The 57671-nt window shown below is 65.3% G+C and carries 47 protein-coding genes (1 of these 47 running past the window's edge); 29 read left to right on the top strand and 18 right to left on the bottom strand.

What is annotated here, in order from left to right; translation table 11 throughout:
* Nucleotides 1-4825: the 5' portion of an ATP-binding protein gene (locus A3K89_RS13990; protein WP_068427091.1), read on the bottom strand. 641 nt of this gene lie to the left of the window's left edge; 4825 of the gene's 5466 nt are visible here — the first part of the coding sequence; the start codon lies at nucleotides 4823-4825; its stop codon lies beyond the left edge, outside the window.
* A 972-nt stretch (nucleotides 4826-5797) separates the two neighbouring features.
* On the opposite strand from A3K89_RS13990, the gene A3K89_RS13985 reads away from it, so the two are divergent.
* Both A3K89_RS13985 and A3K89_RS13980 read left to right on the top strand, forming a co-directional pair.
* Nucleotides 5798-10468, top strand: coding sequence for an AAA domain-containing protein (locus tag A3K89_RS13985; RefSeq protein WP_084423796.1), 4671 nt, complete (start codon nucleotides 5798-5800; stop codon nucleotides 10466-10468).
* Between the two features lie 64 nt (nucleotides 10469-10532).
* Entirely contained in the window at nucleotides 10533-11180 is a 648-nt protein-coding gene (locus tag A3K89_RS13980) for an SDR family oxidoreductase (protein WP_068427090.1), read from the top strand.
* 26 nt (nucleotides 11181-11206) lie between these two features.
* Here A3K89_RS13980 and A3K89_RS13975 read toward each other — a convergent pair whose 3' ends face one another.
* Together A3K89_RS13975 and A3K89_RS26120 are read right to left on the bottom strand one after the other, a co-directional pair.
* Nucleotides 11207-12619 carry a sugar porter family MFS transporter gene (locus A3K89_RS13975; RefSeq protein ID WP_068427019.1) on the bottom strand — a complete coding sequence of 471 codons (1413 nt, stop codon included), beginning with the start codon at nucleotides 12617-12619 and terminating at the stop codon, nucleotides 11207-11209.
* A gap of 139 nt (nucleotides 12620-12758) precedes the next feature.
* Entirely contained in the window at nucleotides 12759-13415 is a 657-nt protein-coding gene (locus A3K89_RS26120) for a hypothetical protein (RefSeq protein ID WP_084423799.1), read from the bottom strand.
* 76 nt (nucleotides 13416-13491) lie between these two features.
* On the opposite strand from A3K89_RS26120, the gene A3K89_RS13965 reads away from it, so the two are divergent.
* The 5 genes from A3K89_RS13965 to A3K89_RS13945 all read left to right on the top strand — a co-directional run bounded on the left by A3K89_RS13965 (nucleotide 13492) and on the right by A3K89_RS13945 (nucleotide 20008).
* On the top strand, nucleotides 13492-15051 hold the full coding sequence (locus tag A3K89_RS13965) for a carboxylesterase/lipase family protein (RefSeq protein WP_068427017.1): 1560 nt from the start codon (nucleotides 13492-13494) through the stop codon (nucleotides 15049-15051).
* A gap of 52 nt (nucleotides 15052-15103) precedes the next feature.
* A complete protein-coding gene (locus tag A3K89_RS13960; RefSeq protein WP_068427015.1) occupies nucleotides 15104-16624 on the top strand; it encodes an ATP-dependent DNA ligase in 1521 nt (506 codons plus the stop codon).
* A gap of 109 nt (nucleotides 16625-16733) precedes the next feature.
* Nucleotides 16734-17573 carry a nitrilase-related carbon-nitrogen hydrolase gene (locus tag A3K89_RS13955; RefSeq protein WP_068427013.1) on the top strand — a complete coding sequence of 280 codons (840 nt, stop codon included), beginning with the start codon at nucleotides 16734-16736 and terminating at the stop codon, nucleotides 17571-17573.
* The gene (gene hydA / locus A3K89_RS13950) at nucleotides 17570-18988 is read left to right on the top strand and encodes a dihydropyrimidinase (RefSeq protein ID WP_068427011.1); all 1419 of its coding nucleotides are present in this window, start codon (nucleotides 17570-17572) and stop codon (nucleotides 18986-18988) included. The genes A3K89_RS13955 and hydA overlap by 4 nt, the downstream gene beginning before the upstream one ends.
* 3 nt (nucleotides 18989-18991) lie before the next feature.
* Nucleotides 18992-20008, top strand: coding sequence for a TIGR03842 family LLM class F420-dependent oxidoreductase (locus A3K89_RS13945; protein ID WP_068427009.1), 1017 nt, complete (start codon nucleotides 18992-18994; stop codon nucleotides 20006-20008).
* A 70-nt stretch (nucleotides 20009-20078) separates the two neighbouring features.
* Here A3K89_RS13945 and A3K89_RS13940 read toward each other — a convergent pair whose 3' ends face one another.
* The 3 genes from A3K89_RS13940 to A3K89_RS13930 are packed head-to-tail and all read right to left on the bottom strand — an operon-like array spanning nucleotide 20079 to nucleotide 22522.
* A complete protein-coding gene (locus tag A3K89_RS13940; protein ID WP_068427007.1) occupies nucleotides 20079-21455 on the bottom strand; it encodes an FAD-binding oxidoreductase in 1377 nt (458 codons plus the stop codon).
* Between the two features lie 34 nt (nucleotides 21456-21489).
* On the bottom strand, nucleotides 21490-22011 hold the full coding sequence (locus tag A3K89_RS13935) for a DUF3558 domain-containing protein (protein ID WP_068427004.1): 522 nt from the start codon (nucleotides 22009-22011) through the stop codon (nucleotides 21490-21492).
* Entirely contained in the window at nucleotides 22001-22522 is a 522-nt protein-coding gene (locus tag A3K89_RS13930) for a DUF3558 domain-containing protein (protein ID WP_254303529.1), read from the bottom strand. Before A3K89_RS13930 ends, A3K89_RS13935 begins: the two co-directional genes overlap by 11 nt.
* 170 nt (nucleotides 22523-22692) lie before the next feature.
* On the opposite strand from A3K89_RS13930, the gene A3K89_RS13925 reads away from it, so the two are divergent.
* Nucleotides 22693-23004, top strand: coding sequence for a hypothetical protein (locus A3K89_RS13925; protein ID WP_068427002.1), 312 nt, complete (start codon nucleotides 22693-22695; stop codon nucleotides 23002-23004).
* Here the strand turns inward: A3K89_RS13925 and A3K89_RS13920 are convergent.
* Nucleotides 23001-23630: a Type 1 glutamine amidotransferase-like domain-containing protein gene (locus A3K89_RS13920; protein WP_068427000.1), complete on the bottom strand. Its 630-nt coding sequence runs from the start codon at nucleotides 23628-23630 to the stop codon at nucleotides 23001-23003. The genes A3K89_RS13925 and A3K89_RS13920 overlap by 4 nt on opposite strands.
* The gene (locus A3K89_RS13915; protein WP_068427084.1) at nucleotides 23627-24067 is read right to left on the bottom strand and encodes an HIT family protein; all 441 of its coding nucleotides are present in this window, start codon (nucleotides 24065-24067) and stop codon (nucleotides 23627-23629) included. Before A3K89_RS13915 ends, A3K89_RS13920 begins: the two co-directional genes overlap by 4 nt.
* Before the next feature lie 289 nt (nucleotides 24068-24356).
* Here A3K89_RS13915 and A3K89_RS13910 point away from each other — a divergent pair, with 289 nt between their 5' ends.
* Genes A3K89_RS13910 through A3K89_RS13900 form a run of 3 tightly spaced genes read left to right on the top strand, consistent with a single transcriptional unit; the run spans nucleotide 24357 to nucleotide 27213 of the window.
* Nucleotides 24357-25442, top strand: coding sequence for a Re/Si-specific NAD(P)(+) transhydrogenase subunit alpha (locus tag A3K89_RS13910; protein WP_174551426.1), 1086 nt, complete (start codon nucleotides 24357-24359; stop codon nucleotides 25440-25442).
* Nucleotides 25442-25771 carry an NAD(P) transhydrogenase subunit alpha gene (locus A3K89_RS13905; RefSeq protein ID WP_068426996.1) on the top strand — a complete coding sequence of 110 codons (330 nt, stop codon included), beginning with the start codon at nucleotides 25442-25444 and terminating at the stop codon, nucleotides 25769-25771. The genes A3K89_RS13910 and A3K89_RS13905 overlap by 1 nt, the downstream gene beginning before the upstream one ends.
* On the top strand, nucleotides 25771-27213 hold the full coding sequence (locus A3K89_RS13900; RefSeq protein ID WP_068426994.1) for an NAD(P)(+) transhydrogenase (Re/Si-specific) subunit beta: 1443 nt from the start codon (nucleotides 25771-25773) through the stop codon (nucleotides 27211-27213). The genes A3K89_RS13905 and A3K89_RS13900 overlap by 1 nt, the downstream gene beginning before the upstream one ends.
* A gap of 63 nt (nucleotides 27214-27276) precedes the next feature.
* Here A3K89_RS13900 and A3K89_RS13895 read toward each other — a convergent pair whose 3' ends face one another.
* Both A3K89_RS13895 and A3K89_RS13890 read right to left on the bottom strand, forming a co-directional pair.
* Nucleotides 27277-27978: a hypothetical protein gene (locus A3K89_RS13895; RefSeq protein ID WP_068426992.1), complete on the bottom strand. Its 702-nt coding sequence runs from the start codon at nucleotides 27976-27978 to the stop codon at nucleotides 27277-27279.
* 86 nt (nucleotides 27979-28064) lie between these two features.
* On the bottom strand, nucleotides 28065-29255 hold the full coding sequence (locus A3K89_RS13890; RefSeq protein ID WP_068426990.1) for an MFS transporter: 1191 nt from the start codon (nucleotides 29253-29255) through the stop codon (nucleotides 28065-28067).
* A gap of 296 nt (nucleotides 29256-29551) precedes the next feature.
* Between A3K89_RS13890 and A3K89_RS13885 the strand changes: the two genes are divergently transcribed.
* Both A3K89_RS13885 and A3K89_RS13880 read left to right on the top strand, forming a co-directional pair.
* A complete protein-coding gene (locus A3K89_RS13885; RefSeq protein ID WP_068426988.1) occupies nucleotides 29552-29926 on the top strand; it encodes a hypothetical protein in 375 nt (124 codons plus the stop codon).
* A gap of 80 nt (nucleotides 29927-30006) precedes the next feature.
* Complete coding sequence (locus A3K89_RS13880) at nucleotides 30007-31032, top strand: phosphotransferase family protein (RefSeq protein ID WP_068426987.1); 1026 nt, start codon at nucleotides 30007-30009, stop codon at nucleotides 31030-31032.
* On the opposite strand, the gene A3K89_RS13875 is transcribed toward A3K89_RS13880, so the two are convergent.
* The gene (locus A3K89_RS13875) at nucleotides 31029-31493 is read right to left on the bottom strand and encodes an acyl-CoA thioesterase (protein ID WP_068426985.1); all 465 of its coding nucleotides are present in this window, start codon (nucleotides 31491-31493) and stop codon (nucleotides 31029-31031) included. The two genes, A3K89_RS13880 and A3K89_RS13875, sit on opposite strands and share 4 nt — an antisense overlap.
* Before the next feature lie 60 nt (nucleotides 31494-31553).
* Entirely contained in the window at nucleotides 31554-32759 is a 1206-nt protein-coding gene (locus tag A3K89_RS13870) for a benzoate/H(+) symporter BenE family transporter (protein WP_068426983.1), read from the bottom strand.
* A 62-nt stretch (nucleotides 32760-32821) separates the two neighbouring features.
* Here A3K89_RS13870 and A3K89_RS13865 point away from each other — a divergent pair, with 62 nt between their 5' ends.
* Nucleotides 32822-34336, top strand: a complete 1515-nt coding sequence (locus A3K89_RS13865) for an FGGY-family carbohydrate kinase (protein WP_068426981.1) — start codon at nucleotides 32822-32824, stop codon at nucleotides 34334-34336.
* Here A3K89_RS13865 and A3K89_RS13860 read toward each other — a convergent pair.
* Together A3K89_RS13860 and A3K89_RS13855 are read right to left on the bottom strand one after the other, a co-directional pair.
* On the bottom strand, nucleotides 34321-35079 hold the full coding sequence (locus tag A3K89_RS13860) for an SDR family NAD(P)-dependent oxidoreductase (protein WP_068426979.1): 759 nt from the start codon (nucleotides 35077-35079) through the stop codon (nucleotides 34321-34323). The two genes, A3K89_RS13865 and A3K89_RS13860, sit on opposite strands and share 16 nt — an antisense overlap.
* On the bottom strand, nucleotides 35076-36101 hold the full coding sequence (locus A3K89_RS13855) for a sugar-binding transcriptional regulator (RefSeq protein WP_068426977.1): 1026 nt from the start codon (nucleotides 36099-36101) through the stop codon (nucleotides 35076-35078). Before A3K89_RS13855 ends, A3K89_RS13860 begins: the two co-directional genes overlap by 4 nt.
* 151 nt (nucleotides 36102-36252) lie before the next feature.
* On the opposite strand from A3K89_RS13855, the gene eltD reads away from it, so the two are divergent.
* The 8 genes from eltD to A3K89_RS13815 are packed head-to-tail and all read left to right on the top strand — an operon-like array spanning nucleotide 36253 to nucleotide 45103.
* A complete protein-coding gene (gene eltD / locus A3K89_RS13850; RefSeq protein WP_068426975.1) occupies nucleotides 36253-37344 on the top strand; it encodes an erythritol/L-threitol dehyrogenase in 1092 nt (363 codons plus the stop codon).
* Between the two features lie 57 nt (nucleotides 37345-37401).
* Nucleotides 37402-38778, top strand: a complete 1377-nt coding sequence (locus tag A3K89_RS13845) for an ABC transporter substrate-binding protein (RefSeq protein ID WP_068426973.1) — start codon at nucleotides 37402-37404, stop codon at nucleotides 38776-38778.
* A gap of 24 nt (nucleotides 38779-38802) precedes the next feature.
* Nucleotides 38803-39750, top strand: coding sequence for a carbohydrate ABC transporter permease (locus A3K89_RS13840; protein ID WP_068426971.1), 948 nt, complete (start codon nucleotides 38803-38805; stop codon nucleotides 39748-39750).
* Between the two features lie 3 nt (nucleotides 39751-39753).
* Nucleotides 39754-40620, top strand: coding sequence for a carbohydrate ABC transporter permease (locus tag A3K89_RS13835; RefSeq protein ID WP_068426969.1), 867 nt, complete (start codon nucleotides 39754-39756; stop codon nucleotides 40618-40620).
* Nucleotides 40621-41745 carry an ABC transporter ATP-binding protein gene (locus A3K89_RS13830; RefSeq protein ID WP_068426967.1) on the top strand — a complete coding sequence of 375 codons (1125 nt, stop codon included), beginning with the start codon at nucleotides 40621-40623 and terminating at the stop codon, nucleotides 41743-41745.
* Entirely contained in the window at nucleotides 41746-42867 is a 1122-nt protein-coding gene (locus A3K89_RS13825; protein ID WP_068426965.1) for an ABC transporter ATP-binding protein, read from the top strand.
* Between the two features lie 8 nt (nucleotides 42868-42875).
* Nucleotides 42876-44606, top strand: coding sequence for a dihydroxyacetone kinase family protein (locus tag A3K89_RS13820; RefSeq protein ID WP_068426963.1), 1731 nt, complete (start codon nucleotides 42876-42878; stop codon nucleotides 44604-44606).
* Entirely contained in the window at nucleotides 44603-45103 is a 501-nt protein-coding gene (locus tag A3K89_RS13815) for a ribose-5-phosphate isomerase (RefSeq protein ID WP_068426961.1), read from the top strand. Before A3K89_RS13820 ends, A3K89_RS13815 begins: the two co-directional genes overlap by 4 nt.
* 1 nt (nucleotide 45104) lies before the next feature.
* Here the strand turns inward: A3K89_RS13815 and A3K89_RS13810 are convergent, their stop codons facing one another.
* The 3 genes from A3K89_RS13810 to A3K89_RS13800 all read right to left on the bottom strand — a co-directional run bounded on the left by A3K89_RS13810 (nucleotide 45105) and on the right by A3K89_RS13800 (nucleotide 47623).
* Nucleotides 45105-45920, bottom strand: coding sequence for a shikimate 5-dehydrogenase (locus tag A3K89_RS13810; RefSeq protein WP_068426960.1), 816 nt, complete (start codon nucleotides 45918-45920; stop codon nucleotides 45105-45107).
* 16 nt (nucleotides 45921-45936) lie between these two features.
* On the bottom strand, nucleotides 45937-46638 hold the full coding sequence (locus A3K89_RS13805; protein ID WP_371828805.1) for an HNH endonuclease family protein: 702 nt from the start codon (nucleotides 46636-46638) through the stop codon (nucleotides 45937-45939).
* 79 nt (nucleotides 46639-46717) lie between these two features.
* On the bottom strand, nucleotides 46718-47623 hold the full coding sequence (locus A3K89_RS13800; RefSeq protein WP_068426959.1) for an NADP-dependent oxidoreductase: 906 nt from the start codon (nucleotides 47621-47623) through the stop codon (nucleotides 46718-46720).
* 127 nt (nucleotides 47624-47750) lie between these two features.
* Between A3K89_RS13800 and A3K89_RS13795 the strand changes: the two genes are divergently transcribed.
* From A3K89_RS13795 to A3K89_RS13765, 7 genes are all read left to right on the top strand, one after another.
* Nucleotides 47751-50561, top strand: a complete 2811-nt coding sequence (locus A3K89_RS13795) for a DEAD/DEAH box helicase (protein ID WP_068427081.1) — start codon at nucleotides 47751-47753, stop codon at nucleotides 50559-50561.
* Complete coding sequence (locus A3K89_RS13790) at nucleotides 50561-51313, top strand: SWIM zinc finger family protein (RefSeq protein ID WP_068426958.1); 753 nt, start codon at nucleotides 50561-50563, stop codon at nucleotides 51311-51313. The genes A3K89_RS13795 and A3K89_RS13790 overlap by 1 nt, the downstream gene beginning before the upstream one ends.
* Before the next feature lie 139 nt (nucleotides 51314-51452).
* Nucleotides 51453-52961 (top strand): CoA-acylating methylmalonate-semialdehyde dehydrogenase, encoded by a 1509-nt coding sequence (locus A3K89_RS13785; RefSeq protein WP_068426956.1) that lies wholly within the window; start codon nucleotides 51453-51455, stop codon nucleotides 52959-52961.
* Between the two features lie 3 nt (nucleotides 52962-52964).
* Nucleotides 52965-54104: an isobutyryl-CoA dehydrogenase gene (locus A3K89_RS13780; RefSeq protein ID WP_068426954.1), complete on the top strand. Its 1140-nt coding sequence runs from the start codon at nucleotides 52965-52967 to the stop codon at nucleotides 54102-54104.
* Nucleotides 54101-55180 carry an enoyl-CoA hydratase/isomerase family protein gene (locus A3K89_RS13775; RefSeq protein WP_068426951.1) on the top strand — a complete coding sequence of 360 codons (1080 nt, stop codon included), beginning with the start codon at nucleotides 54101-54103 and terminating at the stop codon, nucleotides 55178-55180. Before A3K89_RS13780 ends, A3K89_RS13775 begins: the two co-directional genes overlap by 4 nt.
* Complete coding sequence (mmsB, locus tag A3K89_RS13770; RefSeq protein ID WP_068426948.1) at nucleotides 55177-56085, top strand: 3-hydroxyisobutyrate dehydrogenase; 909 nt, start codon at nucleotides 55177-55179, stop codon at nucleotides 56083-56085. The genes A3K89_RS13775 and mmsB overlap by 4 nt, the downstream gene beginning before the upstream one ends.
* Nucleotides 56082-56858 (top strand): enoyl-CoA hydratase, encoded by a 777-nt coding sequence (locus A3K89_RS13765; protein WP_068426944.1) that lies wholly within the window; start codon nucleotides 56082-56084, stop codon nucleotides 56856-56858. The genes mmsB and A3K89_RS13765 overlap by 4 nt, the downstream gene beginning before the upstream one ends.
* A 70-nt stretch (nucleotides 56859-56928) precedes the next feature.
* On the opposite strand, the gene A3K89_RS13760 is transcribed toward A3K89_RS13765, so the two are convergent.
* Nucleotides 56929-57462, bottom strand: coding sequence for a MarR family winged helix-turn-helix transcriptional regulator (locus A3K89_RS13760; RefSeq protein WP_068427079.1), 534 nt, complete (start codon nucleotides 57460-57462; stop codon nucleotides 56929-56931).
* Between the last annotated feature and the right edge of the window lie 209 nt (nucleotides 57463-57671).

The raw sequence follows: 57671 nt of genomic DNA, 5'->3' as shown, positions 1-57671 counted from the left end.
CGTCGGCCGGGAACCATCCCTTACGCGGGATGGCCCGCGACTCGATACCGATGACGCTGACCGGAATTCCGGCGAGGTGCGCGTCGAAGACGACCGAGGTGTCGGCGTCGGCCATGTCGGCCCAGCGCTCGAGCACCGAGTGATCCTGGTCGACGACCGCACGCATGACGGTGCGAATGTCGAACGGCTTCTTGCGATCCGGGTTGGTTTCGGACGAGAAGATGTCGCCGACGGTGGTGAAGTCGCTCGACGGATGCACGTGCGGGTAGCTGCGCACGTCGCGGTCGGACGGGTCGGCCGTGACGGCGCGACGCGGGAACCGCTCTCCCGGCAGGACGTAGGCGTGGTCGTAGTGAGCGAACAGAACCTCTACTGCGGCACGGAGATTCGGTGCCCAGTACTGTGCCTGGCCGTTCGGTCCCATGACGCGGTCGTAACCGCCGATGCCGAAGTTGTCCTCGGCCGAGACGCCACCGGAGTAGTCGAGAGACTGCTTGCCGGTCAACACCATTGCGCTGTCCGGGGTCATCACGAGGATGCCCTTCGTGTGCGCCAGCATCGTGGCTTCTGCGTTCCAGTACGGCTGCGCGCCGACGTTGATGCCTGCGACGACGATGTTGATCTCGCCGCCTGCCTGCGTGAACGTGATGATGCGACGCAGACCGCGTGAGACCCAGTCCATGTTCTCGGTACCGGTCGCCATCGAGATGGTGGCACCGGAGGACAGTGCGAACCACTCGACCGGCGCACCGAGCTTCTCGGCCAGGTCGATGGCGGCGACGATGCGCGAGCACTCGGCCTCGGCGACGGTACCGAGCGCCTTGGTCGGGTCACCGAACAGTGCGACGCGAGTGATGCCCTCGGGGTAGCGCTCGGACGGCGTCGTGACGAGGCCCGCGATGATGCCTGCCTTGTTACGGCCGTAGGGGCGATCGACGGCCACGAATGCGCCGCTGTCGTCGAAGTCGTACTCGGTGAACGCGCCCTTCGAACCGGTGAGCAGCGGAATCAGCTCGTACGGGTACACCGTGCCGCGGGCCTGCGAGCGCTGCACCTTCTGCGTGTACTCGTCGAGCGGACGCAGCGGCTCGGTGGGCTTGGCCGTCACCTTCGCGATGACGCCCGCACCCGATCGGTACGAGAAGCGGATGGCCACGTCGCGGACCGGGGCGTCCGGGCCACTCTTGAGGCGCGCGATCATCGTGATCTCTTCCAGGCCTGCACCGATCGTCGACGGCGCGATGTGCCGGGCGATCGTCGCGAGCTTGTCCTCGGGAACCTCGAGCACCGGCCACACGTACAGCGTGATGCGGTTGGCGTCGAGACGCTTCTTGCGTCCTGCCTGAGCACGGCGGATGCCGTCGAGGCACGCGGCGACGGTGCGCTCGATCTCGGGAACCGCGACGACGTCACCGTTCTCGTCGAGTTGTGTTGTGACGCAGCGGATCTCGGCGAGCGCCATGAGACGCTCGTCGGCCGGGTTCTCCTTGGCCTGCAGCTGGAACAGGTAGGTACCCGGTGTCGCGGGCAGACGCTTGCCGTCGAAGTTCTTCAGACGCCACAGGTCGAGACGCTGACCGGTGAGCGGGTGCATGTCGCGGATGACGGTGTCCTCCGCGAGGGGCTGCGACCCTTCGGTGGTCGGGCGACGGAACGTCACGTGGCGAACATCCGTGCCGCACACCGTGATCGTGATGCGACGCCATCCGCTGGTGCGAGGATGTGCCGACAGAACCGAATGAATGGTCGACGAGATCTCGTCGCCGTCCTTCGGTGCGTTCGGCCACGCCAGGTACAGGTCGACGGCCAGGTGCTCGGGCGCAGGCCCGGCGATGTCGTCGATCGCATCGATCGTTCGTGCCAGGTCGTCGAACGCGGTCGCCGTCGAAACCAGCTGCAGCCGTTCGCCGTTCAGCTCGAAGTTGCCGGTGACGAAGTGCTTGCCGTCGCGGTCGAACGCCTTGACGTCCTCGAGGGTGCGAATCTCGTAGTACTGACGCGTGACGACCTCGAGCAGTGCACCCGGATCCGCGACGCGGGTTGCCAGCAGGTCCAGCAACGGCTCCGGCGTCGACACGAGCGCATCGATGCGCGCGGCGTAGTCCGGCGCGTCGGGGTTCTCGGCGAGGTACTGCAGGCTACCGCGGACGCCGTCGTAGACCTGCTCGCGCGACCGTGCGATCTGCGGGGCGTCGAACAGCCGGAATCGCAGGTTGCGGGCGACGTCGCCGATGAGCGGGTAGCGGGCCTGGGTTGCGACGATGAGGCGTTCGAGGACCTCGCCGATGGCCGAGCCTGCCGCGGGCTGCGTCGACGAGTCGGACAGCCAGTGATCGAGCAGCGCGGCGACGACGGGAACCTGATTCTCGATGCGCTGCAGCGCGAGGAAGACACGGTAGACGGCCTCCTCCAGCTCGGGTCCGCGCTCGAGGTCCTCTGCGTCGTAGTGACGTAGCGCGCGAGAGAGCTTGCCGCGGAACGTATCCGGCAGTCCCTGGATGTCCGCATCGAGCGACTGCAGGAACGAGTGGAAGTGCTCGCGAGGCGAGTGGACGCGAGTGTCGGTGTTCTCCTCGTCCATCGTCGGACGGTTACGAGAGAGCTCGCAGATGTCGGCGAACGTGTTGAGCAGAGCCAATTCTGCGTCGACGACCTGACGATCGTCGCGCGGGACCTGGCTGCGCAGCGTCTCGTAGTCGGACAGGAGCGTCCGTGCACGAGATGCGTTGACGTCGAATCCGGTGATGAGAGCGGCCAATTCGTCCAACTGGGCCAGAGCGAGGCAGCTCGCCGTCTCACCCTCGGGGCGAGTCACGGTGCGGAAGTCCACGCGCGCGGTCTGCGACGACGCCTTCTGCTCACCGGCTTCGTCGACGCGCAGCAGCGGGGCGCCGGAGTCGACCTGACCGTTGACGGAGGCGAGGACCTCGCTGACCCGGCCCGCGTACGGCGAGCGAACGGCCGTTTCCATCTTCATGGCTTCGAGCACCACGAGGGTCTGGCCTGCCTCGACCTCGTCGCCGACGGCGACAGGAACGGCGACGACGACCGCTGGCGCGGGTGCGCGCACGAGGCCTGCCTCGTCCTGGCTGATCTGGTGGCTGATGCCGTCGACCTCGACGAGGAAGTGCGCGGCCTGCGCGACGGTCACGACCTGGTAACGACTGTCGCCGACGACGAGGCGGCTCTGGTAGTCACCGAGACGTTCGACGTCGACCTGGAGGTCCCCGCTGTCACCGTCGACGCGGTAGCGGTGCGGGCCGATCTGGCTGACGCCGAGTTTGTAGGCCTGGCCCTGGTAGCTGAGCTCGACCGTGCGGCCGATGGTGTGGCTGGCGCGGGGTCGTCCACCACGGGCGGAGGTCAGGAACGCGGCGCGCTCGCGAGCCTCTTCGGCGTCGTACGCGTCGATCGCGGCGGCGACGATGGCGATGTCGGCTTTCGCGGTCGGGCCCGTCGCGGTTCCGGCGTCGGTGCGGTCGAGCCAACCGGTGTCGGCGGATGCCGTGATGACCTCGTCGCGGTCGAGCAGGCTCAGGAGGAACGACTTGGTCGTCGTGCCACCGTCGATGACGACGGTCGTCTCGCGCAGCGCGGTCCGTAGACGGGCGAGGGCCTCGCTACGATCGCGTCCCCAGGCGATGACCTTGGCGACCATGGAGTCGTAGTCGGGCGGGATGACATCGCCCTGCGCAATGCCGGTGTCGACGCGGATGCCGGATCCGAGCGGGAACTTCAGCAGTTCGACGCTGCCGGGCGCGGGAGCGAATCCGTTGTCGGCGTCCTCGGCGTTGAGGCGAGCTTCGACGGCGTGGCCGAATTCGGGAGGGCAGTCACCTTCGAGGCGCTCGCCGTTCGCCACCAGGATCTGCAGCTTGACCAGGTCGAGGCCGGTGGTGAACTCGGTGATCGGGTGCTCGACCTGCAGGCGGGTGTTGACCTCGAGGAACGTGAAGATCTTCTGCTCGGGCTGGTACAGGTACTCGACGGTGCCTGCACCGGAGTACTCGGCGGCCCGGACCAGTTCCGCGGACACCGCACGCAGGTGGTCGGACTGTTCCTTCGTCAGCAGCGGAGAGCTGGACTCCTCGATGACCTTCTGGTTGCGGCGCTGGATCGAGCAGTCGCGGACGCCGGGAGCCCACACGTTGCCGTGGTTGTCGGCGATGACCTGCACCTCGACGTGGCGGGCATCGGTGACCAGGCGCTCGATGAAGACGACGGGGTCGCCGAAGGATCGCTCGGCTTCACCCTGGGTGCGCTCGAGAGCCAGTTCGAGCTCGTCCTCGTGGAAGACCTTGCGGATACCGCGACCGCCGCCACCGCTGCGTGCCTTGATGATGAGCGGGTAGCCGATCGCCTGCGCGTGACGCCGGGCATCGGCGCGAGTGGAGACGGGACCACCGGACCACGGTGCGACGGGGACGCCGACCTTCTCGGCGAGCAGCTTGGCCTCGACCTTGTCACCGAGCAGGCGCATCGCGCTCGCGGACGGGCCGATGAACGTGATGTTCAGTCGGGAGACGATGTCCGCGAACGCGGGGTCCTCGGCGACGAATCCCCAGCCGACCCACACCGCATCGGCACGCGATTCGACGAGTGCAGCTTCCAGAACCTCGTAGTCGAGGTACGCCGACCCGGAGGCGGGTTTGTTCAGTGTCACAGCTTCGTCGGCCTGACGGACGAACATTGCCCGTCGTTCGGCCTCGGTGTGGAGGGCGACCGTCCGGATGCCGTAGTCGTACTCGGCGTTGAGTTCCTTGACGGCTCTGATCAGGCGTACGGCCGCTTCGCCTCTGTTGACTACTGCTATCCGCTTGAACAACGTGTCTCTCTTCGTCAGGTGGTGGATGTCGTCGGTCGAGGGTCGACCGCCAGCGGGAGGGAATCGAATCGTCGGCGCGTGCGCGGGCAAGAGACGCCGGCAAGTCTGCGAGGGCGGATCACCACCCGTTGCAGGCCCCCCGACAACCGTCTTCTTCGCTCGTGCCGTCCATCCGATTCTGATTTCTCCCCGCCCCGCGAAATCTTCAGGCGCTGGCTGAACGAGAACTGATTCTAGCGGCTCGGCAGTGTTTTTCCATGTCAACTACTTTCGGGCAAACTGTGATTGATATCGCTTCCTTCAAAGGTCAACCAACACAGTGTTTTTCACGGAGTTGCCGCGAAAAACTTGTGAAAAGACCCTGGGGTCTTGACGGGATACTGACGAGTAGCGTTGTTGGAATTGACATTTCGCGCTCACGGTCATGTCTTTACTTACCCGTCGGTACGTTACCGATCGGTACCGGTGTGCTGTCGGAGGCTCGTCAGGACGTGCGGTCTGCTGTTTGCGGCAAGGATCGACTTCGGGTATCTTCCGCGATCTTTCAGGCGACGCGTTCCGAGATGACGGACGCGCGCACGTGTGTTCCTATGCCTGTTCGAAAGACGTTGTGCATCACGGTGATCGATCGCTGCGTATCCGCTCGGCCGTCGGTGAGCATTCCGGACCTGTCGACTGTGGCTGCTGACCGTCGAAAGCGGACGCGTTTTGTGAAATCCCACGACAAAGAAGACCGATGGTTCGGAGATCGTGAAGAAACGCGTCGTGCCGACTAGTCTGTTCCGAGCGTGCAAGCTCCGTCCCTGTTCGAGAACGGCCGTTTCGAAGAGTTCAGAGGTTTTCACTGTGTCGACCGCACCGGTTCCAGGCCCCGAGCCTTCTCGTGCCAGCCCCGAGCCTTCTCGTGTCAGCCCCGAGCCCTCTCGGGACCATGCAGGTGGCGACGCCCCGGCCGGCGACGTTCGAGACAGAGTGTTGCGGTTGCTGCGGTTCCTCCGCGAAACAGTGGTGGCGCGAACCGAGCCGATACTGCACTTCGAGGGTCATCTGCGGACTCGCTGGTTGCACGACGGTGCGGTCGTCCCCACGGTCGACGCATCGGTCGAATCGGGCGGCGTGCTGTTACGCGTGCGCCCTGTGGAGGTCACCGACCCGCCCGTAGTCCCGGAGATCCTCATCGGTTCCATCGATCCGTCGATGATCGAGGACAGCCGGTACCGCGCACTCGAACTGACCGACACTGCGATGCCGTCGACACCCGGCGACGACGCGGATTCCGACGCGGATTTCGACGTGCGGCGGGCGTACGAGATTCGCACCGCATTCTCTGCATATTCGGCCCGATGGCGAAAGTGGGCCGAGGTCGACCGCGTCGCGCGTCCGAAAGCGTCGCTGTACGAAAGCCTGCAGCTGATGATGCACGAGCTGTCGTCGCGACCGGAGTCGGTCGAACTGGTCGTCGCATCGGGCCTGCTGACACTGGCGTCGGCCGAGTCGGGTGCGAATGTCTGCACCCACCTGATCGCGCAGGCAGCGACGGTCGAACGGGACGTGCGCACCGGAGATCTACTGGTCAAGCTGCCGTCGAACGGTCGGCCGCGGCTCGAGGACACCCAGCTTCTCGCCGGACGGCCGGGTTTCGACGCGTCCAGGTCCACGGATCTGCAGCAAATTCTCACCGCCCGCGTCGCGTCGCCCGTGTCCGCCGAGATCGTTCCGTTTCTGTCGGAGTGGGCCGAGGCGACGCTCGCGTTTCCGGTCGACGTGCGGCCGGACCTCGACAGGCCGTCGACGTTCGCGACCGCGGATCGAGCGAGTCTGACGGTCTCGCCTGCACTCGTTCTCCGCAAGCGTGATTCGTTCGCGCTGCGTGACTACTACGAGCAGATGATCGCCGATCTCGAAAGGTCCGACGACGGCGTGCCGCTCGGCCTCGCTCAGCTGGTCGAACCCATCGAGCCCGCAGATCGGCTGGCATGGTTGTCGCGCAGCTCGAACAGCAGGGGCGTCCCTGCAAGTTCCGCTCCCGGGTCGGGTGACGCCGCGTCGATCGCCGAGGATCCGCTGTTTCCGCTGCCCGCCAACGCCGAACAGTCACAGATCGTTCGACGTCTCGGCCTCGACAGCGGGGTGGTCGTCGAAGGGCCGCCCGGGACGGGCAAGACGCACACCATTGCCAACCTGCTGTCCGCATTGCTCGCGCGTGGGCAGCGCGTACTGGTGACGAGCGAGAAGTCCCAGGCGTTGCGCGTGTTGAGGGACAAGCTGCCACCCGAACTGCAAGAACTGTGCGTGGCAATCACGGATCTGTCCCGTGGCGGTGCGGAGGAGCTCAGCCGAAGCGTGTCTCGGATCGCCGACCGCAAGGCGTCGTACAACGAGGTCGACGAGTCGGAGAAGATCGCATCGCTGCGTGCCCGGCGCGACGAGGCAGTGGCGAGGCGTGCGGCCCTGCTGCAGTCGGTGTCCGAACTGCGTGACGCCGAAACCGTCGTGCACCCGTTCGTCTCCGACGGGTTCGACGGCACGGCGGCGGCCGTCGTCCGCAAGATGGTCCTGACGCAGGAGGCGCACGAATGGCTGCCCGGCCCGCTGTTCACGGATCGGCCGCCGTTGACCGGCACCGAGGTCGAGAATCTCCGCACTCTCATCGCGACAGCCCCGGACGGGCGCACGCGTCGAGCTCGCCAGTCACTGCCTCGCCTCGACACGGTTCTGCCCAACTCGGCCGAGCTGCGGTCGCTGTGCCAACGCGCGAACGCGCACGTGGCCACGGGTTCCGAGCAATCGACGCACCTTGTCGAGTTCCTCGGCGGGGTCGATCCGGCTGCTGCGTTCGAGATCAGGCGCCTCTGTGAGGAATTGGACGCGCGCGTGCGAGAGGTGTCCGAACTCGACGCCGTCTATCGGCAACTGACCGATTCGGTGTTGTCCGGTGAGTCGGCCCACCTGTGGTCGCGGGTCAGTGGCATCGTCTCGATGGTCGACACCGCCGCGCGGGCCGATCGTTTCGTCGGAGCCCACGACGTGCAGTGTTCGACGACCACCACCGCGGCGTTGCACGCGATGGAATCCCTTGCCGTGGCGCTCGAATCGGGAATCGAATGGAAGTCCCGGTTCCGCAGGAGCGCGCAACAGAAGGCCGTCGAAGAACTGGGAATCACGGCCTCCGTCGACGGTCTGCCGCCGACGACTGCTCTTGCGGCACGTCTTGTCGCCGAACACATTCGAGCGCTGCACATCGTTGCGACTGCCGCCGTCCTGCTGGCGGATCTGCGAATCTCGGTGTCCACGGAGGGTTCTCGTTCGAGACAGGTCAACGACCTCGGGCTCGTCACCAGTCAACTGACGCGCGTCTCCGGTGTGCTGCATGCTCGAGACGCCCTCGTCGAGCGGTTGTACGCGGTGTCGCCGTCGGCGCCGTGGATCAAGAGCCTCGACGACGCGTCGGCCTTCGCCGGTTCTGCTGGGGCCATCGCGACGCGCATCGATGCCGACGTGGCCCGCGCGGAGCTCGATCGAGCAATGTATTCGCTTGCGACACAGATCGATTCCGGACCCTCACCGGAAGGGACGGCTCTGGTTTCGGCGTTGGGCGACGCGGACGAGGACGCCGTCGCAGCGGCCGTCGTCGCCTACAACGCGGCATGCCTGGAGCAGGAGGATCAGCAGAAGCAGGACGAGCTCGCAGCCACGCTGTCCGAGGCGGCGCCCGCACTGTACGAACTCGTCGTCGACACGGCAGGCAATTCGGACTGGGACGAACTCAGCTGGCAGATGTCGAAGGCGTGGGCGTGGCGACGGGCTCGCGAATGGGTGACCGAGCAACACGAGGCCGGTCTGGAGCTGAAGCTCGAAGCGGAACTGAACGCCGCCGACGCCGATCTGAGCTACCTCACCGGCCGGCTTGCGGCCGCGATGGCCTGGCGGGACTGCCTCGAACGCATGACTGCCGTGGAAGTGCGTGCGCTGCAAACGTATCGAGAACACGTCTCCGCGATCGGAACGGGTGCGGGCCGCTACGCCGAGACCTTCCGAAGTGCCGCGCGGTCGGCGATGGGCGACGCGCAGACCGCGGTACCCGCATGGGTGATGCCGCTGCAGCAGGTCCTGGCGTCGATCCCTCCCATTCGGAACAGCTTCGACGTCGTCATCGTCGACGAAGCGAGCCAGGCCGACATCGCCAGCCTGTTCCTGCTCTACCTCGCGCCGCGGGTCATCGTCGTCGGCGACGACCGGCAATGCGCACCTGCCGACGTGCCGCAGTCAGGGACGCTCGAGGACGTCTTCACTCGTCTCGACGCGTACCTACCGGACCTTCCCGAACATGTACGTGCGACGCTCACGCCACGGTCGAGTCTGTTCTCGATGCTGCGGACGCGCTTCGGACAGGTCGTCCGACTGCGAGAGCATTTCCGTTCGATGCCCGAGATCATCAACTGGTCGTCGCAGCAGTTCTACGGCGACTCCCCACTCGTTCCGGTGCGGCAGTTCGGTGCGGATCGACTTCCACCGCTGCGTCATACCTTCGTGCCCGATGCCGAGGCCGTCGGGTCGGGGACGTCTCTCGTCAACCGAACCGAAGCGCTCGCCATCGTCGGCCAGATCGTGAAATGTCTCGCGGATCCGGTGTACGACGGCATGACGTTCGGCGTCGTCGTTCTGCAGGGCACGTCCCAGGTCGACGAGATCAGGAACGAACTGATCAAACGCATCGGCATCGAACAGTGGGAGGACCGGCGTCTGCGCATCGGCACGCCACCGGACTTCCAGGGCGACGAGCGCAACGTGGTCATGCTGTCGATGGTCGTCGCGCCGACGCAGAATTTCGTGGCGCTGACGGCGAATCAGTACAAGCGACGGTTCAACGTGGCTGCGTCGCGCGCCAAGGACCAGCTGTGGCTTTTCCATTCGGTGACGGTGGACCGTCTCAAGCGAGCGGACCTGCGGAACTCGTTGCTCAGCTACATGGCGTCGGCGTCCCCGGCGCCCGCCGATCCGATGCCGGAGGGCGTCACCGCCGACACGCGTCGTTCCGAGTTCGACACGATCTTCGAGCAGCAGGTGTTCGTCGAACTCCGTGACCGCGGGTTCCACGTCAACCCGGGTGTCGTCGTCAACAATCGACGTATCGACCTCGTCGTGACCGGGCGGTCCGCACGACTCGCCGTCGAGTGCGACGGCGACGTCGTGGTGGCGACGCCGGAACGCCGATCGGCCGACCTGCAACGCGAGCAGGAACTCAAGCGGTGCGGGTGGACGTTCTGGCGGGTGCGCGAGTCCGAGTACTGGCTCGACCCGGAGGCCGCGATGAGCAGCCTGTGGACCACGTTGGCGTCACTGGGCATCGAACCGAACACCGTCTCGATCGACGCTGCCACCCCGGCCTCGGACTGGTCACCCGTCGATCTCGATCCTCCCCAGGACGAACTGTTCGGTGACGGGCCGCTGCCGAATCGCCGCCCGTCGGTAGGCGAGATTCGGGCCGAGGCATGGAACGGGTGGCTGGGGGCCGGAGACCCTGCACCAGCACGGGGCGCCGACGTCAGCCCCGAGATGTGGACCGTACCGTCGGAATCGAACGGGTCGAAAGAATTGCCGGTGAACGGTTTCCACGATGGGGGAACCGACAGACGCCCGTGATTGGCGCGCGGTGGCGGTGGGTACCGTGGAACTTCAGTGCCGTCCGTCGTCGAAGGAGCTGTTCATGTCGCGAGTCGTGGTATTCGGAGGTCATGGGAAGGTGGCGCTTCGAGCGGCGCCGCTCCTCGTGGGGGCCGGTCACGAGGTCGGGGCCATCGTGCGGAACCCGGATCACGTCGGTGACGTAGCCGACGCGGGTGCGACGCCCATCGTCGCCGACATCGAGTACCTGGACGTCGCCAAGATCGCAGCGCTGATCGAGGGATACGACGTCGTCGTCTGGTCTGCCGGTGCAGGAGGCGGCGATTCGAAGCGGACGTACGCGGTGGATCGTGACGCTGCCATTCGGTCGATGGACGCTGCAGGGCGTGCGGGTATTTCGCGCTACGTCATGGTGTCCTACTTCGGTGCAGGTCTCGATCACGGTGTGAATTCCGGGAATTCGTTCCACGCATACGCGCAGGCGAAAGCGGAGGCGGACGACTACCTGAAGTCGACCTCGCTCGAGTGGACCATTCTCGGACCGAGCGCGCTGACTCTCGACCAGGGCACCGGGTTGATCGACACGAAAGAAGCCGGGGCGACAGGCGGTTCCGTCACTCGCGACGACGTCGCTGCCGCCGTGGTCGCTGCGATCGCAAACCCAGGAACCATCGGCCGGTTCATCGAGTTCGACAACGGCTCGACCCCGATCGCCGAAGCGTTGGGTTGAGCCGCCCCGACCCCAGAAGCCGATCGCTAGGCTTGCATCTCCTCGAGCTCCATGCCCTTCGTCTCGGGGATCTTGGATTTCACGAAGAAGAACGACACCGCAGCCATCACCGCGAAGAAGCCGTAGATCACCCACAGGCCGACCGCCTGCGTCAGCGGCGGAAAGGCCAGCGTCACAGCGAAATTCGCGGTCCAGTTGGCCGCGGTACCGATGCCGAGGGCCACTGCGCGCATCCGGTTCGGGAACATCTCGCCGAGCAGAACCCACATGATCGGACCCCAGGTGGCGGCGAAGAAGATGACGAACAGATTCGCACCGACGAGCGCGATGGCTCCCCACGGGCTCGGGAGTGACACGTCGTCGCCGCTGCCGATCTGCTGCGAGAACGCGACGGCGGCCATGAGCAGACCGACGAACATTCCGGTGGATCCGGCGAGCAGCAGCTTGCGTCGACCGATGCGGTCGACGAACAGTATGGCGACGAACGTCATCGTCACGTTGATGATCGACGTGATCACGGAGGTCACGAACGACTGGTCCTCGGTGAACCCGACCGACTTCCACAGCGTCGTGGAGTAGTAGAAGATCGCGTTGATGCCGACGAACTGCTGCAGCACGGCCATGATGATGCCGACCCAGACGATCGGTTGGAGCCCGAACCGCGGACCGCGAATGTCCCTGATGGAGGACCGTTCTTCCTTGCGCAGCGTCAGCCGGATCTCGTGGACACGCTCGTCGGGATGCAGCTCACCGGTGATGTTGGCGAGAATCTCGGCGGCTTCCTTGTCGAGGTGCTTGCCGACGAGGAACCGGGGCGATTCGGGAATGGTGACGGCCAACAGGCCGTAGACCAGCGCGGGAACGACGCCGACGAGGAACATCCACCGCCACGCCTCCAGCCCCCACCACAGATCGTTCGACGCACCGTCCGCGGCGCCCTGAAGCAACGCGTCGGACAGAAGGGCCGCGAAGATACCGACGGTGATCGCGAGCTGCTGCAGCGAGGCGAGGCTGCCGCGCCATTTCGCCGGCGCGATCTCCGAGATGTACGCGGGAGCGATGACGGATGCGATGCCGATCCCGAGGCCACCGAGGATGCGCCACAGCATCAGGTCGGGGACGCTGAACGCAAGGCCGGATCCGAGCGACGAAATCGTGAACAGCGCCGATCCGAGGACCATCACCTTCTTGCGTCCCCACCGATCGGCGAGCGAGCCGGCGAACCATGCGCCGACGGCACATCCCACGAGTGCGATGGCGACGACGAAGCCTGTGGTGAACGATCCGAGCGAGAATCGTCCTTCGATGGCGTCGACAGCACCGTTGATGACCGAGCTGTCGAAGCCGAACAGGAAACCACCGACCGCTGCGGCCACACTCACGCCGATGACCTTGGCGTTGTGGTTGCCCGTGGCGGGTCGGGTCGGCTGCTCTGACATGGGGACGCACTCCTTCCCGGTCGGGAAGCTCAGCGCTCTCGGCCGCGACGAAACATGCGCGACGGATTCGGCGCGCCGACTGTCTTATGCCCGATGGTTTGCCGTGCGAAACACCGCTGTCAGGACGGAAACGGCGCGGTCATTCGAGTCGAAACGCCGAATCGGACACCGTGAAGCCGTGGCCCACCTGGTCTCGGCACGAGACCCCGGCCTTCTCGTCGACGCGGCACGACAGGCCGTTGGACTCGCCGCTGCCAGGGACGGCCAGAGTCTCGCCGTAGGCAAGTGCGCGTGCGGTGCCGTCGAACCGGTGGAAGCGCGGATCCCCCGAGCTGAGGAATCGTGCGGGTGAGCCCGCCGTGAGTTCGACGGTGTTCGGTGCGACGGTCGATCCCGGTGCGCCGCTACCCTCCACGCGCGGTGCCGTCGGCGGGAAGTCGCCATGACAGCCTGCGACCGACGTCTCGGTGACGACGATCGCGCACTCGAACTTTCCGCTGGGGCTGGTGAAGAAGTAGAAGCCGGGTTGCCCCTCGTATGCGGAGGCATCGGCGGTCGGCGGGGCTTTCGACGTGGTGGCCGGGGCGGTCGACGACGTGGTCGTGGTGGTCGGTGCCTGCGTCGTCGTGACCGGTGGTGGCGTCGACGGAGGCGTGGTTCGAATCACCGACGGTGGATTCGTGTCGACGGTGGCGAGCGGAGCCGTCGCGCTGCCGTCGACGCTGGAGCTGCATCCGGCGAGGACCAGCAGAAACAGGGCTGCGGTGGAACGACCGAGTGCCCGGCGTCGATACATCGTCACAGCTTAGACAAGTCGTCACGTCTCACGAAGTTGGTACGTTGGCGAGCGTCGGCCAGAAAGGGGAGGTGTCATGATCGAGGTCGAAACCACAGGTGAGGCGACGCGGTCGGTCGACACTGCGTACGGGGAGGCCATCGGGTATCGCGACGGCGACGTCTTCGCATGGAAAGGCATTCCGTACGCGGCCGCTCCCGAGGGACACTTGCGTTTTCGAGCACCACGCCCCCCGCAGCCGTGGACGGAACCACGCGAGTGCCGTTCGTTCGGTGCGATCGCACCCCAGAGCCGGAACGGTCCGGTTCCCATCGACCAGGCCATCCCGATGTCCGAGGACTGCCTGTCCTTGAACATCTGGGCCCCCGAGCCGGACGGCGCACCGCGACCGGTCATGGTGTGGATTCACGGCGGCGCGTACTCGATCGGGTCGTCGGCGCAGAGCGTGTACGACGGCAGAAATCTCGCCGAACTGGGCGATCTCGTCGTCGTCACGATCAACTATCGGCTCGGCGCGTTCGGATTCCTCGACCTGTCGTCGTTCACGACCAGGGACGCGGTGTTCGAGACCAATCTCGGACTGCGGGATCAGATCGCCGCGCTCGAATGGGTGCAGCAGTGCATCGCGGCGTTCGGCGGAGACCCGGAACGGGTCACGGTGTTCGGCGAATCGTCCGGCGGCGCGTCGATCACGACGCTGATGACGTCGCCGAAGGCGGACGGACTGTTCTCGCAGGCCATCGTGCAGAGTGCGCCCTCGACGTCGGTGTACGGCCCCGAACGCGCCGCTGTCGTCGCATCCCGGTTCCTCGAGCTGATCGACGTCACCCCGGATCGCATCGACGAGCTGTTGTCGATGGACTTCAGGAAGCTCGTCGCAGCGGGGGACACTCTTTGCTACGAGATTCCGACGCGGTCGCCCGGCACCCTGGGGCTCGCACCCGTCGTCGACGGCGATGTCGTTCCTCGCTATCCGGTGGCTGCCTTCCAGAAGGGCCACGCTCATCGAATTCCGTTGATCATCGGCACCAATCACGACGAAGCCTCGATCTTCCGGTTGATGAAGTCACCGTTGATGCCGGTCACGTCCGACACGGTCTCGGAGATGTTCCGTGCCATCGCCAACGACCATGCCGATCTCCCTGCGTTTCGCGTCGCCGAGATCATGTCCGCCTATCCCGACAGATCCAAACCTGCCGGGGCACTGGCGATGTCGCGAGATGCCGGGTTCCGCATGCCGAGCCTGTGGATCGCCGACGCGCACAGCCGCCACGCTCCGGTCTGGATGTACCGCTTCGATCATGCGACCCCGATGCTCAGAGCTGCGCGCATCGGGGCCGGACATGCCACCGAATTGCCGTACGTCTTCGGCAATTTCGGGACTCTCAATCGCGATCCGACGTTCTGGCTCGGTGGCCGGAAGTCGGCGACGGCGGTGTCGGCGCGAATCATGAAGCGGTGGGTCGCGTTCGCGCGTCACGGAGTACCCGCCACACTCGACGGAGCCAAGCACTGGGCGCCGTACACCGAACCCACGTGGTCGACGCTGGTGATCGACTCGCAGGACCAGCTCGTCGACGACCCGGACAGCGCCATGCGAGCCGCATGGGGCGACAAGGTTCTCGGCTTCAGCTGAGCTCCTCCGAAACTCGCGGTTAGCTGTCGGTGGTTCGGGTTACGTTCAGAGCGTGCTGTTCACACGAATCGTCGACACGTCCGTGGCAGTGGGTGCAACGCGGTCGCGCAAGGCGAAGACCGAGGCATTGCAGACGCTGCTGGCCGATCTCCGACCCGACGAGGTCGAGACCGTCGTCGCGTGGCTGTCCGGTGAGATGACGCAGGGCCGCATCGGTATCGGCTGGCGCACACTGTCGGACATCGAGGCCGATCCCGTCGAGCAGCCGGTGCTCACGATCGCCGAAGTCGACGACGCGATCGGTGCGGTGGCGTCGACCTCGGGTTCCGGTTCGACGAAACGACGCCGAGACCTGCTCGCAGAATTGTTCGGCCGGTCCACCCGGGGCGAGCGGGACTTCCTCGTCCGGTTGATGACGGGCGAACTACGCCAGGGCGCACTGGAAGGCGTCATGACCGACGCCATCGCGAAGGCTGCAGGGTTGCCGCTCGAACCCGTCCGACGCGCGTTCATGCTGTCCGGCCGTCTGTCGGTGACGGCAACCGCCGCGTTGTCGGGCGGCGAGCAGGCGCTCGCCGAGTTCGTCCTGACGGTCGGCAGACCGATTCGCCCGATGCTCGCGTCGCCCGCCGAAACGCTGGCGGGGGCGTGGACCGAGTTCGGCGGCGATGTGAGCGTCGAATACAAACTCGACGGCGCCCGAATCCAGGTGCACCGATCGGGTGACGAGGTGCACGTCTACACACGGACGCTGCGGGAGATCACGTCCGGCGTCCCGGAACTCGTCGAACTGATTCGTGAATTGCCCTGTACCAGTGTGGTTCTCGACGGAGAGACGCTGGCACTGACGGACAGCGGGCGACCGAGGCCGTTCCAGGAGACGATGAGCAGATTCGGGGCCGACAGCGCACACGACCTCCTGCTGCATCCGTACTTCTTCGACTGCATCCACCTCGATGGCGTCGACCTGCTCGACGAGCCCCTCGAACGCAGGCTCGACGCCCTGGACCGCGTCGCGCCGCAGCATCGGATACCGGCACTGCTTCGCCCCGACGCCGAGTCTGCCGCAGCGCATTTCGACGCAGCCCTCGACGCAGGACACGAGGGTGTCATGGTGAAGGCCTTGTCCTCGTCGTACGCGGCGGGCAGGCGCGGCAGAACCTGGCAGAAGGTCAAACCCGAGCACACGCTCGACCTCGTCGTCCTCGGTGCGGAGTGGGGGTACGGCAGGCGGACGGGCTGGCTGTCGAACCTTCACCTCGGTGCGCGGGACCCCGACGGTGGCCCGCCGATCATGGTCGGCAAGACGTTCAAGGGTCTCACCGACGCGTTGCTGCAGTGGCAGACCGACGAGTTTCCGAAGCACGAACGCAGCCGCGACGACCACACCGTGTACCTCGAACCCGACCTGATCGTCGAGATCGAGCTCGACGGTGTTCAGGTCAGCACGCGCTATCCCGGCGGCGTCGCGCTCAGGTTCGCGCGGGTGTTGCGCTACCGGCCCGACAAGACGCACGCCGAAGCCGACACGATCGAGGCCGTCAGGGCGCTGTTGCCGACGCAGAGCCGCTAGTTACAGAGCTGAAACCAACCGGGCCATGTTGTAACACGATTGCACCGACACGCATCCCGCCGAGTGTTTATGTTGAGGAGGCCAGCCAGCCGAGGATGGAGTGACGCATATGTCGACGGTTCGAGCGGCCTTGGTCCAGACCACCTGGACAGGCGACAAAGAAACGATGATCAAGGCGCACGAGGACTACGCCAGAAGCGCCGCCGAGCAAGGCGCGAAGGTCATCTGTTTCCAGGAATTGTTCTACGGCCCGTACTTCTGTCAGTTGCAGGATGCGTCGTTCTACGACTACGCCGAATCCGTACCCGGTCCCACCGTGGACAGGTTCGCCGCGCTGGCAGAAGAACTCGGCATCGTCATGATCCTGCCGGTGTACGAGCAGGAGATGCCCGGCGTTCTGTACAACACCGCTGCCGTCGTCGACGCCGACGGCCGATACCTCGGCAAGTATCGCAAGCACCACATTCCGCACGTGCGCGGCTTCTGGGAGAAGTTCTACTTCCGCCCGGGCAATGTCGGGTGGCCGGTCTTCGACACCGCGGTCGGTCGCGTCGGCGTCTACATCTGCTACGACCGGCATTTCCCCGAAGGATGGCGTGCTCTCGGCCTGGCAGGCGCGGAGATCGTGTTCAACCCGTCGGCGACGTCCCGTGGTCTGTCGAACTACCTGTGGAAGCTGGAGCAGCCTGCCTCCGCGGTCGCCAACGAGTATTACGTCGGTGCGATCAATCGCGTCGGCGTCGAAGCGGAATTCGGCGACGACGACTTCTACGGCACCAGCTATTTCGTCGACCCCGAGGGCGCGTTCGTCGGAGAGGTCGCGTCGGACACCGAGCCCGAACTCCTCGTCCGTGACCTCGACATGGATCTGATCAAGGTCGTGCGTGACCGCTGGGCTTTCTACCGCGATCGCAGACCCGACGCCTACAGGCCCCTGGTGGAGCCATGACGACCTTCGTCCACGGCGGCACCGTCGTGTCCCCGACGGGGTCGCAGCTACTCGACGTCCTGATCGACGGTGAGTCGATAGTGGCTGTGCTGCAACCCGGTTCGACCGCGTTGGGCGCCGATCTGACGCAGTCGGCCGACGTCGCCATCGACGCCTCGGGAAAGTACGTGCTTCCCGGAGGGGTCGACGGCCACACCCACATGGAGATGCCGTTCGGCGGGACGTTCGCGTCGGACACGTTCGAGACGGGAACGCGAGCCGCCGCGTGGGGAGGCACGACGACCATCGTCGACTTCGCGATTCAGACTCCGGGACAACGGGTTCAGGACACACTGGCGCAGTGGCACGACAAGGCTGCCGGATCGTGTGCCATCGACTACGGCTTCCATCAGATCGTCGGAGACGTCGACAGCGATTCACTGAAGGCCATGAGCGAACTCGTCGCCGAGGGTGTCACGAGCTTCAAACTGTTCATGGCGTACCCCGGTGTCTTCTACTCCGACGACGGCAAGATCCTGCGCGCGATGCAGGCCGCATCCGACACCGGTGCACTGCTGATGATGCACGCGGAGAACGGAATTGCGATCGACGTGCTGATCGAGCAGTCGGTGGCGCGGGGCGACACGGCGCCGTACTTCCACGGAACCAGCAGGCCGTGGCAGCTGGAGGAGGAAGCCACCCACCGCGCGATCATGCTGGCGAACGTGACCGGTGCGCCGCTCTACGTCGTGCACGTCTCGGCGAAGCAGGCGCTGGAACAGATTGCGCACGCACGAGGCAACGGACAGAACGTGTTCGGTGAAACGTGCCCTCAGTATCTGTACCTGTCACTCGAAGAGCAGTTGGGCGCACCAGGTTTCGACGGGGCGAAGTGGGTGTGCTCGACGCCACTGCGGTCTCGCGCCGAGGGGCATCAGGACGAACTGTGGCGCTATCTGCGCACCGGAGACGTCTCGACGGTCAGTACCGACCACTGCCCGTTCTGCATGAAGGACCAGAAGGAACTCGGTCTCGGCGACTTCTCGAAGATTCCCAACGGAATCGGATCCGTCGAGCACCGCATGGATCTGATGTACCAGGGCGTCGTGAGCGGAAAGATCGGTCTCGAGAAATGGGTCGAGGTGTGCTGTACGACGCCGGCGCGCATGTTCGGCATGTACCCGAAGAAGGGCATCGTCTCACCGGGCGCCGACGCCGACCTCGTGATCTACGACCCCGACGGGCACACGAGCATCGGACTCGGAAAGACCCATCACATGAACATGGACTACTCGGCCTACGAGGGGTTCGAGATCGACGGGCACGTCGACACCGTCATCTCGCGGGGCAGGGTGATCGTCGACAACGGCGACTACCTCGGCCGCCCAGGGCATGGGCGGTTCGTCAAGCGGTCACTGGCACAGAATCTGTTGTGAGACATGGACATCGGGGTTGTTCTGCAATGCACGCCACCGGCGACGAGCGTCATCGACCTCGCGCGTCGCGCCGAGACGCACGGCTTCTCGCATGTGTGGACGTTCGACTCGCATCTGCTGTGGCAGGAGCCGTACGTCATCCACAGTCGGATCCTCGCCGAAACTCGTCACGTGATGGTCGGTCCCATGGTCACCAACCCCGCCACCCGCGACTGGACCGTCACAGCGTCGACGTTCGCGACGCTCAACGAGATGTTCGGCAACCGGACGATCTGCGGAATCGGCCGCGGTGACTCGGCCGTCCGAACCCTCGGGGAGAAGCCGACGACGCTCGCGACCTTGCGCGAGGCGGTCCATGTGATTCGAGAGCTGGCCAACGGACGATCCGTCTCCCTGGGGGACACGACGGTCCAGTTCCCGTGGGCGCAGGGTTCGACGCTCGATATCTGGGTGGCCGCGTACGGCCCGAAAGCGCTCGCCCTGACCGGGGAGATCGCCGACGGCTACATACTGCAGCTCGCGGACCCGGACATCGCGTCGTGGATGATCGGTCGCGTACGTGCCGCCGCCGAGTCGGCCGGGCGGGACCCGTCGGCGATCTCGTTCTGCGTCGCCGCACCCGCGTACGTGACCGACGGCAGCGCCGACGCCCTGACCCATGCCCGCGACCAGGTTCGGTGGTTCGGCGGCATGGTCGGCAATCATGTCGCCGACATCGTCGCGCGGTACGGACACCACGGCGGTGTGCCCGACGCACTCACCGACTACATCGACGCGCGCACCGGCTACGACTACAGCGAGCACGGCAGGGCAGGGAACACGCATGCGGAGTTCGTGCCCGATTCGGTGATCGACCGGTTCTGTGTGCTCGGCAGTCCGGCCGATCATCTCGCGAGGCTGAAGGAGCTGAGCACGCTCGGCGTCGAACAGTTCGCCGTTTATCTGCAGCACGACGCCAAGGCCGCGACGCTGGAGGCCTACGGGGAGGCAGTAATACCCCTCGTGCGTGCGAATGTATAGCGGGCAGGAGCAGAGCCCGCGGAGCGACCAGAGGGCTCTATACATTCGCGCGCACGTGCGACGAAGTCGCCTATAAGACCGCCCCAGGATTCAGGATGCCGTCCGGATCGAGGGCTGTCTTGATGCGCTGCGTCAGCTGCATGACGTCGTCACCCACCTGATCGGGAAGCCACGCTTTCTTCAGCCGACCGACGCCGTGTTCGCCGGTGATCGTGCCGCCCAGCGAAATGGCCAGATCCATGATGGCGCCGAACGCGACGTTCGCTCGACGCTCCATGTCGGAATCGGACGGGTCGAACACGATGAGCGGGTGCGTGTTTCCGTCACCCGCGTGCGCGATGACGGCGACCAGAACGTCGTACTTCTCGGAGATTCGTTCGATCCCCTCGACGAGATCCGGCAGCGCGGGTAACGGAACGCCGACGTCCTCGAGCAGTAGGCTGCCGAGTCGTTCGACGGCCGGGATAGCGAAACGTCGTGCAGCAGCGAATGCTTCGCCTTCCTCGGGGTCGTCGGTGGTGAAGACGTCCGCTGCGCCAGCCGCAGTGCACGCGTCGGCCATGATCTCGATTTCCCGCGCACGGTCGGCGCCGGGGGAGTCCGACCGTGCGATCAACATCGCCTGCGCGTCACGGTCGAGGCCCATGTTCATCGCGTCCTCGACGGCGCCGATCGACGCGCGGTCCATGAACTCGAGCATCGCCGGACGCAGTGATCGAGTGATCGCGAGGATGGCCGTCGTCGCATCCCGCACCGACGAGAACGAGGCGACGACGGTGCTCGCCGGTGGCTGCGCCGGAATGAGCCGCACCGTGACCTCGGTGATGATGCCGAGCGTGCCCTCGCTGCCGATGAACAGTTTCGTGAGTGACAGTCCCGCAACGTCTTTCAGTCGCGGGCCGCCGAGTCCGACCGCGGTCCCGTCGGCCAGCACCACTTCGAGCCCGAGCACGTAATCGGTCGTCACGCCGTACTTGACGCAGCACAGGCCGCCCGCGTTGGTGGCCGCGTTGCCGCCGATCGAACACATCTCGAACGACGACGGATCGGGCGGATACCAGAGCCCGTGTTCGGCAGCGGCCTTCTTGACCTCCGCGTTCAGCAGACCGGGCTGCACGACGGCGACGCGTGTCACCGGGTCGACGCTGATGTCGCGCATGAGTTCGGTCGTCAGCACGATACCGCCGTCGACAGCCGTTGCGCCACCGGACAATCCGGATCCGGCACCTCGCGGTACGACGGGAATGCGGTGCGCGCTCGCCCATTTCATGACGCTCTGCACGTCCGAGGTGGAACGCGCACGCACCACGGCGAGCGGTGTTCCCGCATCCGGATCCTTGGCCCAGTCCTGGCGGTAGCGTTCCGTCACGTCCGGGTCGACGAGGACGGCCCCGTCCGTCAGCAGGTCCTGCAGCTCGATGAGGGCCGCGTCGAAAGAGTTGCTCATGTGAAGAAACACTATGGGCCGACGCGGCGTCGCGTCACTGGTTTCGCTGCAACGTCAGTTCGGCGAGCCGAGTGGCGGCCGCGCACGGGTCGCCCGCGCCGCTGCGGTACTGCACCCACCAGGTGATCGTTCCCGAGTACGCGGCGGTGATGCCACACGACGCCGCATCGCCGGGTCGCCTGGACAGGAACGCGGTGGCACCGGCCACCGACACGTCTTCGACGGCGTATCCGATCTCCTGCGACAGAGTCCTCTCGCGTCCGAGCGAATTGGTCTCGAACCACGCGAACGTCACGTCGACTGCTCCCGCGGGCCCGGATCCGTCCCACATGCAGACCGCCCCGAAGAAGTACTGGTAGACCCCGTCCGCCTGTACGGTCTCGGCGATCTTGTCGTCCGGGACGGCGGTGCATTCCTGGAGAAGCTTCGCGAAGTCGGCATCGGCGTCGCCTGCATACCCCTCCGCCGTCGGCGTTCCGGTGACGGTCGTGCTGCAGCCGGCGAGCAGTGCGACGGCCGACACCGCCGCTGCGAGTGCACGTCTCCTACTTCGCATTGGCGACCACCGCTCGCGCCAGGTCGCCGACGATGTCGCAGATCTCGCGCGTCGGCGTCGCGTACACGTAGTTCACGGACCAGTGGATGAACCCGTCGCCGGACTCCACGCCGACCTCGCACGAGTAGTCGTCGGCTCGCGCGCTGAATCCGGGATGTCCCTCGATGTCGAAGGCGCGTATCTCGCGTCCGATCCGTCCCGCCACGGTCCGTTCGCGAGCGATGGGACTGCCCCGATACCACGTGAACATCGCGTACGCCCCGCTGTCGGAGGCCTCGAAGCGGCAGCGAATTCCGTTCTTGGACACCGCGGCGAGGCCGGGCACCCCGGTGATGTCGACGACCTGCTCGTCGGTCACGGAACCGCATTCGCCGACGAAGAGTTCCTCGCTGACGGGCGCGGGTGCCCGAGTTGTCGTGGCCGTCGGGGAGGGGTCGTCGGCCGAGTGTCCGCATCCGGCTGCGGCCAGCGCCAGGACGCTCAGGCCGATGCGAATTCCAGGCTTCCCCACGAGCAGTGACCCTACCGAGTCGAGAATGAATTCGCCCGGTTCCCACAGTGCGGAGCAAGTCCCAATAGTCACACCCGTCACTTCTGTTACCCGATCGATGCGTGCGCGACACGGAATCGTGCGGCTGCGGGGTCTAGCGTCCCAGCCAGTGGACTTGAAGGAGGTCCAACATGATGAATCCACACAGCACGTCGTGGGATTACGTGGCCGCGATGTTCTCGTACGAATTCCAAGGCGGCGGAATCGATTACGACACCCTCGAAACGCTGCACCGCGGTGACGTCCATGAGTGGGTCGAGGCGTTGGAACATTCGGGGTTGTTCGACGGACCCACGATCGCCGACGCGAAAGCTCGATGGAAGCATCGCCCTCGGCTCCTGCTCGACATCCTGCTGCTCGACGCGGACGAGATGACCAGGAAGCGCTGCGACATGGCGTGGTCCTCGCTCGACCGCCTCGCGCCGTTCGCGCAGTCGGGCTAGATCCGTTCCTGCCGGTCGCCGTCGACCACCAGCACCTGGTCGTCGTCGAGGGTGACGAACGGAGTTCCGTCGCGGCGGTAGCGCTCCACCATCGTCGCACCGGAATTCGTGTCGTCGAGAATCGATCCGTAGTGCGGGATCAGGGACGTCTCGACGAAGCCGAGGCCGTCCCAGATCACGTCGCCGCCGGTAGTCGGGTGCACGTCGGCGGGATCGTCGGCAGTCTCGATGCCCCGCAACGACGTCGACGCGACGCACGCGCCCGCGCTGTAACCGCCGTAGACGAGCCGGCCGTCACGGACGCGTCGTGCAATGTCGTTCTCGGTGCCCGACAGGGCGAGGCGAGAGCGCAGCACGAAGGTGTTGCCGCCACGGACCCATACGACACCGACCGAATCGAGCATGGCGGCAATGGCTTTCGTGCTTCCGCGTAGGTCCAGCTCCTCGGGCTCGAATCCGAGTTCGCGCAGGCTGCGAAATTCGCTCGTCACCGCCGACGCGCGGGCCGCGTCCGGCCAGCTGTCGCACGCGTTCGCGATCACCGCGATGCGTCCTGGTGTGCCCGTCATGTCGACGAACGTGTCCGGGTGCGCGCCGAATCGGTACGACGCCAGAAACAACTTCACGCGTCGTTCTCTTCGCTGAGACGTCGAAGACCCGTCCGAATCGCGTCCGCGGTCTCCTCCGGCCGACGCGAACGCCGTGTCACGAATCCTGTCGCGAACCGGAGTTTGTCTCCCGTCCACCGTGGGACGACGTGCAGATGCGTGTGAAACACGGTCTGAAACGCGGCCTTGCCGTCGTTGACGACGAGGTTCGCGCCGTCGGCACGAAGGTCGGATCTGCGCATCGCGCGAGAAAGCTGTTGCCCGGCCGCGAACACGGACGCGCCCAGCGACGGCTCCAGGTCGTCGAGGTCGGACGCATGTGTCTTCGGCACCACCAACACGTGGCCGCGCGCGATCGGGCGGATGTCCAGAAAGGCGAGCACCGAGTCGGTCTCCAGAACTCGCGTTGCGGGGGCGTCACCCGACACGATGCAGCAGAACACGCAGTTGTCCACGGCCAACACTGTAGGTGCACACCCTGGCTTATGATGTCGATCACACAACCCCGTCGAGCTGCACGTCACGCCGTTTCGGATTCGATTCAGACCGCTAAATGCTGTGGCGTGGGTTACCTGAGGGCCGCCTACTCTGGCTATCATCAGTCTCCTCGTGCCTTGACGCTGGGCGCCGCCTGTTCGCCGCACGGTTACCCCCGTTCGCCGAACCGCAGGCACCATTCACTTTTTTACGGAAGTCGGAGAATTGGATACATCGCACAGCACAGAGAACGGGACGAGCGGCCATGTGACGACGCGCGTCGGCGTCGTCCGCGAGTCGGGTGACGGCGAGCGTCGTGTGGCGCTGGTTCCGAAGGTCGTGTCCTCGCTGGTGAACAAGGGTGTACACGTCGTCGTCGAGTCGGGCGCTGGTGTACAGGCCCTGATTCCGGACGAGTTGTATGCCGCGGCGGGCGCGGAGATCGGTGATGCGTGGTCGGCGGATGTCGTGGTCAAGGTCGCGCCTCCCACCGATGCGGAGATCGCGAAGCTCTCGTCGGGTTCGACGTTGATCGGTTTCCTCGCGCCGCGTAACGCGGACAACAAGATCGGCGCGTTGGGCGCTGCGGGTGTGCAGGCGTTCGCCGTCGAGGCCATTCCGCGTATTTCGCGTGCCCAGGTGATGGACGCGTTGTCGTCGCAGGCCAATGTCGCCGGCTACAAGGCCGTGTTGCTGGCTGCGTCGGAGTCCACGCGCTTCTTCCCGATGCTGACGACCGCCGCGGGCACGGTGAAGCCGGCGACGGTGTTGGTGCTCGGTGTCGGTGTCGCGGGTCTGCAGGCGTTGGCGACGGCGAAGCGTCTCGGCGCGCGCCCGACCGGCTACGACGTGCGTCCCGAGGTGGCCGATCAGGTGCGTTCGGTGGGTGCGCAGTGGCTCGATCTGGGTATCGACGCCGCTGGTGAGGGCGGGTACGCCCGTGAACTCACCGAGGACGAGCGGGCTCAGCAGCAGCAGGCGCTCGAAGAGGCGATCAAGGGCTTCGACGTCGTCATCACGACCGCGTTGGTGCCGGGACGTCCCGCGCCGCGCCTGGTGACGGCCGCGGCGGTCGAGGGCATGAAGCCCGGCAGCGTCGTCGTCGACCTGGCCGGGGAGACCGGCGGCAACTGCGAGTTGACCGAGCCGGGACAGACCGTCGTCAAGCACGACGTGACCATCGCGTCGCCGCTGAACTTGCCGGCGAGCATGCCCGAGCACGCCAGCGAGCTGTACTCGAAGAACGTTTCCGCGCTGCTCGAGCTGCTGTTGGACGAGAACGGTGCGGTCGCGCCCGACTTCTCCGACGAGGTGCTTGCGCAGTCCTGCGTCACAAGGAAGGACGACGCCTGATGTACACCGCTCTTCTCGCGAACATCGCGATTCTCGTATTGGCCGGCTTCGTCGGCTTCGCTGTCATCTCGAAGGTTCCGAACACGCTGCACACCCCGCTGATGTCGGGCACCAACGCCATTCACGGCATCGTCGTGCTGGGTGCGTTGATCGTGCTCGGCCGTCTTCCCGAGGACGCGTCGTGGAGTGTGCGGATCATCGCGTTCGTCGCGCTGATCTTCGGCACGCTCAACGTCGTCGGCGGCTTCCTGGTCACCGACCGCATGCTCGGAATGTTCAAGTCCAAGAAAGCACCTGCTGCTGTCGGTGAGAAGGGTGCTGATTCCTGATGAACAACCTGGTCAACATTCTCTACATCATCGCGTTCGCGCTGTTCATCTACGGTCTGATGGGTCTGACGGGCCCGAAGACGGCGGTCCGCGGTAACTGGATCGCCGCAACCGGTATGGGCATTGCCGTCGTCGCGACCCTGATCGAGGTGCGCGACGCGGCCGCGATCAACTGGATTCTCATCGCCGGTGGCCTGCTGATCGGTGTCATCCTGGGTGTTCCGCCGGCCAAGCGCACGAAGATGACGGCGATGCCGCAGCTGGTGGCCCTGTTCAACGGCGTCGGCGGCGGCACGGTCGCGTTGATCGCGTGGGCGGAGTTCATCGAGACCGACGGCTTCTCGGCGTTCCATCACGGCGAGGAGCCGACGGTGCACATCGTCGTCGGATCGCTGTTCGCCGCGGTGATCGGTTCGGTGTCGTTCTGGGGCTCGCTGGTGGCGTTCGCGAAGCTGCAGGAGTTGCTGAACAAGAACGTCGAGAAGGCGTTCGTGAAGAACGCGCGCACCTTCCAGCTGGCCAACATCGTGTTGCTGCTGGTCGCAGTCGCGATCTCGATCTACATCGGAATCAACGCGACCCCCGGTGAGGGGACGGCGTGGTGGACGATCGTCGCAGTGCTGATCGCAGCCGGTCTGATGGGTCTGTTCGTGGTGTTCCCGATCGGCGGCGCTGACATGCCCGTCGTCATCTCCCTGCTCAACGCGTTGACCGGTCTGTCTGCAGCAGCTGCGGGTCTGGCTTTGAACAACACGGCGATGATCGTCGCGGGCATGATCGTCGGCGCGTCGGGCTCGATCCTGACCAACCTGATGGCGACGGCGATGAACCGGTCCATTCCGGCGATCGTGTTCGGCTCGTTCGGCGGCGGCAGCGACGCGGCTGCCGGTGGCCCGGGCGATGCCGGTGGCACCGTCAAGTCCACCTCGGCGGCGGACGCGGCGATCCAGATGGCGTACGCCTCGCAGGTCATCGTCGTGCCCGGATACGGGTTGGCAGTCGCGCAGGCTCAGCACGCGGTCAAGGACATGGCGTCGATCCTCGAAAGCAAGGGTGTCGAGGTCAAGTACGCCATCCACCCGGTCGCCGGTCGTATGCCCGGGCACATGAACGTGCTGCTCGCCGAGGCCGACGTCGAGTACGACGCGATGAAGGAAATGGACGACATCAACGGCGAATTCAACCGCACCGACGTCACCATCGTCATCGGCGCCAACGACGTCACCAACCCCGCGGCGCGTAACGACCCGTCCAGCCCGATTCACGGCATGCCGATTCTCAACGTCGACGAATCCCGGTCGGTCATCGTGCTCAAGCGTTCGATGAGCTCCGGATACGCCGGCATCGACAACCCGCTGTTCACCGCGGACCGCACCTCGATGCTGTTCGGCGACGCCAAGAAGTCCGTCAACTCGGTCATCGAGGAGTTGAAGGCGCTGTAATGCAGCTGCGCTGCCCGTGCGCGGAAAGTTGGCCCAGGGTGCAATTATCCGCGCACGGGCGCGTCAGCGCATGCGACGGAACGCCAACGCTGCTGTGTCGAACGGATTCTGCTTCTCCCGTTCGGCGGCGACGGGGGAGTACACCATGACCCCCGACGAGACGGCCCACCAGGCGAGCACGACGAGCAGAGTCGTCACGACGCCGATCACCGATACCGCGCCCCCGACGACCGCTGCCGCGCACACCGTCGCGACGCCGACGCCACCGAGTCCCCACACCATGGGCAGGAATCTCGGCGAGGCCACGAGCGTCGTCGCACAGACGAGCGCAACCGCTGCGGTGGCATATCCGTTCGGCAAAGCCGATCCGGGTACCCATCCGACGGCCCAAGCGCGCACGCCCGCCGTCGTCAGAGACGCTCCGATCACCAGAGTGATGACGGCACCGATCCCGTAGGGGAGCCCCCGAATCAGCGCGACAACGGTCAGCACGGCAACGGCCACGAGAACGGGTGTGATCCCGAACGCCGTCAACACCGAGCCCGACGGGCCGGCCAGGCTGGGTACGACTGCCCGCGAGTGGGGATAGTCGACGCCTGCCAGCGGCAGAATCCCCAGTAACACGACCAGTCCTACGGTCGCAGCCCCGACCGCGATCGCTCTGGCCAGGATTCGACGCCGTCGCGCGATCGCGTCGACGTCGTCGAAGTAGAGTTCGTTCTCCTCCAGTTCGACGAGTTCCATGCTGTCCGTGTCTGCGCTCATGCCCCGACTGACCCCCTTCTCTTCACGCGTCAGCTACCCGAGGATGCACCACGAATCTGAATGCGTCATGTGAGCCGGCCGTGAGGCTACTGGGGAACGGGCGCGCGCTGGGGTCGTACGGTCCCCGCCGAGGCAGCTGCGATCACGGTGAGTAGCAGCGGCACCAGCATCGCCGTGGTGAGCGGGATCGCATGGGACAGCCATCCGATGATCGCGGGGCCGGCGAGCAGTCCGACGTATCCCATGCCGACGACGCGGGACATGTTGGTCGCCGACGGGCCCGATCCCAGGTTTCCCGCACTGGTGAAGATCTGCGGGATGCTGCCGGACAGGCCCAACCCGAACGCTGCCCATCCCGCGAGGGTCAGGGGCAGCCAGCCGGACGTGAAGACCAGGAGCATGCCGACGGCTGCGATCAGGTTGCCGTATCGAACGACCGCGACGGGCCCGAACCGTGCGCTGACGCGATCGGCGCAGAACCGGCCGACCGTCATCATCGCGGCGAAGAAGCCGAACGCCAGGGCCGCGGTGCCGTCCGCGGTGTTCAGATGTTCCTTGACCTGCAGCGTGCTCCAGTCGTTGGCGACGCCCTCCGCCAGCATCAACGAGAACGCAAGTGCCCCGAGAGTGAGCACACGAGGCGAGAACTTCGTGCCCCGCTTGCTCGACGACGCGTCGTCCTGGGTCGGCATGTGTTCGGTCGGCGTCAACAGGAAGCGGCTGCAGACCGCGATCGCGGCGATGCCCAGTACCGTGGCGACTCCCATGGACGCGTCGATACGTACCGATGCGGCGAGCATGGCCGCTCCGACGAGCGATCCCACGACGCCACCGACCGAGAACAGCGCATGGAACGCGGACATGATCGGGCGCCCGTACAGCCGCTCGACGTCGACGGCCTGTGAGTTCATCGACACGTCCAGCGCACCGTTGAACATGCCGAACACGAACAGCGAGATCGCGAGCGCCACCGCACTCTGAGACAGTGCGGGTCCCATGACTGCGCACGACAGCGCGGTACCGGTGGCGATCACGAGGCGGTTGCTGCCGAACCGGTCTGCGAGTGGCCCCGCAGTCTGCATGCCGACGATGGCGCCGGCGCCGAGAACGAGCAGCAACGAGCCGAGCGTGGCATGAGAAATGCCGACTCGATCCTCGACGCTGGGGATGTGAACCACCCAGATAGCGAACACGAAACCGTTGACGGCGAAGACGCCGAAAATGGCTGCCCTGGCCCGTCGTAGACGCGCAGCCTGGTCGGTCACCTCGTTCACCATGGGGTCCCACGCTACCTGCGGGGACGTCGTGAGACCGCAGGCGCCGGGTGCGACGCCCGCGCGTGACAAATCATTCGTAACTGGAAAGTCACTGGACTGGTTGCCAAACTGTGACGCTTATCACATCGTCCGGTTCGATCTGGTGGAGCTACCAGGGAGAGCGTAGCTTCAGGGCATCGCTAGAAAGTGAGTGATCGTTACAGCGAGATTCGTAACGATCCGAACACGGTCTCGGACATGTTGAAACCTCTTGCTGACCGGACCTGGCACACAGCGCCGCCGATCGAAGGAGAGCCATGACTCTTGCAGACGCTCGCCCGACTGTCACCGCCGACGCGACCGAGCCCGAACCGTCGTTGACTCAGGGGCAGCTCGACATGATGCGAGCTTTCTTCTGCTACGAGTTCGAGGTCGCGCGTCTCGAGCGCAGTTCGCTCCCCGAAGCAACGCCCGACGCCGTCGGGGAATGGATCGAAGCGCTGGAAATGAGCGGCTTCTTCGTGTCGTCGGAAATTCGTGCGATGGCTCAGGCCTGGCTGGCCGAGCCGGAGTCGCTGGTGGCGCTGCTGGTCGGCGACTTCGACGAGGTCGCTGCGCGTCGTGACACCGCTCTTGCCGACGATGCCGCGCCGGACGTAGCCGCGTCGCCGTCGTACCTGCGCGCCAGCTGATCGCACGCGAACTTCGCCCCACCCGTCACTCGAATGGATACCATCCACTCCGGTTGCGAAGACGAGGGTAAGGGGTTCGAATGGCGTCGGCGGGTGTGGACGAGTCCGCGGTATCGAAGTGGATCGGATCGTTGGGCATCGGAGCGGTGTCCCCGCTGACGTTCCAGCGAATCGGTAACGGTCAATCCAATCTGACATACGCGGTCACCGATGTGAGCGGCTCGCGGTGGGTGCTGCGCAGGCCTCCGCTCGGCACACTGCTGGCGTCGGCGCACGACGTCGTGCGTGAGCATCGCATTCTGTCCGCGTTGCAGAACACGTCGGTTCCGGTTCCCAAGATGTTGGCGCTGTCCGAGGACCCGGCCGTCTCGGATGCGCCGCTCGTTCTGATGGCGCACGTCGACGGTGTCGTGATCGACTCACCTGCCGTCGCAGAGACACTCCACGACACCGTTCGACGCTCGATCGGTCTCGGCATGGTCGGTGCGCTCGCCGAGATCCACCGGGTCGACCTGGAAAGTGTCGGACTTCTCGATCTCGCGAGCCACAAGCCGTACGCGCAGCGTCAGTTGAAGCGGTGGACGACGCAGTGGGAGCACACGAGATCTCGCGAGGTGCCCGCGATCGATTCGCTCGCTCAGCGCTTGGCCGCGAATGTTCCTGAACAGCAGGAGCTTTCGTTGGTGCACGGCGACTTCCACATGAACAACGTGATCACGTCGCGCACGGATGGGTCGATCGTGGCCGTCGTCGACTGGGAGCTGTGCACCCTCGGTGACCCGCTGGCCGACCTCGGCGGGCTGCTCGCGTACTGGCCAGAGGCCGGCGACGACGTCGCAGGCCCGTTCATGGCATCGACACTGCCCGGATTCCCGACGCGTGCCGAGTTGGTCGCCGAGTACGCGCGCGTCACCGGCCGCGACGTCTCGGCCGTGGACTACTGGCAGGTGCTCGCGCTGTGGAAGTTGTCGATCATCGCCGAAGGAGTCATGCGTCGCGCCGAGGCGGATGCCCGCAACCGAGCCCAGGCAGGTGCACCGACGACGACGTTGGTCGACGACATCCTGACTCGCGCCACGGCGACCGCCGACGCGATCGGTCTCTAGCGCGGTACCACGAGAGTGCGTGCAGCAGCTTCTATTTCGGTCGGGATCGGAACGGGCGTGCGCGTGACCGCGTCGACGTAGACGTGCACGAATCGGCCGGTCGCGGCCAGCTGTAGCTCGTCGCCGTCGGTGTCGCGGAACAGCGCAAGCGAGTACACGATGCTGCGGGTGCCGAGTTTCTCGACCGACAGTCCGACCTGCAGTCGATCCGGGAACGACAGCTCGCGGTGATACTTGCACGACGTCTCGGCGACGACGCCGATCGCCGGGAGTTCACGAATGTCGACGCCGGTCGTGGACATCAGCCAGCCGTTGACCGCGGTGTCGAAGAACGCGTAGTAGGTGACGTTGTTGACGTGTCCGTAGTGGTCGTTGTCGTCCCATCGCGTCGCGACGGGCCACAGGGCCGGGTAGTCGGCAGCGGGATTCGGTTCGGCTCGCTGCTCGGCGGAAGCGGTCATGAGTCGAGTCTAATTCGGGTCATTCCTGCAGGCTCCACTCCCGGCAATAATGTGCCGGGGTCACGGTCGCGCAGAGGCGGACGGCATCAGTACCCACCGCACCACGAGTCCGGCGACGAGTGCCCAGAACGCGGACCCGATACCCAGCACCGTGACGCCCGATGCGGCGATGAGGAAGGTCAGGATGGCCGCCTCCCGTCCCGCCTCGTTCTTCAACGCGCCCGCGAGCGAGGCCCCGAGGGTGCCCAGCAGCGCGAGGCCGGCGACCGTCTCGACGACGCCGGCAGGTGCGACGGCAACGAGTGTCGCGAGCGCAGCCGAGCACAGCGCGAGCAACAGGTAGAACCACCCGGCCGACGATGCGGCGATCCACCGGCGTTTCGGGTCGGGATCCGCCTGCGGCGCTGCTGCGAGTGCGGCGCTGATGGCCGCGAGGTTGATGGCGTGGCCTCCGAACGGAGCTCCGACGACCGTGCCCAGTCCGGTGACGCCCATCGCGGGTCGCCACGGCACGTCGTAGCCGAAGGACTTCATCACCGCCATGCCGGGAATGTTCTGGGACGCCATGGTGACGACGTAGAGCGGTAGTGCGATTCCGATGATCGCCTGCCACGTCCACTGCGGTGTCGTGAGGTCGACACGCGGGACGAGGTCGGACGGACCGGGAACACGATCTTCGGCGACGACGTCGACTGCGATGACGATCGCGGCGGCCACGAATGCCGCCGGCACGGCCCAGCGCTTCGAGAAGCGTTGTAGCACAAGCCAGACGAGTACGACAGGGGCGATGATCGCCGGTGACGCCGCGAACGCGGTGACCGGTTTCAAGCAGAGGGGGAGCAGGACACCCGCGAGCATCGCCTGTGCGATCGACGTCGGGATCGAGGTGATCAAGGCGCCGAGTCGCGGCCACAGGCCGGTCGTCACCACGAGTGCGCCGACCACCACGAAGGCGCCGACCGCAGCGGGCCAGCCGCCGGTGACGGTTCCGGTGCCGGCGAGCAGCGCCGCCCCCGGCGTCGACCAGGCGAGCGTGATGGGCTGTCGATATCGCCGGGAGAGATACAACATGCCGAGCGCCTGCGTCACACAGATCGCGAGAAGTCCCGACGCGGCGTCCTCGGGCGACGCGCCGACTGCACGCAGACCCGTCAGTACGACGGCGAACGAACTCGTGAACCCGACCAGTGCGGCCACGACACCGGCCAGCACCGGTTGCAGTGGTCCGGAGCGTTCCTGTTCGACTGTATTTTCGTGTTCGGACACGGATGTCCATGATGCCCTGAGACTTGCCGCGGCGGGTGGCCTGCTCCGATAGTGTTTGCCCCGTGGACTTGTTCGTGGGCATCGATATGGGTACCGGCAGCACCAAGGGAGTTCTGGTCACCGAGGACGGCGTCGTTCTCGCCTCCGAACAACGCGCCCACGAGATGTCGCTTCCACGGCCGGGGTGGGCCGAGGTGGACGCCGAAGCAGTGTGGTGGGCCGACGTCTGCGCCATCGCGTCGTCATTGACTGCCGAGGTTCCGGCGGGGTCACGCGTCGCGGCCATGTGTGTCAGCGGCGTCGGGCCATGCCTCGTCCTCACCGACGCGGACCTGAACCCGGTCCGTTCGGCGATTCTGTACGGGATCGACTCCCGTGCTCACGCGGAAATCGCCGAGCTCACCGCACTGTTCGGTGAAGCCGAGATCCTGCGTCGCTGCGGAAAGTCGCTGTCCAGTCAGGCAGTCGGCCCGAAAATCGAGTGGGTGCGCAAGAACGAACCCGAGAACTTCGCGCGGGCGAGCAAGTGGTTCGGCTCCAACTCCTACGTCGTCGCCAAACTGACGGGAGAATACATTCAGGACCACCACACGGCGAGCCAGTGCGACCCGTTGTATTCGGTGCGCGAATTCGGTTGGAACACAGAATGGTCCGATCGCGTACTGGACGGATTGGATCTTCCTCGGCTCGCGTGGCCGAGCGAGATCGTCGGAAAGGTGAGCGCCGACGCCGCTGCGTCCACCGGGATACCCGTCGGGACGCCCGTCGTCGCAGGAACCGTCGACGCGTATGCCGAGGCCTTCAGCGTCGGAGTGCGTCACCCGGGTGATCTGATGCTGATGTACGGATCCACGATGTTCCTCGTGCAGGTCCTCGCCGAGTACCGCACGCCTGCACCGACGGGGCGTTCGGCAGGCTCCACGTCCGGGGCGCTCTGGACCACGACGGGGGTCGAGAAGGGAACGTACGCGCTCGCCGCGGGCACATCCACCGCAGGTTCGCTGACGACGTGGCTGCAAACCGTCACCGGCGGTGCGTCTTTCGACGAGTTGATGCGCGAGGCCTCTGCCGTCCCGGCCGGCTCCGACGGACTCCTGGTGCTTCCGTACCTCGCCGGAGAGCGCACTCCCGTCTTCGATCCCGATGCCCGTGGGGTCATGGCAGGACTGACCCTGCGGCATACTCGCGGACATATGTTTCGTGCTGCCTACGAGGGAATTTCGTTCGGTATCAGGCAGATTCTCGAGATGTTCGACGACTCGGACACGCCGGTCACGCGAGCCGTCGCCGTCGGTGGGGGACTGCGCAGCCCGGTGTGGGCTCAGGCGCTGAGCGACATCACCGGTCGCACTCAATTGGTTCCGACCCAGGCGATCGGAGCCAGTTACGGAGACGGACTTCTGGCCGCTATCGGCGTCGGCGCTGTCTCACCCGAAACCGATTGGGCGACAGTCGCGTCGGAAATTCCCCCGAATCCTGAACACAAAGCGCTGTACGACGACCTCTACGGGAACTGGTGCGAGCTCTACCCGTCGACACGAAAGATCGTCCATGCGGGCGCTCAGCTGACCAGGTAGCCGCCGTCGACCGGTATGTCGCTGCCGTTGATCATGGACGACGCATCGGAGGCAAGCCACAGCGCTGTAGCCGACACTTCCGACGGGACGGCGAATCGGCCGGTCGGAATCCGTGCCAACATCGGCGCGGACTTGACGGGATCACCCCACACCTTCTGTCCCATGTCGGTGAGAACGACTGTGGGGCAGATGGAATTGGCGCGGACTCCGCGATGCCCGAGTTCGAGCGCGAGGACTTTCGTCGCCATGATCAGTCCTGCCTTCGAGGTGCAGTACGCGTAGTGCTCGGGAAGCGGTCGCAGCGCAGCCGCCGACGCGACGGTGACGATCGATCCGCCCGTCGCGTCGGCCATCGCACGTCCTGTCCTGGCGGCCAGCAGAGACGGTGCGCGGAGATTGACCTGCAGCACCTCGTCGAAATGTGCGGTGTCGAGTGCGTCGACGGTCTCGGGGTAGGAGATCCCGGCGTTGTTGATCAGAATGTCGAGGCCGCCGTATGCGTGCGCGGCGTCGTCGGCCAACTTCTCCGGGCCGTCGGCGGTCGACAGGTCGGCTGTGACGACCGTGCATTCGGCATCGAGCGTTGCGGCGAAACTTTCGAGACCGTCTCGGTCTCGTCCGGACAGGACGAGCCGCGCGCCCGCCGCGGCGAACGTTCGTGCGATGTCGGCTCCGATGCCTCGGCCGGCTCCGGTGATCAGGGCACGTTTGCCGTCGAGGAGCGAAGAATTGGGAAGCGTCATGGAGCGTCTTTCTCTGCGTCGGGTCGAACGTGATCGAGAATGCTCTGGGCGGTCGAGGGGTCGGTGACGAGCTGGTTGAAGAACTTCGCGCGTGCGCCGCTGACGATGGGTGCGACCTTCTCGTCGCCGACTGCCACTGCAATCCCGACCGGAATCTTCTGCAGCTCAGCCAGTTCCACCGCGATCAGCCGGTCGGACCCCGGGAACTCGACGGAATTGCCGTCGCGGTCGTAGAACCTCGAGCAGACGTCGCCTACGGAATCACGCAGCGACGCAGCGTTCGTCGGGACGAATCTCGGTATGTCCGAACGCAGCAACGGAGGGGCGCCGACGCCCATCAGGATGCATCGGGCTTGCGGCCACAGGTCGAGGACTCGCTGTATTGCGGGGTCGGAATGGATGATCGAGTGGAGATCGGCTCCGGGTAGGGCAGGCGCGAACAGGTAATTGGCCCGCCCGCCCAGCTTGTTCGAAATCAAGCGAGTGATCTCGTTGGTCTGATACCACTCCTCGGGTTGGTCGTTTCCCCCGACCGTGGGTGCGACGAGTACCCCGGGAATGCGATCGAGATCGAACTGTGCGACCTCGTAGACCGTTCGGCCCGACGAGACCAGCAGGATGTCCCCGGGTACCAATCCGACTGCACCAAGGGCCTTCGACACCTCGGGCGCGAGATACCGTCCCATGAGGTCGACGGTCGGCTTCGACGGCGTCGGCGCAGGCAGAGGTGCCGACAGGTAGACGTGTGTGAGCCCCAGTGCGGCGGCGACACGCTCGGCGAGGTCGTCCTGTGCAGACGTGCTCGGGGGAATGACCTCGATACGCACGATGCCCTGGCGCCTGGCTTCGGACAGCAGTCTGCTGACCGTCGCGCGGCTGGTGCCCAACTTCGCGGCCACCTCGGCCTGGGTCGCATCGTCTTCGTAGTAGAGCTTGGCGGCGGTGTACAGCAGCGTGGGCGCGAAGTGACCGGCGTCGGCGGTCGACGGTGTGTTCTCGCTCGCTGAACTGGTTGTGGCCATGGTCGCAGTATCCCACTGAACATATGTGCACGGACTTTGAATTGCTGAACATTCGTTCTGGACATATGTATATCCGACCGTTAACGTGATCGCCAACACATCGCGACACAGCAATGCGTCCCCTCACTGCCGCTAGATCAGGAGCTCTTTCATGTCGGACACCGCGATCCCCGAGAAGATGCAGGCCGTCGTCTGTCATGGCCCGGAGGACTACCGCCTCGAAGAGGTACCGGTACCTGTTCCCGGACCGGGCGAGGCGCTCGTACGCGTCGAAGCCGTCGGAATCTGCGCCAGTGATCTGAAGTGCTATCACGGTGCAGCCAAGTTCTGGGGTGACGAGAACCGTCCCGCATGGGCCGAGACCGACGTCATTCCCGGTCACGAATTCGTCGGGGAGATCGTCGTGATCGACGACGAAGCATCGGCGCGCTGGAACGTCGCGGTCGGCGATCGAGTCGTCTCCGAGCAGATCGTTCCGTGTTGGAAGTGCCGGTTCTGCCTTCGCGGGCAGTACCACATGTGCGCCCCGCACGATCTGTACGGATTCAAGCGGCGCACGCCGGGGGCGATGGCGTCGTACATGGTGTATCCGGCAGATGCGTTGGTGCACAAGGTGTCCAAGGGCATTCCGCCCGCGCATGCGGCATTCACGGAGCCGCTCTCGTGCTCGTTGCACGCCGTCGAGCGCGCGGGCATCACCTTCGACGACGTGGTCGTCGTCGCCGGCTGTGGTCCGATCGGACTCGGCATGATCGCGGGCGCTCGCGCCAAGAGCCCCGCTCACGTGATCGCTCTCGACATGCAGCCCGAAAAGCTGGCTCTCGCACGGGAATGCGGTGCCGACATCGTGATCGACATTCGCAACGAGGACGCCGAGAGGATCGTCAAGGACCTCACCGGCGGCTACGGCGCCGACGTCTACCTCGAAGGAACCGGGCATCCGTCGGCAGTTCCGCAGGGGCTCGGTCTGCTGCGCAAACTCGGTACGTACGTCGAATACGGCGTCTTCGGCAGCGACGTGTCCGTCGACTGGTCGATCATCTCCGACGACAAGGAACTCGACGTCCTCGGCGCACATCTCGGCCCGTACTGCTGGCCTGCGGCAATCCGCATGATCGAGTCCGGCGTTCTTCCGATGGACAAGATCTGCACGCATCAGTTGCCGCTCGCGGACTTCCAGAAAGGCCTCGACCTCGTCGGCAGTGGTGCGGAGTCCGTCAAGGTCTCGCTTATCCCGTCCTGACTTTCCGCCCACACCGGGAGACAACACATGAGCATTCATCAATTCTCGAGGCGGGACATGCTACGGGCGATGGGCCTGGCGGGCATCGCCGCGGCCTCCGTTCCGATTCTGTCCTCCTGTGGCGTCGGCGGAGGCGTCGACGCTGTCAACGGCGCAGGCGAGGTCACCGGACCGTTCGACTGGAAGGCCGCGCAGGGTACGACGCTTAACATCCTGCAGACCCCGCACCCGTATCAGCAGTCCTTCCAGCCGTTGTTGGCCGAGTTCGAGCAGCTCACCGGCATCACCATCAACGCGGACCTGGTTCCCGAGGCCGACTACTTCACCAAGCTGAACACCGAACTGGCAGGCGGCACAGGCAAACACGACGTGTTCATGCTCGGCGCCTACTTCATCTGGCAGTACGGTCCTCCCGGATGGCTCGAGGACCTCGGTCCATGGCTGCAGAACAGTTCTGCCACCAGCGACGAGTACGACTTCGACGACATCTACGAAGGTCTTCGCACGTCGACGAGCTGGGACTTCGAGCAGGGCAGTCCATTGGGCACCGGTGGACAGTGGGCACTGCCGTGGGGCTTCGAGAACAACGTCGTCGCCTACAACAAGGCGTACTTCGACAAGAACGGCATCACGTTGCCGGACACGTTCGACAACTTCATCCAGCTGGCCATCGATTTGACCGACCGGTCACAGAATCGGTACGGCATCGCCACCCGTGGATCGAAGTCCTGGGCCACGATTCATCCCGGCTTCATGACGCAGTACACCCGAGAAGGCGCCCAGGACTACGTCTTCGAGAACGGCGAGCTGCAGGCTCGCATGAACTCGGACAAAGCCGTCGCATTCACGGAGAAGTGGATCGAGATGCAACACAAGGCCGGCCCGACCTCGTGGACGTCCTACGACTACCCCAATGCCACAGGTGATCTCGGCGACGGCACCGCCATGATGGTCTACGACGCGGACAGCGCCACCTACCCGAAGAACAAGCCGGGCGCGTCGGCGCAGGCGGGCAACATCGGGTGGTACCCCGGACCGGCAGGCCCCGACGGCAGCTATGCCACCAACCTGTGGACGTGGTCGCTCGCGATGAACTCGATGTCGAAGAACAAGCACGCCGCCTGGCTGTTCATGCAGTGGGCGACGGGCAAGGAAGCGATGTCGAAGGCCGTGCAGGGCGGGATCTACGCCGACCCGGTCCGAAAGTCGGTGTTCGACGGCGTGTTCAAGCAGCAGGTCGCGGACCAGGCGGGCTATCTCGAGACCTTCGAGACCGTCATCGACCAGTCCAAGATCCAGTTCACGCCGCAGAAGAAGTTCTTCGACACCACCCAGAACTGGGCGTCGGCTCTGCAGGACATCTACGGCGGCGACGACGCCCGATCGCGTCTCGACGGGCTCGCGAAAACCAACACCTCGAAGGTGAATCTGTGATGACGTCCTGGAAAGAGGTAGGTCATGGCCACCCGTTCTGACACCGCACGCGCGACCGACACGCCCCAGCCGGCCGCCACGTCGAAACCCGAAGTGCCGCGGTGGCGTCGACGGCTCCGGCCGTACCTGCTGTCGGTTCCCGCGGTTCTGATCGTCGTCGGGATTCTGTACCCGTTCTTCGTCGGTGCGTGGTACTCGTTCCTCAATTACGCTGCGGTGAACCCGAATCCGGTGTTCGTAGGATTTCGCAACTACGCCAGCGTCCTCGGCGACGCGCAGTTCTGGTCGAGCGTGCGGGTCACGGGCACCTTCGCGGTCGTCGCCACCGTCGTCGAGACCGTCATCGGCGTGATCATCGCCCTGCTCCTCAACCGGTCGTCGATCATCGGACGGATCTTCGAGAAGGTTCTGATCCTGCCGTTGATGATCGCGCCCGTCATTGCGGCCGTGGTGTGGAAGTTGATGTTCAACCCGCAGTTCGGCGTGCTCAATCACGTTCTCGGGCTCGGTAACACGTTCGACTGGCTGAGCAGCCAGAACGCGCTGTTCTCCGTGATCCTCGTCGACCTGTGGATCTTCACGCCGTTCGTCGCGATCCTCGTCCTCGCGGGCATCCGTTCGCTTCCGAAGGAACCGTTCGAAGCGTCGGAGGTCGACGGGGCCAGCTGGTTCTACATGTTCCGACGCCTCATGCTGCCGATGCTCTGGCCGTACATCCTCGTCGCCGTGATCTTCCGCTTCATGGACAACCTCAAGTTCTTCGACGTCCCATGGGTTCTCACGGCGGGCGGTCCTGGTGTCGCCACCCGGTCGTTGCAGATCGGCGCGTTCGAGGACTCGATCATCAACCTCGACTACTCCCGCGGCAGCACCTACATGTTCCTGCTGTGGATCCTCGTGTTCATCACCGCACGCTTCCTCGTGAGCGTGCTCGGCAAAGCGCAGCGGCGTGCCGCAGGCGCGGAGAGCTGAACCATGGCCAAGGAATTGCTTCCCGGACAGCGTCGGTTCACGCCGGCGTCGGTCGCAGCGGACGTCGTGCTGCTCGTGTGGTTCGTCTTCTCGCTGTTCCCGATCGTGTGGATGGTGCTGCTCGCACTGAAGTCCGACGCCGAGCAGACCAGCACCTACTTCGCCTTCACCCCTACGTTCGAGAACTTCGCGACGGTGCTGAGTCAGCGCGGAACCGACCTGACGAGCGTCGACTTCACGTCCTCGTTGCTCACCAGCCTCATCAACTGCGGTGGCGCGGTGATCGTGTCGCTCGTCATCGGTATCCCCGCTGCCTACGCGGCGGGCCGGTGGCAGTACAAGGGCAGCAACGACCTGATGTTCCAGATGCTGTCCTTCCGCTTCGCACCCGAGCTGATGGTCATCGTGCCGCTGTTCGTCATCTACAACCAGATCGGACTCTTCGACACGAAGGTCGGCATGATCTGGGTGCTCCAATTGGTCACGATGCCGCTCGTCGTCTGGATTCTGCGTTCGTACTTCCAGGACCTGCCGGAAGATCTCGAACAGGCTGCGCTTCTCGACGGATACACCCGCACACGAGCTTTCGTGATGGTGGCGCTGCCGCTCGTGCGACCGGGGATCGCGGCCGCGGCGCTGCTGGCCTTCATCTTCGCGTGGAACAACTACGTGTTCCCGTTGATTCTGTCGGACAGCAACGCCAGCACGGTCACCGTCGCGATCACGAAGTTCCTCGGTGGCGGAGGACAGGCCTACTACAACCTCACTGCGGCGGCGGCCGTCATCGCAGCACTTCCACCGCTGATCCTGGCGCTCACGATTCAGCGTTACCTGGTTCGCGGTCTCTCCTTCGGGGCGGTGAAATCCTAGATGGCACACTTGGCGATCAAAGGACTCAGCAAGAAATACGGCAAGAAGATCGGCATCGACGGTATCGATCTCGACATCGCCGACGGCGAATTCTTCGTCATTCTCGGGCCATCGGGTGCGGGTAAGACGACGACGCTCAAATCCGTTGCCGGACTGGTCGACGTCGACGAAGGCGCCGTTCACATCGCAGGCACGGACATGACGTCCGTCGAGCCGTACCACCGCAACGTCGCGATGGCGTTCGAGAGTTACGCGTTGTATCCGCAGAAGACGGTGTCACAGAACCTGGCGTCGCCGCTGAAGTCCGGACGGACCGGCAAGTACAGCGAGGCCGAACAGACCGCGCGGATCGCGGCCGTGACCAAGACTCTCGGTATCGACCATCTCCTGCAACGCTTTCCGCGTGAGCTGTCCAACGGCCAGCGTCAGCGTGTGGCACTCGGCCGAGTGCTGGTGCGACCCGCGGACGTGTACCTGCTCGACGAGCCTCTGTCGCACCTCGACGCGAAGCTTCGTGCGTCGATGCGCGTCGAACTGAGGCAACTCGGCGAGATGTCGAACACGACGACGGTGTACGTCACCCACGACTACCAGGAGGCGCTCGCACTGGGAGATCGCATCGCGATTCTCCGCGAGGGCCGCGTCGTGCAGGTGGATACGCCCGAGAACATCTGGCGTGCACCGGCGGACACGTTCGTCGCCAAAGCGCTCGGTCAACCCGAGATCAACCTCTACGACGCGACCGTCGACGACGGCCTGTCGAGGGTGCTCGGTAGTTCGCTCGACATCCCGGTGCCGCGGAAGCTGGGACTGTCCGACGGCGACTCCGTACGCATCGGAATCCGCCCGTGCGACGTGGAGGTCCTGGAGAGGGCAGAGCCCGGGAAGTTGTCGTTCGACGGCACCGTCGTGCTGGCGGAACGACTCGGTCGCGACGTCGAGGTGTCGGTGGATCTCGGTGGTACGACGCTGATCGCATTGTCCAAGGGCGGTCGCCACATCACCGAGGGAGCCAGAGTCACCGTCTCCGTCGACGCTTCCGATATCCACCTCTTCGCCGGCGTCGACGGTCGTTCCGACTCCGAGACGAAGCGACTCGGCGCTGCAGATGCGAAGGAGCAGTAGATGACTGCCGTACAGACCAAGCCGACCGCAGTGGCACAGAGTCTCACGCTCGACACTCTGGTCAAGACGTACTCCTCGCGTGGGCGCGAGGGGTTCAAAGCGGTCAAGGGAATCGACCTGGCGATCGAGCCGGGGGAACTAGTTGCGTTGCTGGGGCCGTCGGGGTGCGGCAAGACCACCACCCTCCGGATGATCGCCGGTCTGGAAACCGTGACCAGTGGCCAGATACGCATCGGTGACCGGACGATCACCGACCTCCCTCCAGGAAAACGCGAAGTCGGTGTCGGATTCGAGAGTTACGCGCTGTATCCGCCGTTGACCATCCGCGAGAACCTTGCGTATGGGCTGAAGGCGCGCAAGGTCAAGAACGCCGACGAATTGGTGAATTCCATCGCCCGGCGACTCGAGATGGACGACCTTCTCGATCTGAGGCCCGCCGGTCTGTCGAGCGGTCAGAAGCAGCGCGTCGCATTGGCGCGGGCACTCGTGCGCAACCCACCGGTGCTGCTGCTCGACGAGCCGTTGTCGCATCTCGATGCGTCTGCGCGCCAACGTGTTCGACGCGAGCTCAAGATGCTGCAACGTGAATTCGGCTACACGACGATCGTCGTCACCCACGATCAGGTCGAGGCGTTGAGCCTCGCAGACCGGCTCGCGGTCATGGACGGCGGCGTCATCCAGCAGTTCGGGACGCCCGACGAAGTGTTCGACGACCCGGCGAACCTGTTCGTGGCAGGCTTCGTCGGCGAACCGCAGATCAACGTCGTCGATGGAATCGTCCGCTCGTCCGGTGGCGAGACGTCCGTCGAGATCGGAGGCGGGATGTTGCCCGTCGCGGCGAAGAAGGTTGCCGACGGCACCCTCGTCAAGGTCGGAATTCGGCCCCAGGACGCCGTTCTGGCCTCCGGCGCACCGAGAGCGGGGCAGATTGCCGTGTCGGTGGACTACTTCGAACACCTGATGGAGTTCGGTCAGGCGACGGTCGCCGCGACCGGCGGCGAGACGTTCGTCGTGCAGACACCTGCGCGCGAGCGGTTCCGCACCCACGACCGCTGCGCGCTCTCGGCTCCGGCCGAACGCATCTACTTGTTCGACCGCGATTCCGGTCGTCGACTCCGATAGGAACTGCCGTGACGAAGCTTTTCAACGATCCGTCCTCCTTCATGGAGGACATGCTGGACGGTTTTCTCGACGCCAACGCTCGGTACGTGGTGGGCGTGCCCGGGGGTGTCGTCCGCGCGACCGAGACACCGCAGGGAAAGGCGGCCGTCGTGGTCGGCGGCGGTTCCGGTCACTATCCCGCCTTCTGCGGCGTGGTCGGTCGCGGATTCGCCGACGGCGCTGTGGTGGGCAACATCTTCACCTCGCCGTCCGCCGACGACGCGGCGTCGGTCGCGCGGGCCGCGGACAACGGGGGAGGGGTACTGCTGACGACCGGAAACTACGCCGGTGACGTCATGAACTTCGGTCTGGCAGTGCAGAAGCTGAGGTCCGAGGGTATCGACGCGCGATATCTCGCAGTCACGGACGATATCGCGAGCGCACCGAAAGACCAGATTGCCAAGCGCCGCGGAATCGCCGGAGATTTCACGGTGTTCCGATGTGCTTCTGCAGCAGCCGATTCCGGATACGACATGAACGGCGTCGAACGTGTGGGTATCGCGGCGAACGACGCGACCCGTACGCTCGGCGTCGCCTTCGACGGCTGCACGATGCCGGGTGCCGCCGATCCGCTGTTCACGGTGGCACAGGGGACGATGGATCTCGGTCTCGGTATCCACGGCGAACCCGGGGTGTCCTCGCACGCCATGCCCACGGCGTCGGAACTCGCGGAACTCCTCGTCGACGGAGTGCTGGCGGAGAAGCCCGCGGGCAGTGGCAACCGAATCGCGGTCATCCTCAACGGACTCGGACGTACCAAGTACGAAGAATTGTTCGTCGTATGGTCCGGGGCGGCCGCACGCCTGCGGGACGCCGGGTACACGATTGTGGATCCGGAGGTCGGAGAACTCGTCACGAGCCTCGACATGGCAGGCTGCTCGCTGACCGTCATGTGGCTCGACGACGAACTCGAACAGTTGTGGACCTCGCCCGCCGACACCCCGGCCTACCGCAAGGGAATCGTCGACGCCGACGCGGGGCAGCGGCGGTCAACCGATGCAGTTGCTGCCGTCGACGACGACACCCTCCCCGAGTCGGACGAATCCTCCCGCGACTGCGGCACATTCGTCGCAGCGTCGCTGAAAGCCCTCGCCGAGCGGATGGCGGATGCCGAGGACGAGCTCGGACGGATCGACGCCGTGGCCGGTGACGGCGATCATGGCCGCGGAATGGTCAAGGGCACAGCTGCGGGAAGCAAGGCGGCCGACGAGGCGGTCTCGCGTCGGGCCGGAGCCGGTTCTGTTCTGGCCGCGGCCGGATCCGCGTGGGCTGCGAAAGCCGGAGGCACATCCGGCGTCTTGTGGGGCGCCGCCCTGACCGCCATCGGAAACCGGCTCGGCAACAACGGAACTCCCGACGACCGTGCCGTCGCCGAGGCGCTGCGAGCAGGCTACGACGCGCTGACGTCGCTCGGTGGGGCGGCGCTCGGAGACAAGACGATGCTCGACGCGTTCGACCCGTTCGTGGGCGCGATCGAGAAATCGGTGGCCGGCGGAAACGAGTGGCGAACCGCATGGACCGATGCAGCTGTCGTGGCGCGAACGGCAGCCGACGACACGGCCGAACTACGCCCGAGGGTGGGACGGGCACGCCCGCTCGCCGAGAAGAGCGTCGGTACACCCGACGCGGGCGCGATCTCACTGGCGATGTGTGTAGCCACCGTCGCCGAACTCTTCACGACACGAGGACTCCGATCATGAGCAAACTCCGCATCGTCGTCGGCTGTGACGACGCAGGTCTTCAGTACAAGCAGACATTGCTGGCCGATCTTCGGAACGACGAGAGAGTCGAATCGGTCGCCGATGTAGGCGTCGGCGACGACGAGCACACTGCGTACCCCCATGTCGCGGTCACGGCAGCCCGCATGATCGCCGACGGTACTGCCGACCGTGCGCTGCTCGTCTGCGGTACCGGGCTCGGAGTCGCGATCAGTGCCAACAAGGTACCCGGTGTTCGGGCTGTGACGGCACACGACAGTTTCTCGGTCGAACGCGCGGTGCTCAGCAACGACGCCCAGGTGTTGTGCATGGGACAGCGCGTGATCGGTATCGAGCTCGCTCGACGTCTGGCCAAGGAATGGCTCGGCTACACGTTCGACCCGGCGTCGGCGTCCGCGGCGAAGGTCGCGGCGATCGGCGAGTACGAGTCCGGCGCACTCGCGACCGCCGAGGACGAGGCCAAGGCGGTCTGCGACTGAGCTAGCGTCGCGAGAATTCCGACGCCCGTCGCACCTGCTCGTCGGTCGGCCGGACCCCGGTGTACAGGTGGAACTGCTCGGCCGCCTGCAGCGCGATGACCTCGGCGCCGGTGACGACGGGTTTGCCGGCCGCACGAGCCGCAACGATCAACGGTGTCTCCGACGGCATGGCGACGACGTCGAACACGGCCTGCGCGGCGGAGATTCGATCGTCCGAGAACGGGGATGCGTCGGCGTCGGGGCCGCCGTCCATGCCGATGGGGGTGACGTTGACGAGGAGGTCTGCGTCGACGGTGTACTGGGAATAGGCGTATCCGTACGCGTCGGCCAACGCTCGTCCGGTGTCGGTGTTGCGGGCGACGACGGTTCCGTCGGTGAAGCCCGAATCACGAAGTGCGGCAACGACGGCCTTGGCCATTCCTCCGCTTCCCGTGACGGCGACGGACCAGTCGGTCGCGAACCCGGACGACGCGAGCAGATTCGCGACGGCCTGGTAGTCGGTGTTGTAGGCGTGCAGTACGCCGTTCTCGTTGACGATGGTGTTGACCGAGTCGATGGCGCTCGCCGAATCGTGCATCACGTCGACGAGTGCGATGACGTCCTCCTTGAACGGCATCGACACGGCGCACCCGCGGATACCCAGTGCGCGAACTCCACCGATCGCGGCGGGAAGATCGGTCGTCGTGAATGCCTTGTAGACGAAGTTCAGGTCGAGTTCGTCGTACAGGTAGTTGTGGAATCGCGTACCGATGTTGCTCGGTCGTCCCGACAACGACATGCAGAGCTGAGTTTCACGGTTGAGGAAGCTGCGCGACATCGTCAGTACTCTACGCTCAGCACTTCTCGGAGATCGACGCCAATGCTCGCTGGTCGGCCTGGGTGATCGGCAGCCCGTACTGGGCCGCGACGGACAGGTATTTGCCTGCATAGAAGCAGTGGTACGCCGCGTTCGGCGGAAGCCACTGTGCCGGAGTGCTGTCGCTCTTCGACTGGTTGTCGGTACCGCCGACCGCCAACAGATTGAAGTCGATGTCGTTGGCGAACTGAACGCGCTTCTCGGGCAGCCATCCGTTGGCTCCCATGTCCCACGCCGCGGACAACGGGTAGACGTGGTCGATCTGGACCTTGCTCGCGTCGGACTTGCTGAACTTCATGACGGTGCCCGAATAGGGATCGGCGAGAGTGCCTTCGAGCACGACGCAGTTACGCGTGCCCGGCTTGAACACGAGATCGGTCATGTCCTTGGCGAGAACGTTGTCTCGGGTGCCGCAGCCGTCGTGACCGCCGGGGCCGTCGTAGTCGTCGGTCCATGCAGGCCCGAACACGCACCCCTGACCGCTCTTGCATCCTCGCTCGTAGCCGACCGCGTCGGGGCGTGCGGCGACGACGTGCACTCGACCGAGAAGCTCGTCTATCTGTGCGCGCGTGGGGCTTCCGGGCGCAGGAGGAGGGGCGGAGAAACCGGGGATGTTCGACGTGTCGCACGACCCGAACGCCGACATCGCCAACGTGACGACCACCAACAGCAGCGCAATACGCAGCTTCTTCACACACACCCAATCGTCGGCGATTTCGAACCTTCGGCAAGAAGTGTGCCGTACGGGTCCGACACGGTCAGCTCACCTCGACGACGACCTTGCCTGTCGCGTGTCCGCTCTCGACGGCTGCCAGTGCCTCGCCTGCACGCTCGAGCGGGAACGTCGATTCGATGTGCGGCCGAAGAACTCCCGACGCGACCAGTTCGGCGAGTCGGGTGAATGCAGCGGCGCTGCGATCGCGTGCGACTCCCGATCCTCCGAGTGACGCGGCGAGCACCGGATCGGCGACGCTGATGATCGGTGCGCCGGGCGTGGTGTGCGCTGCGGCGGCGCGAAGGGTATCTCCTCCGACCAGGTCGAAGATTCCGTCGACGGGACGGTCGACCGAGTCCGTGAAGCTCTCGCCGGATTCCACGAACGTCGCACCGAGGCTGTTCACCCAGTCCTTCTTGCGCGCACTGGCGACGCCGATGGTCGAGATGCCGTCGGCGCGTGCCAGTTGCAGCGCCGCCGAGCCGACGCCGCCGCCCGCCCCCAGAACGAGCAGCGTGTCCTTCTTGTGCAGAGCGAGTTGGTCCAACGCGTCGTACGCGGTACCTGCCGCGACCGGCAACGTGGCGGCGGCGGCGAACGACACGGATTCGGGCTTGACGGCCGTGTTCGCTGCATTGAGCACGGTGTACTGCGCGTATCCGCCGTGCCCGGCTGCGGTCGAGCCGAACACCTCGTCGCCGACCGAGAAGCCGTCGGTGTGGGTGCCGACCTGAACGACCGTGCCCGCTACCTCGCGACCGAGGACCGCGGGCAACTGCGTCTGCACGGTGTCCTTGCGATTGCCGGATCTGACCTTCCAGTCGGCGGGATTGACGCCCGCGGCGTGGACCGCGATCAGGAGCTGACCCTGTCCAGGATCCGGGATCGGAATGTCGAGAAAATACTCGGTTTCGGGCCCGCCGTACTCGCTGAATCCATACGCGATCATGCATCCACTGTGCCAAAAGCAAGCAAAGGATGAGCATGGTGTTCCACTTTCGCGTGTCTCGGAGCGGGAATCCGCACGCCGCGGGTCACCACTGGAACACCAGGCCCAACCTGATTGGATGGACAGCATGCTGCACGGTCTCTGGTCCACGGAAGAGGGCCTGATGCTGTGGAACGACGAGCTCTCCACCGGACACGAGCCCGAACTTCCCGCTGCACATGCACGTGCGCTGACCAGGACTTTTCGAGCTCGTGCAACCGTCGCGTTCCCGTCGGCTTCCGGTCGGGCCGACACAGCGCAGATCCCGGCCATCGCTCTTGCTCCCATGAATGCCGCGGAATTGCTGCTGCGCACTCCGTCGTCGCACTCCGGAATCTCCGGGGATCTGCGCTACCTAGGTCACGTCGCCCGCGGAATCGAAGCGTGGGCGAAGGCCGGGCGCGTCGTCCCGACACTGACGCGCGCCGACGGCCAATGGTGGCCACGATGGACGCTCGTCGGTGGGGAGCGTCAGCGCGCCTGGCTCAGTGAACTCGCCGTCGCGATGCCGCCCGCGCTGCGCGCCACGGGTCGACCGAGGCAGCTGCTCGGCAGCATTGTCGACGAGCTCACCGACCCGATCGTGAGATCGATTCTCGGCAAACCGAATACGGAACATCCGATGTGGCAGGCGCTCGTCGACGACGAGCCCTACCTCGAGGGCGTTCAACAGACTGCGACGCTGCTGGACACCTGGCGAGCCAGCCTGACCGTCGACGAGCCGTCGCTCGTGCTGCGGCTGCTCGAGCCCGACGACGACGAGGACACCGAGGACACCGAGGACGAGCTTCTCTGGACTCTCCAGGTGTGCCTGCGTGTCGGCGACGACGCGCCCATTCCCGTTCCGATGAACCGACGCGTCGACGCGTCGCTGCTCAGCACGGCCGTCCGCAAGGTGGGTGAGGCCGTCGCCGCGTATCCGCGCCTGCGGGATCTGCCGAACGCCCCGAACTCGCTCGACCTGTTGCTGCCGACGTCGGTCGTCATCGACCTGGTCGAGCACGGTGCGACCGCGCTGCAGTCCGCGGGCGTCGCCGTGCTGCTGCCGCGCGCGTGGACACGTCTCGATCCGTCGATGCGGTTGCGCGTCGACGTACCCGTCAGCAAGGCCGCGGACAATCGGGCCGTCGGGATGGACGAACTCGTGTCGTACGACTGGCAGCTGCAGCTCGGCGACATGGTTCTGACCGAGGCCGAGATGAATCGGCTCGCCGTGGCCAAGGGAGATCTCGTTCGTCTCCGGGGCACCTGGGTCATGGCCGACGGAAGCCAGCTCGCGCGGGCCGCGAGGTACGTGGCCGAACACCATGGCGACGGCACCCCGTTCGGCAAATTGGTGCGAGAGATGACGATCGCGGAACCGCCGCCGGTGCCCGTCGGGGAGGTGCAGGCGTCGGGTTGGGCGGCGACGCTGCTCGAACCCGGCGCGTCCCCGGAGCAGATTCCGACGCCCGAGACCGTCGACGCCGTGCTGCGGCCGTACCAGGAGCGGGGCCTGTCCTGGCTTGCGTTCATGAGTCGTCTCGGCCTCGGTGCCGTGCTCGCCGACGACATGGGCCTCGGTAAGACACTGCAGGTCCTGGCCCTTCTCGCGCACGAGAGCAGCCCGTCGCCGACGCTTCTCGTCGCGCCGATGTCCGTGGTCGGAAACTGGCAACGGGAGGCGGCGAAGTTCACCCCGCACCTGCGTGTGATGGTCCACCACGGGCCGACGCGGCTGCGGGCCGACGACTTCGACAAGGCCGTCGGCGAGCACGATCTCGTCGTCACCACGTATGCGCTGATGGCGAAGGACCGTGAGCGGCTCGCAGCGCAGACCTGGCGCCGGATGGTGCTCGACGAAGCCCAGCACATCAAGAACTCGACCACGTCCCAGGCCAGGGCCGCCCGGGCGATTCCCGCCGAACACAAGCTCGCGCTGACGGGCACACCCGTCGAGAACCGACTGGACGAGCTGCGATCCATCCTCGATTTCGCCAACCCGGGGATGCTGGGAAAGCCGTCGGATTTCCGGAACCGCTTCTCGGTGCCGATCGAGCGGGAGGGCGACGAGGGTGCGGTGACGCGGCTGCGGGCGATCACGTCGCCGTTCATCCTGCGACGCGTCAAGACCGATCCGGCGGTGATCTCGGATCTGCCGGAGAAGAACGAGATGACGGTGCGGTCGAATCTCACGGCCGAGCAGGCGGCGTTGTACAAGGCAGTCGTCGACGAGATGATGGCGCAGATCGCCGACAAGAAGGGCATGAAACGCAAAGCCGCGGTGCTGGCGGCAATCACGCGACTCAAGCAGGTGTGCAATCACCCCGCGCATTTTCTGTCCGACGGGTCGCCGGTGCTGCGGCGCGGGCAGCATCGTTCGGGGAAAGTCGGATTGATCGAAGACATTCTCGACGCGGTGCTCGGCGACAACGAGAAAGCGTTGCTTTTTACGCAGTTTCGCGAGTTCGGTGACATCGTCGCCCCGTACCTCGCCGAACGGTTCGGTACCGAGGTTCCGTTCCTGCACGGGGCGGTGACCAAGTCGAAGCGTGACCGCATGGTCGAGAACTTCCAGCGCGACGACGGTCCGCCGATCATGATCCTGTCGCTGAAAGCCGGTGGTACGGGCCTGAACCTGACGAAGGCCAACCACGTCGTGCACATGGATCGATGGTGGAACCCGGCGGTGGAGAACCAGGCGACCGACCGTGCCTTCCGTATCGGTCAGCGCAAGAACGTGCAGGTCCACAAGTTGTTGTGCGTCGGCACGATCGAGGAGCGCATCGTCGGAATGCTCACGTCCAAGCAGGAATTGGCCGACATGACCGTCGGCACGGGGGAGAACTGGGTCACCGAGATGGACACCGGTGAGCTGCGCGAGCTGTTCCGGCTGGGTGACGACGCGGTGGGTGAGTGATGGCCGACTTCAGTCAGTACGGGAAACGTCGACAAGCCAAGGGCGGCATCGAAGCTCGCAACAAGCGAGGAGCATTCGGGCAGACGTGGTGGGGCCGTCATTTCGTGACGGCGATGGAAGAACTCGCCGACCCGGGGCGCATCGCGCGCGGCCGAACGTACGCGCGTGGGGGACAGGTGCTGAACCTCGGCGTCGAGCGCGGGCAGATCTACGGCGAGGTGCAGGGCAGTCAGCTCGAGCCGTTCTCGGCGTCGGTGATGGTCGATCCACTGTCCTCGGGGCAGATCGACGCGCTGGTGGATCGAGTGTCGTCGAATCCGGGGATGCTCGCGGAACTCGCATCCAACGCGATACCGCAGGCGTTGGCGTCGACGTTGCTGCCGCACGACAAGGGGCAACTCGACTTCGACTGCACCTGCCCCGACGACGGGTGGCCGTGCAAGCACGCGGCCGCGCTGATGTACATCGCGGCCGAGCACATCGACGCGTCCGCGACGACGATCCTGACGCTGCGCGGGGTGGATCTCGACCAGTTGATCGAGGGAGTCGGTGAGGCGGAGGTCGAGGTCGGGACGGACGACTGGTTCGGCGACGAGATGGAGTTCCCGGCGCTGCCGAAACCCGACTTCGCACCCGCCGTGGACGACCTCGACATGATGGTGCTCAGGCGGGCCCTGCGGTCGACGGGATCGGACGAGCACGAGGTCACGCGGGGTGTCGAGGATCTGAGGGCGTTCTATCGACGGCTGTAGGGGGCTTCGCCCCACGTGCGCGCGAATGTATAGCCCGCTATACATTCGCGCGCACGTAGCGAGACCCCTCGACATACATGGAAGTCCGACTATAGGATGAGCACACTTCACCTTCTCGTACCTGTTAGGACGGATTTCAATGGCTCGCGAACTCACGCATTTCATCGGCGGCAAGCATGTCCCCGGAGAGTCGGGCAACTTCGGCGACGTCTACGACCCCAACACCGGTGAGGTTCAGGCCAGGGTGCCTCTCGCCAGTGATGCCGAGGTCGAGGCCGTCATCGCCGACGCCGAGCAGGCGCAGGTCGAGTGGGCGCGCTGGAACCCGCAGCGCCGTGCCCGCGTGTTGATGAAGTTCCTGCAGCTGATCAACCGCGACATGGACGAGCTGGCACGTTTGCTGTCGTCCGAGCACGGCAAGACCATCGCCGACGCCAAGGGCGACATCCAGCGTGGCCTCGAGGTCGTCGAGTTCGCGACCGGTATCCCGCACCTGCTCAAGGGCGAGTTCACCGAGGGCGCGGGCGGCGGCATCGACGTCTACTCGATGCGTCAGCCTCTCGGCGTCGTCGCGGGTATCACCCCGTTCAACTTTCCGGCGATGATCCCGCTGTGGAAGGCAGGCCCGGCCATCGCCTGCGGTAACGCGTTCATCCTCAAGCCGTCCGAGCGTGACCCGTCCGTGCCCCTGAAGCTGGCCGAGCTGTTCCTCGAGGCAGGTCTGCCCCCGGGCATCTTCAATGTCGTCAACGGCGGCAAGAACGCCGTCGACGTGCTGCTGAACGACGACCGTGTCAAGGCCATCGGCTTCGTCGGCTCGACGCCGATCGCGCAGTACATCTACGAGGAAGCCGCCAAGAACGGCAAGCGCGCCCAGTGCTTCGGCGGTGCGAAGAACCACGCTCTCGTCATGCCCGACGCCGACATGGACCAGGTCGCCGACGCTCTGCTGGGGGCTGCGTACGGCTCGGCGGGCGAGCGGTGCATGGCCATCTCCGTCGCAGTGCCCGTCGGCGAGGAGACCGCTGATGCGCTCGTCGCCAAGCTGAAGGAACGCGTCGCGACGCTGAAGATCGGTCGCAGCGACGACGAGGACGCCGATTTCGGTCCGCTCGTCGGAGCCGACGCGTTGAAGCGAGTCAACGACTACACGCAGATCGGTATCGACGAGGGCGCCGAGCTCGTCGTCGACGGCCGCGACTTCCGTCTCGAAGGCCACGAGAACGGATTCTTCGCCGGTGCAACGCTGTTCGACAAGGTCACCACGGACATGCGCATCTACAAGGAAGAGATCTTCGGCCCTGTCCTGATCGTGGTGCGCGCCAAGGACTACGAGGACGCGCTGCGTCTGCCGACCGAGCACGAGTACGGCAACGGTGTCTCGATCTTCACCCGCGACGGTGACACCGCCCGCGACTTCACGACGCGTGTGCAGGTGGGCATGGTCGGCGTCAACGTTCCGATCCCGGTGCCGATCGCGTACCACACCTTCGGTGGCTGGAAGCGTTCCGGCTTCGGCGATCTCAACCAGCACGGCCCCGACTCGGTGCGCTTCTACACCAAGACCAAGACCGTCACGCAGCGGTGGCCGTCCGGCACCAAGGAGGCAGCTGCCTCGAACCACTTCGTCATCCCCAACATGGACTGATCCATGTTCACATTGACCGAGGACGAGAAGGCCATCAACTCCACGGCGAGGGATTTCGCCGACGAGTTCCTGGCGCCGAATGCCGTCGAGTGGGATCAGAACAAGCACTTTCCGGTGGACGTGTTGCGTAAGGCAGCGGGTCTGGGAATGGGCGGAATCTACGTCGACGAGGAAGTCGGCGGGTCGGGTCTGACACGTGTGGACGCGGCCAGGATCTTCGAGCAGTTGGCGACGGGTGATCCGTCGCTGGCGGCGTACATCTCGATCCACAACATGGTGACGTGGATGATCGACACCTACGGCACCGACGAGCAACGTCGTCAGTGGGTGCCGGGGTTGTGCTCGATGGACGAGCTCGGCAGCTACTGCCTCACCGAGCCGGGGGCGGGCTCCGACGCATCGGCCCTGTCCACCAAGGCTGTTCGCGACGGCGACGACTACGTCCTCAACGGGGTCAAGCAATTCATCTCCGGTGCGGGAACGTCGGATGTCTATGTCGTGATGGTGCGTACCGGGGATGCGGGTCCGAAGGGGATCTCGGCGATCATCGTGCCGAAGGATTCGGCGGGCCTGTCGTTCGGTGCGAACGAGAAGAAGATGGGCTGGAACGCGCAGCCGACGCGTCAGGTCATCTTCGAGGACGTCCGAGTGCCTGCGGCGAATTTGCTCGGCGGTGAGGGCGAGGGCTTCCGCATCGCGATGAACGGCCTCAACGGCGGCCGTCTCAACATCGCGGCGTGTTCGATCGGTGGCGCGCAGAGCGCGCTGGAGAAGGCTGTCGCGTATCTGTTGGACCGTAAGGCGTTCGGTAGCAGACTGCTCGATCAGCAGGCCTTGCAGTTCCGGTTGGCGGACATGAAGACCGAGCTCGAAGCAGCACGCACCATGCTGTGGCGTGCTGCGGATGCTCTGCAGAACAACGCGCCGGACAAGGTCGAACTGTGCGCGATGGCAAAGCGATTCGCCACCGACACAGGCTTCGAGGTCGCCAACGATGCGCTGCAACTGCTCGGTGGCTACGGGTATCTTGCCGAGTACGGTGTCGAGAAGATCGTCCGCGATCTCCGCGTGCACCAGATCCTCGAAGGAACCAACGAGATCATGCGAGTCGTCGTGGCTCGCTCGATAGTAGGAGCAGCATGACAGCAGTAGAGCCGGCGGAACGACCAGGGGGCACAGAGCCCGAAGTTCTGTTCGACGTCCGCGGCGGCGTCGGCCGGATCACGCTGAACCGACCGAAAGCCATCAACGCGCTCAATCATGCGATGGTGCAACAGATTGCGCCGAAGCTCGACGAGTGGGCATCGAACGACGAGGTCGAACTGGTGCTCCTCGTCGGCGCCGGCGAGCGTGGGCTGTGCGCGGGCGGCGACATCGTGTCGATCTATCACGACGCCAAGGACGGCGGTAGCGGGTCCAAGGACTTCTGGCGCGACGAGTACGTCCTCAACGCGGCGATCGCGCGCTTCGACAAGCCTTACGTCGCCATCATGGACGGCGTTGTCATGGGTGGAGGCGTCGGATTGTCGGCGCACGGCAACACCCGCATCGTCACCGAACGCTCGAAGATCGCGATGCCCGAGGTCGGGATCGGCTTCGTTCCCGACGTCGGTGGCACGTACCTGCTCTCGCGTGCCCCCGGCGAGCTCGGAACACATCTCGGTCTGACGACCGCTCGCATGGATGCAGGCGACGCCATCGCCGCCGGCTTCGCCGATCACTACATGCCGTCGGAGAACCTCGAGAAGTTCTACGACGCGCTCGAGACCGGCTCGTTGTCGGCGGCGCTCGAGGAGTTCACCGACGAGGCTCCGGCGTCGTCGCTCGCCGCGTCGCGCGAATGGATCGACCGCTACTACGGTGCGGACATCGTCGAAGCGATCGTGGAAGGGCTGCGCGGCAGTGGAATTCCCGACGCGGAGAAGGCGGCGTCGGACATCGAGTCGAAGTCGCCGGTGTCTTTGAAAGTGACGCTGAAGTCGCTGCGGCGTGCGGCCGCGGCGTCGTCGCTCGAAGAGGTACTGAACGACGAGTACCGCGTGTCTCTCGCATCGCTCGAGTCGCACGATCTCGTCGAAGGCATCCGTGCGCAGGTGGTCGAGAAGGACAGAAATCCGAAGTGGTCGCCTGCAACACTCGCAGACGTGACCGACGCCGACGTCGATCGGTACTTCGCGCCGTTGGGTGACACCGAACTAGGTCTGGAGAAGAACGCATGAGTGGGAAGACGATCGGCTTCGTCGGCCTCGGCCACATGGGTGGCCCGATGGCAGCGAATCTCGTCGAGGCCGGATATACGGTCCAGGGCTTCGATCTCGTCGAAGCTGCTTTGACGCAGGCGAAGTCGGACGGGGTGACCGTCGTCGATTCGGCTGTCGCGGCCGTGCAGGGTGCGGACATCGTCATCACGATGCTTCCGAACGGGCGTCTCGTCCTCGGTCTCTACGAGGAACTGCTGCCTGCTGCGACACCTGGGACGCTGTTCATCGACAGCTCCACCATCGACGTCGCCGACGCCCATGCCGCACACAAGCTGATCGAGGCAGCGGGCCACCGCGGTCTCGACGCGCCCGTGTCGGGTGGCGTCGGTGGTGCCGCGGCGGGAACGCTGACGTTCATGGTCGGCGGTTCCGAGGAGGACTTCGCGTCCGCTGCAGAGGTTCTCGACGTCATGGGACGCAAGGTCGTGCACTGCGGTCAGGCGGGCAACGGCCAGGCCGCGAAGATCTGCAACAACATGATTCTCGGTGTCTCCATGATCGCGATCAGCGAGGCGTTCGTACTCGGCGAGAAGTTGGGCCTCAGCAACCAGGCGCTGTACGACGTGTCGTCGACGGCGTCGGGTCAATGCTGGGCGTTGACCACCAACTGTCCTGTCCCTGGCCCGGTTCCGACGAGCCCCGCCAACAACGACTACAAGCCGGGCTTCGCGGCCGCGTTGATGGACAAGGATCTCGGTCTGGCGGCGAACGCGTTGCGCGCCAACGGCGTCGAGGGAGTTCTCGGCCTGCAGGCGGCGGAGATCTACTCCAAGTTCAAGGAAACCTCCGGCGGCGGAACCGATGTCGACTTCTCCGGCATCATCAACGACATCCGCGAGCGTTCGACGGGGGCGGCCGAATGACCGACTTCGAGACGATCCTGCTCGAGCGTCGCGGCCGCGTCGGCATCATCACGCTGAATCGGCCGAAGGCCCTGAACGCGTTGAACTCCCAGCTGATGCGTGAAGTCGTCGGAGCCGTCGAGGATCTCGACGCCGACGAAGGCATCGGTGCCATCCTGATCACGGGTTCGGAGAAGGCGTTCGCGGCAGGCGCCGATATCAAGGAGATGCAGCCGAAGTCGTACATGGACGTGTACCAGGACGACTTCTTCAGTGCTTGGGATCGACTCAGCGCCGCACGCACTCCCATCGTTGCCGCTGTGTCGGGCTACGCGCTCGGTGGCGGGTGCGAACTTGCCATGATGTGCGACGTGCTGATCGCGTCGGATACCGCAGTGTTCGGTCAGCCCGAGATCAAGCTCGGTGTCATTCCGGGAATCGGTGGATCGCAACGCCTTACGCGTGCCGTCGGCAAGGCCAAGGCGATGGAGATGGTCTTGACCGGCCGCAACATGAAGGTCGACGAGGCCGAGCGCGCCGGTCTCGTGTCTCGCATCGTGCCCGCTGCGGAACTGCTCGACGACGCACTCGAGACTGCGACGACGATCGCCGAGATGTCGCTACCGGTCGCGATGATGGCGAAGGATGCGGTCAACCGGTCCTTCGAATCGACTCTCGCAGAGGGTGTTCGGTTCGAGCGTCGTCTGTTTCATTCGACGTTCGCCACCGACGATCAGAAGGAAGGCATGACCGCGTTCATCGAGAAGCGGCAGGCGAAGTTCACCCACCGCTGAGCCACGACGAAGGGGCTGCACTCGCGCGTTCACGCGAGCGCAGCCCCTTCGTCATGAGCGCACTACGGAGCTACCAGGCAGAACCGGTGCCTGCGTCGTCGAAATCGCCCGCGGCACGACGCAGTTCGGCGAGAATGCGTACCAGCGACGTCAGGCGTTCCTTGGCCAGGCCCGGCTTGCCGAACACCTGGTCGTTCAGTTTCTCGGTGGCATCCACAGCGAGTGCGCGACCTGACTCGGTGATCTCCACGAGTGTCGTGCGGCGATCGCTGGGATGCGGTGTGCGCTGGACGTATCCCGCAGCCTCCAGTCGGTCGACGGCATTGGTGACGCTCGTCGGGTGAACCTGGAGGCGGGCGCTGGCCTTCGCCATCGGCAGCGCGCCGTTCTTCGTGAACGTGAGCAGCGTCAGTAATTCGTAGCGCGAGAACGTAAGTCCTGTGGGCTTGAGCACTTCCTCGACGCGGGCGAGCATGATCTGCTGCGCGCGCATCAGCGATGTGACGGCAGCCATCCCGTCGGCCACGTCTCCCCATCCATGCTTGGTCCACTGACGGTGGGCTTCTGCGATGGGATCGAGCGGGAGAGGCGACGATGCAGACATGCGTTCCATCTTCCCACGTATGTGCGGCTACGCCGCCCGTGCGCGAAAAGTTGTAGCGGAGAGCCTGTTGCTTAATTGGTGTGCGGGCGGGCGGCTGGTGGCCCGTGTTTTCTGGTGGCCGGTGGCCGGTGGCTGGTGGTGGATGTCGTCGGCCACCGGCCCCTGCCGTGTCAGGCAGCCAGTGCGCCTCGGGTGATTGGCTGGCTGGT

Source organism: Rhodococcoides kyotonense (genome assembly GCF_001645385.1).
In the GTDB taxonomy this organism is placed as follows: Bacteria; Actinomycetota; Actinomycetes; order Mycobacteriales; family Mycobacteriaceae; genus Rhodococcoides; species Rhodococcoides kyotonensis_B.
This window is presented reverse-complemented; position numbering and strand designations above follow the sequence as displayed.

What these genes read in the sequence shown, in the direction of transcription:
- A3K89_RS13875 (WP_068426985.1), bottom strand. Translation starts at nt 31,493, where the DNA reads ATGACCGCTTCCGCCGAGCAGCGAGCCGAACCGAATCCCGCTGCCGAC.
- A3K89_RS13945 (WP_068427009.1), top strand. Translation starts at nt 18,992, where the DNA reads ATGGACATCGGGGTTGTTCTGCAATGCACGCCACCGGCGACGAGCGTC.
- A3K89_RS13885 (WP_068426988.1), top strand. Translation starts at nt 29,552, where the DNA reads ATGACTCTTGCAGACGCTCGCCCGACTGTCACCGCCGACGCGACCGAG.
- hydA (WP_068427011.1), top strand. Translation starts at nt 17,570, where the DNA reads ATGACGACCTTCGTCCACGGCGGCACCGTCGTGTCCCCGACGGGGTCG.
- eltD (WP_068426975.1), top strand. Translation starts at nt 36,253, where the DNA reads ATGTCGGACACCGCGATCCCCGAGAAGATGCAGGCCGTCGTCTGTCAT.
- A3K89_RS13965 (WP_068427017.1), top strand. Translation starts at nt 13,492, where the DNA reads ATGATCGAGGTCGAAACCACAGGTGAGGCGACGCGGTCGGTCGACACT.
- A3K89_RS13845 (WP_068426973.1), top strand. Translation starts at nt 37,402, where the DNA reads ATGCTACGGGCGATGGGCCTGGCGGGCATCGCCGCGGCCTCCGTTCCG.
- A3K89_RS13810 (WP_068426960.1), bottom strand. Translation starts at nt 45,920, where the DNA reads ATGTCGCGCAGCTTCCTCAACCGTGAAACTCAGCTCTGCATGTCGTTG.
- A3K89_RS13940 (WP_068427007.1), bottom strand. Translation starts at nt 21,455, where the DNA reads ATGAGCAACTCTTTCGACGCGGCCCTCATCGAGCTGCAGGACCTGCTG.
- A3K89_RS13935 (WP_068427004.1), bottom strand. Translation starts at nt 22,011, where the DNA reads ATGCGAAGTAGGAGACGTGCACTCGCAGCGGCGGTGTCGGCCGTCGCA.
- A3K89_RS13830 (WP_068426967.1), top strand. Translation starts at nt 40,621, where the DNA reads ATGGCACACTTGGCGATCAAAGGACTCAGCAAGAAATACGGCAAGAAG.
- A3K89_RS13780 (WP_068426954.1), top strand. Translation starts at nt 52,965, where the DNA reads ATGTTCACATTGACCGAGGACGAGAAGGCCATCAACTCCACGGCGAGG.
- A3K89_RS13760 (WP_068427079.1), bottom strand. Translation starts at nt 57,462, where the DNA reads ATGTCTGCATCGTCGCCTCTCCCGCTCGATCCCATCGCAGAAGCCCAC.
- A3K89_RS13860 (WP_068426979.1), bottom strand. Translation starts at nt 35,079, where the DNA reads ATGACGCTTCCCAATTCTTCGCTCCTCGACGGCAAACGTGCCCTGATC.
- A3K89_RS13815 (WP_068426961.1), top strand. Translation starts at nt 44,603, where the DNA reads ATGAGCAAACTCCGCATCGTCGTCGGCTGTGACGACGCAGGTCTTCAG.
- mmsB (WP_068426948.1), top strand. Translation starts at nt 55,177, where the DNA reads ATGAGTGGGAAGACGATCGGCTTCGTCGGCCTCGGCCACATGGGTGGC.
- A3K89_RS13785 (WP_068426956.1), top strand. Translation starts at nt 51,453, where the DNA reads ATGGCTCGCGAACTCACGCATTTCATCGGCGGCAAGCATGTCCCCGGA.
- A3K89_RS13905 (WP_068426996.1), top strand. Translation starts at nt 25,442, where the DNA reads ATGTACACCGCTCTTCTCGCGAACATCGCGATTCTCGTATTGGCCGGC.
- A3K89_RS13880 (WP_068426987.1), top strand. Translation starts at nt 30,007, where the DNA reads ATGGCGTCGGCGGGTGTGGACGAGTCCGCGGTATCGAAGTGGATCGGA.
- A3K89_RS13975 (WP_068427019.1), bottom strand. Translation starts at nt 12,619, where the DNA reads ATGTCAGAGCAGCCGACCCGACCCGCCACGGGCAACCACAACGCCAAG.
- A3K89_RS13795 (WP_068427081.1), top strand. Translation starts at nt 47,751, where the DNA reads ATGCTGCACGGTCTCTGGTCCACGGAAGAGGGCCTGATGCTGTGGAAC.
- A3K89_RS13895 (WP_068426992.1), bottom strand. Translation starts at nt 27,978, where the DNA reads ATGAGCGCAGACACGGACAGCATGGAACTCGTCGAACTGGAGGAGAAC.
- A3K89_RS13765 (WP_068426944.1), top strand. Translation starts at nt 56,082, where the DNA reads ATGACCGACTTCGAGACGATCCTGCTCGAGCGTCGCGGCCGCGTCGGC.
- A3K89_RS13890 (WP_068426990.1), bottom strand. Translation starts at nt 29,255, where the DNA reads ATGGTGAACGAGGTGACCGACCAGGCTGCGCGTCTACGACGGGCCAGG.
- A3K89_RS13840 (WP_068426971.1), top strand. Translation starts at nt 38,803, where the DNA reads ATGGCCACCCGTTCTGACACCGCACGCGCGACCGACACGCCCCAGCCG.
- A3K89_RS13790 (WP_068426958.1), top strand. Translation starts at nt 50,561, where the DNA reads ATGGCCGACTTCAGTCAGTACGGGAAACGTCGACAAGCCAAGGGCGGC.
- A3K89_RS13800 (WP_068426959.1), bottom strand. Translation starts at nt 47,623, where the DNA reads ATGATCGCGTATGGATTCAGCGAGTACGGCGGGCCCGAAACCGAGTAT.
- A3K89_RS13855 (WP_068426977.1), bottom strand. Translation starts at nt 36,101, where the DNA reads ATGGCCACAACCAGTTCAGCGAGCGAGAACACACCGTCGACCGCCGAC.
- A3K89_RS13775 (WP_068426951.1), top strand. Translation starts at nt 54,101, where the DNA reads ATGACAGCAGTAGAGCCGGCGGAACGACCAGGGGGCACAGAGCCCGAA.
- A3K89_RS26120 (WP_084423799.1), bottom strand. Translation starts at nt 13,415, where the DNA reads ATGTATCGACGCCGGGCACTCGGTCGTTCCACCGCAGCCCTGTTTCTG.
- A3K89_RS13980 (WP_068427090.1), top strand. Translation starts at nt 10,533, where the DNA reads ATGTCGCGAGTCGTGGTATTCGGAGGTCATGGGAAGGTGGCGCTTCGA.
- A3K89_RS13835 (WP_068426969.1), top strand. Translation starts at nt 39,754, where the DNA reads ATGGCCAAGGAATTGCTTCCCGGACAGCGTCGGTTCACGCCGGCGTCG.
- A3K89_RS13955 (WP_068427013.1), top strand. Translation starts at nt 16,734, where the DNA reads ATGTCGACGGTTCGAGCGGCCTTGGTCCAGACCACCTGGACAGGCGAC.
- A3K89_RS13825 (WP_068426965.1), top strand. Translation starts at nt 41,746, where the DNA reads ATGACTGCCGTACAGACCAAGCCGACCGCAGTGGCACAGAGTCTCACG.
- A3K89_RS13900 (WP_068426994.1), top strand. Translation starts at nt 25,771, where the DNA reads ATGAACAACCTGGTCAACATTCTCTACATCATCGCGTTCGCGCTGTTC.
- A3K89_RS13925 (WP_068427002.1), top strand. Translation starts at nt 22,693, where the DNA reads ATGATGAATCCACACAGCACGTCGTGGGATTACGTGGCCGCGATGTTC.